Annotated in this window: 58 protein-coding genes, 1 tRNA gene and 1 pseudogene (1 of these 60 running past the window's edge); 37 read left to right on the plus strand and 23 right to left on the minus strand. The window is 62.3% G+C overall.

Annotated features, from left to right (window positions below; genetic code table 11):
• The first annotated feature begins 194 nt into the window (after positions 1-194).
• Positions 195-1,415 (plus strand): AI-2E family transporter, encoded by a 1,221-nt coding sequence (locus NKJ81_RS27810; protein WP_352542394.1) that lies wholly within the window; start codon positions 195-197, stop codon positions 1,413-1,415.
• Here the strand turns inward: NKJ81_RS27810 and NKJ81_RS27815 are convergent.
• From NKJ81_RS27815 to NKJ81_RS27825, 3 genes are all read right to left on the minus strand, one after another.
• Positions 1,403-2,299, minus strand: a complete 897-nt coding sequence (locus tag NKJ81_RS27815; RefSeq protein ID WP_352472036.1) for a DMT family transporter — start codon at positions 2,297-2,299, stop codon at positions 1,403-1,405. The genes NKJ81_RS27810 and NKJ81_RS27815 overlap by 13 nt on opposite strands.
• Positions 2,300-2,421: 122 nt before the next feature.
• Positions 2,422-3,186 (minus strand): arginyltransferase, encoded by a 765-nt coding sequence (locus tag NKJ81_RS27820; protein ID WP_352472035.1) that lies wholly within the window; start codon positions 3,184-3,186, stop codon positions 2,422-2,424.
• Positions 3,187-3,324: 138 nt separating this feature from the next.
• Positions 3,325-3,795, minus strand: a complete 471-nt coding sequence (locus NKJ81_RS27825) for an RDD family protein (RefSeq protein WP_352472034.1) — start codon at positions 3,793-3,795, stop codon at positions 3,325-3,327.
• A 210-nt stretch (positions 3,796-4,005) separates the two neighbouring features.
• Here NKJ81_RS27825 and sthA point away from each other — a divergent pair, with 210 nt between their 5' ends.
• Positions 4,006-5,394, plus strand: coding sequence for a Si-specific NAD(P)(+) transhydrogenase (gene sthA, locus NKJ81_RS27830; protein ID WP_352542395.1), 1,389 nt, complete (start codon positions 4,006-4,008; stop codon positions 5,392-5,394).
• 9 nt (positions 5,395-5,403) lie between these two features.
• Here sthA and NKJ81_RS27835 read toward each other — a convergent pair whose 3' ends face one another.
• The gene (locus tag NKJ81_RS27835; RefSeq protein ID WP_352542396.1) at positions 5,404-6,078 is read right to left on the minus strand and encodes an alpha/beta hydrolase; all 675 of its coding nucleotides are present in this window, start codon (positions 6,076-6,078) and stop codon (positions 5,404-5,406) included.
• A gap of 216 nt (positions 6,079-6,294) precedes the next feature.
• Between NKJ81_RS27835 and NKJ81_RS27840 the strand changes: the two genes are divergently transcribed.
• Entirely contained in the window at positions 6,295-7,470 is a 1,176-nt protein-coding gene (locus NKJ81_RS27840) for an OpgC family protein (RefSeq protein ID WP_352542397.1), read from the plus strand.
• Positions 7,471-7,493: 23 nt separating this feature from the next.
• Here the strand turns inward: NKJ81_RS27840 and NKJ81_RS27845 are convergent, their stop codons facing one another.
• Entirely contained in the window at positions 7,494-8,576 is a 1,083-nt protein-coding gene (locus NKJ81_RS27845) for a LacI family DNA-binding transcriptional regulator (protein ID WP_352542398.1), read from the minus strand.
• Between the two features lie 163 nt (positions 8,577-8,739).
• Between NKJ81_RS27845 and NKJ81_RS27850 the strand changes: the two genes are divergently transcribed.
• Positions 8,740-8,883, plus strand: coding sequence for a hypothetical protein (locus tag NKJ81_RS27850; RefSeq protein ID WP_352472030.1), 144 nt, complete (start codon positions 8,740-8,742; stop codon positions 8,881-8,883).
• Positions 8,884-8,940: 57 nt separating this feature from the next.
• The gene (locus NKJ81_RS27855; protein WP_352472029.1) at positions 8,941-9,084 is read left to right on the plus strand and encodes a hypothetical protein; all 144 of its coding nucleotides are present in this window, start codon (positions 8,941-8,943) and stop codon (positions 9,082-9,084) included.
• 26 nt (positions 9,085-9,110) lie between these two features.
• Here NKJ81_RS27855 and NKJ81_RS27860 read toward each other — a convergent pair whose 3' ends face one another.
• Positions 9,111-9,479: a DUF423 domain-containing protein gene (locus NKJ81_RS27860; RefSeq protein WP_352542399.1), complete on the minus strand. Its 369-nt coding sequence runs from the start codon at positions 9,477-9,479 to the stop codon at positions 9,111-9,113.
• Between the two features lie 53 nt (positions 9,480-9,532).
• Positions 9,533-10,783, minus strand: coding sequence for a multidrug efflux MFS transporter (locus tag NKJ81_RS27865; protein ID WP_352542400.1), 1,251 nt, complete (start codon positions 10,781-10,783; stop codon positions 9,533-9,535).
• 196 nt (positions 10,784-10,979) lie between these two features.
• Between NKJ81_RS27865 and NKJ81_RS27870 the strand changes: the two genes are divergently transcribed.
• Complete coding sequence (locus NKJ81_RS27870) at positions 10,980-11,642, plus strand: GntR family transcriptional regulator (protein WP_352542401.1); 663 nt, start codon at positions 10,980-10,982, stop codon at positions 11,640-11,642.
• Positions 11,643-11,738: 96 nt separating this feature from the next.
• The gene (locus NKJ81_RS27875; protein WP_023674477.1) at positions 11,739-11,996 is read left to right on the plus strand and encodes a DUF982 domain-containing protein; all 258 of its coding nucleotides are present in this window, start codon (positions 11,739-11,741) and stop codon (positions 11,994-11,996) included.
• A 51-nt stretch (positions 11,997-12,047) separates the two neighbouring features.
• Here NKJ81_RS27875 and NKJ81_RS27880 read toward each other — a convergent pair whose 3' ends face one another.
• Together NKJ81_RS27880 and NKJ81_RS27885 are read right to left on the minus strand one after the other, a co-directional pair.
• Positions 12,048-12,206, minus strand: a complete 159-nt coding sequence (locus NKJ81_RS27880) for a hypothetical protein (protein ID WP_254817539.1) — start codon at positions 12,204-12,206, stop codon at positions 12,048-12,050.
• Between the two features lie 113 nt (positions 12,207-12,319).
• The gene (locus tag NKJ81_RS27885) at positions 12,320-13,363 is read right to left on the minus strand and encodes an aldo/keto reductase (protein WP_352542402.1); all 1,044 of its coding nucleotides are present in this window, start codon (positions 13,361-13,363) and stop codon (positions 12,320-12,322) included.
• 280 nt (positions 13,364-13,643) lie between these two features.
• Here NKJ81_RS27885 and ppk2 point away from each other — a divergent pair, with 280 nt between their 5' ends.
• A complete protein-coding gene (ppk2, locus tag NKJ81_RS27890; RefSeq protein ID WP_352472021.1) occupies positions 13,644-14,564 on the plus strand; it encodes a polyphosphate kinase 2 in 921 nt (306 codons plus the stop codon).
• Between the two features lie 48 nt (positions 14,565-14,612).
• Here the strand turns inward: ppk2 and NKJ81_RS27895 are convergent, their stop codons facing one another.
• From NKJ81_RS27895 to NKJ81_RS32745, 3 genes and pseudogenes are all read right to left on the minus strand, one after another.
• A complete protein-coding gene (locus NKJ81_RS27895) occupies positions 14,613-15,260 on the minus strand; it encodes a dihydrofolate reductase family protein (RefSeq protein WP_352472020.1) in 648 nt (215 codons plus the stop codon).
• 396 nt (positions 15,261-15,656) lie between these two features.
• Positions 15,657-16,688: a porphobilinogen synthase gene (hemB, locus tag NKJ81_RS27900; protein ID WP_352542426.1), complete on the minus strand. Its 1,032-nt coding sequence runs from the start codon at positions 16,686-16,688 to the stop codon at positions 15,657-15,659.
• 573 nt (positions 16,689-17,261) lie between these two features.
• Positions 17,262-17,594: pseudogene (locus NKJ81_RS32745) on the minus strand (DUF8605 domain-containing protein); the annotation flags it as partial.
• A gap of 145 nt (positions 17,595-17,739) precedes the next feature.
• Here NKJ81_RS32745 and NKJ81_RS27910 point away from each other — a divergent pair.
• The 17 genes from NKJ81_RS27910 to NKJ81_RS27990 all read left to right on the plus strand — a co-directional run bounded on the left by NKJ81_RS27910 (position 17,740) and on the right by NKJ81_RS27990 (position 34,119).
• Positions 17,740-18,783, plus strand: a complete 1,044-nt coding sequence (locus NKJ81_RS27910; protein ID WP_352542403.1) for an enoyl-CoA hydratase/isomerase family protein — start codon at positions 17,740-17,742, stop codon at positions 18,781-18,783.
• Complete coding sequence (locus NKJ81_RS27915; protein WP_023674485.1) at positions 18,780-19,202, plus strand: DUF6163 family protein; 423 nt, start codon at positions 18,780-18,782, stop codon at positions 19,200-19,202. Before NKJ81_RS27910 ends, NKJ81_RS27915 begins: the two co-directional genes overlap by 4 nt.
• 202 nt (positions 19,203-19,404) lie before the next feature.
• Positions 19,405-19,920 carry a transcriptional regulator LdtR gene (gene ldtR / locus NKJ81_RS27920; RefSeq protein WP_023674486.1) on the plus strand — a complete coding sequence of 172 codons (516 nt, stop codon included), beginning with the start codon at positions 19,405-19,407 and terminating at the stop codon, positions 19,918-19,920.
• A 338-nt stretch (positions 19,921-20,258) separates the two neighbouring features.
• Positions 20,259-21,512, plus strand: a complete 1,254-nt coding sequence (locus NKJ81_RS27925; RefSeq protein ID WP_023674488.1) for a L,D-transpeptidase family protein — start codon at positions 20,259-20,261, stop codon at positions 21,510-21,512.
• Between the two features lie 125 nt (positions 21,513-21,637).
• Positions 21,638-23,284: a Na+/H+ antiporter gene (locus NKJ81_RS27930; protein WP_352472014.1), complete on the plus strand. Its 1,647-nt coding sequence runs from the start codon at positions 21,638-21,640 to the stop codon at positions 23,282-23,284.
• Between the two features lie 116 nt (positions 23,285-23,400).
• Positions 23,401-24,714, plus strand: a complete 1,314-nt coding sequence (gene glyA, locus NKJ81_RS27935) for a serine hydroxymethyltransferase (RefSeq protein WP_352449301.1) — start codon at positions 23,401-23,403, stop codon at positions 24,712-24,714.
• 69 nt (positions 24,715-24,783) lie between these two features.
• On the plus strand, positions 24,784-25,368 hold the full coding sequence (locus NKJ81_RS27940; RefSeq protein WP_352542404.1) for a hypothetical protein: 585 nt from the start codon (positions 24,784-24,786) through the stop codon (positions 25,366-25,368).
• 153 nt (positions 25,369-25,521) lie between these two features.
• Entirely contained in the window at positions 25,522-26,031 is a 510-nt protein-coding gene (gene nrdR / locus NKJ81_RS27945) for a transcriptional regulator NrdR (RefSeq protein WP_352501513.1), read from the plus strand.
• A 2-nt stretch (positions 26,032-26,033) separates the two neighbouring features.
• The gene (gene ribD / locus NKJ81_RS27950) at positions 26,034-27,164 is read left to right on the plus strand and encodes a bifunctional diaminohydroxyphosphoribosylaminopyrimidine deaminase/5-amino-6-(5-phosphoribosylamino)uracil reductase RibD (protein ID WP_352501514.1); all 1,131 of its coding nucleotides are present in this window, start codon (positions 26,034-26,036) and stop codon (positions 27,162-27,164) included.
• A gap of 30 nt (positions 27,165-27,194) precedes the next feature.
• Complete coding sequence (locus NKJ81_RS27955; RefSeq protein WP_352501515.1) at positions 27,195-27,812, plus strand: riboflavin synthase; 618 nt, start codon at positions 27,195-27,197, stop codon at positions 27,810-27,812.
• 130 nt (positions 27,813-27,942) lie between these two features.
• Positions 27,943-28,437: a 6,7-dimethyl-8-ribityllumazine synthase gene (gene ribH / locus NKJ81_RS27960; RefSeq protein ID WP_023674495.1), complete on the plus strand. Its 495-nt coding sequence runs from the start codon at positions 27,943-27,945 to the stop codon at positions 28,435-28,437.
• Positions 28,434-28,934, plus strand: coding sequence for a transcription antitermination factor NusB (gene nusB / locus NKJ81_RS27965; RefSeq protein ID WP_352542405.1), 501 nt, complete (start codon positions 28,434-28,436; stop codon positions 28,932-28,934). Before ribH ends, nusB begins: the two co-directional genes overlap by 4 nt.
• Entirely contained in the window at positions 28,931-30,148 is a 1,218-nt protein-coding gene (locus NKJ81_RS27970; RefSeq protein ID WP_352542406.1) for an MFS transporter, read from the plus strand. The genes nusB and NKJ81_RS27970 overlap by 4 nt, the downstream gene beginning before the upstream one ends.
• A 159-nt stretch (positions 30,149-30,307) precedes the next feature.
• Positions 30,308-31,219 carry a glycine betaine ABC transporter substrate-binding protein OsmF gene (gene osmF / locus NKJ81_RS27975; RefSeq protein WP_352542407.1) on the plus strand — a complete coding sequence of 304 codons (912 nt, stop codon included), beginning with the start codon at positions 30,308-30,310 and terminating at the stop codon, positions 31,217-31,219.
• Positions 31,220-31,262: 43 nt separating this feature from the next.
• A complete protein-coding gene (locus tag NKJ81_RS27980; protein WP_352501519.1) occupies positions 31,263-32,438 on the plus strand; it encodes an ABC transporter permease in 1,176 nt (391 codons plus the stop codon).
• The gene (locus NKJ81_RS27985; RefSeq protein WP_352542408.1) at positions 32,435-33,373 is read left to right on the plus strand and encodes an ABC transporter ATP-binding protein; all 939 of its coding nucleotides are present in this window, start codon (positions 32,435-32,437) and stop codon (positions 33,371-33,373) included. The genes NKJ81_RS27980 and NKJ81_RS27985 overlap by 4 nt, the downstream gene beginning before the upstream one ends.
• On the plus strand, positions 33,370-34,119 hold the full coding sequence (locus NKJ81_RS27990; protein ID WP_352542409.1) for an ABC transporter permease: 750 nt from the start codon (positions 33,370-33,372) through the stop codon (positions 34,117-34,119). The genes NKJ81_RS27985 and NKJ81_RS27990 overlap by 4 nt, the downstream gene beginning before the upstream one ends.
• Before the next feature lie 27 nt (positions 34,120-34,146).
• Here NKJ81_RS27990 and NKJ81_RS27995 read toward each other — a convergent pair whose 3' ends face one another.
• A complete protein-coding gene (locus NKJ81_RS27995) occupies positions 34,147-34,380 on the minus strand; it encodes a hypothetical protein (RefSeq protein WP_352542410.1) in 234 nt (77 codons plus the stop codon).
• A gap of 79 nt (positions 34,381-34,459) precedes the next feature.
• Here NKJ81_RS27995 and NKJ81_RS28000 point away from each other — a divergent pair, with 79 nt between their 5' ends.
• Both NKJ81_RS28000 and NKJ81_RS28005 read left to right on the plus strand, forming a co-directional pair.
• Positions 34,460-34,960: a DUF2165 family protein gene (locus NKJ81_RS28000; protein WP_352542411.1), complete on the plus strand. Its 501-nt coding sequence runs from the start codon at positions 34,460-34,462 to the stop codon at positions 34,958-34,960.
• A gap of 251 nt (positions 34,961-35,211) precedes the next feature.
• Positions 35,212-37,353, plus strand: a complete 2,142-nt coding sequence (locus tag NKJ81_RS28005) for a sodium-translocating pyrophosphatase (RefSeq protein WP_352501522.1) — start codon at positions 35,212-35,214, stop codon at positions 37,351-37,353.
• 123 nt (positions 37,354-37,476) lie between these two features.
• Here the strand turns inward: NKJ81_RS28005 and NKJ81_RS28010 are convergent, their stop codons facing one another.
• Positions 37,477-38,010: an outer membrane protein assembly factor BamE gene (locus tag NKJ81_RS28010; protein WP_352472003.1), complete on the minus strand. Its 534-nt coding sequence runs from the start codon at positions 38,008-38,010 to the stop codon at positions 37,477-37,479.
• Positions 38,011-38,124: 114 nt separating this feature from the next.
• On the opposite strand from NKJ81_RS28010, the gene NKJ81_RS28015 reads away from it, so the two are divergent.
• The 7 genes from NKJ81_RS28015 to NKJ81_RS28045 all read left to right on the plus strand — a co-directional run bounded on the left by NKJ81_RS28015 (position 38,125) and on the right by NKJ81_RS28045 (position 43,060).
• On the plus strand, positions 38,125-38,664 hold the full coding sequence (locus NKJ81_RS28015) for a ubiquinol-cytochrome C chaperone family protein (RefSeq protein ID WP_352501523.1): 540 nt from the start codon (positions 38,125-38,127) through the stop codon (positions 38,662-38,664).
• Between the two features lie 40 nt (positions 38,665-38,704).
• The gene (locus NKJ81_RS28020) at positions 38,705-39,253 is read left to right on the plus strand and encodes a YceD family protein (RefSeq protein WP_352501524.1); all 549 of its coding nucleotides are present in this window, start codon (positions 38,705-38,707) and stop codon (positions 39,251-39,253) included.
• A 123-nt stretch (positions 39,254-39,376) separates the two neighbouring features.
• On the plus strand, positions 39,377-40,447 hold the full coding sequence (gene plsX, locus NKJ81_RS28025) for a phosphate acyltransferase PlsX (protein WP_352472001.1): 1,071 nt from the start codon (positions 39,377-39,379) through the stop codon (positions 40,445-40,447).
• A 9-nt stretch (positions 40,448-40,456) separates the two neighbouring features.
• The gene (locus NKJ81_RS28030) at positions 40,457-41,428 is read left to right on the plus strand and encodes a beta-ketoacyl-ACP synthase III (RefSeq protein ID WP_352542412.1); all 972 of its coding nucleotides are present in this window, start codon (positions 40,457-40,459) and stop codon (positions 41,426-41,428) included.
• A gap of 105 nt (positions 41,429-41,533) precedes the next feature.
• Positions 41,534-41,857, plus strand: a complete 324-nt coding sequence (locus NKJ81_RS28035) for an integration host factor subunit alpha (RefSeq protein WP_023717292.1) — start codon at positions 41,534-41,536, stop codon at positions 41,855-41,857.
• 244 nt (positions 41,858-42,101) lie between these two features.
• A complete protein-coding gene (locus NKJ81_RS28040; RefSeq protein WP_023674511.1) occupies positions 42,102-42,644 on the plus strand; it encodes a MerR family transcriptional regulator in 543 nt (180 codons plus the stop codon).
• Between the two features lie 74 nt (positions 42,645-42,718).
• Positions 42,719-43,060, plus strand: a complete 342-nt coding sequence (locus NKJ81_RS28045; RefSeq protein ID WP_352472000.1) for a hypothetical protein — start codon at positions 42,719-42,721, stop codon at positions 43,058-43,060.
• Positions 43,061-43,186: 126 nt separating this feature from the next.
• On the opposite strand, the gene NKJ81_RS28050 is transcribed toward NKJ81_RS28045, so the two are convergent.
• Entirely contained in the window at positions 43,187-43,378 is a 192-nt protein-coding gene (locus NKJ81_RS28050) for a hypothetical protein (RefSeq protein WP_023674514.1), read from the minus strand.
• A 318-nt stretch (positions 43,379-43,696) separates the two neighbouring features.
• Between NKJ81_RS28050 and NKJ81_RS28055 the strand changes: the two genes are divergently transcribed.
• Together NKJ81_RS28055 and NKJ81_RS28060 are read left to right on the plus strand one after the other, a co-directional pair.
• Positions 43,697-43,975, plus strand: a complete 279-nt coding sequence (locus tag NKJ81_RS28055) for a helix-turn-helix domain-containing protein (RefSeq protein ID WP_352471998.1) — start codon at positions 43,697-43,699, stop codon at positions 43,973-43,975.
• Positions 43,976-44,094: 119 nt separating this feature from the next.
• Positions 44,095-44,553, plus strand: coding sequence for a YbaK/EbsC family protein (locus NKJ81_RS28060; protein WP_352542413.1), 459 nt, complete (start codon positions 44,095-44,097; stop codon positions 44,551-44,553).
• A 38-nt stretch (positions 44,554-44,591) separates the two neighbouring features.
• Here the strand turns inward: NKJ81_RS28060 and NKJ81_RS28065 are convergent, their stop codons facing one another.
• The 7 genes from NKJ81_RS28065 to NKJ81_RS28095 all read right to left on the minus strand — a co-directional run bounded on the left by NKJ81_RS28065 (position 44,592) and on the right by NKJ81_RS28095 (position 50,709).
• Positions 44,592-44,786, minus strand: coding sequence for a hypothetical protein (locus tag NKJ81_RS28065; RefSeq protein ID WP_023674517.1), 195 nt, complete (start codon positions 44,784-44,786; stop codon positions 44,592-44,594).
• 168 nt (positions 44,787-44,954) lie between these two features.
• The gene (locus tag NKJ81_RS28070; RefSeq protein ID WP_352542414.1) at positions 44,955-45,188 is read right to left on the minus strand and encodes a hypothetical protein; all 234 of its coding nucleotides are present in this window, start codon (positions 45,186-45,188) and stop codon (positions 44,955-44,957) included.
• A 768-nt stretch (positions 45,189-45,956) separates the two neighbouring features.
• Positions 45,957-46,033, minus strand: a tRNA-Pro gene (locus NKJ81_RS28075).
• 36 nt (positions 46,034-46,069) lie between these two features.
• A complete protein-coding gene (locus NKJ81_RS28080; RefSeq protein ID WP_352542415.1) occupies positions 46,070-47,359 on the minus strand; it encodes an O-antigen ligase family protein in 1,290 nt (429 codons plus the stop codon).
• A complete protein-coding gene (locus NKJ81_RS28085) occupies positions 47,356-48,891 on the minus strand; it encodes an undecaprenyl-phosphate glucose phosphotransferase (RefSeq protein WP_352542416.1) in 1,536 nt (511 codons plus the stop codon). Before NKJ81_RS28085 ends, NKJ81_RS28080 begins: the two co-directional genes overlap by 4 nt.
• A 117-nt stretch (positions 48,892-49,008) precedes the next feature.
• The gene (locus NKJ81_RS28090; RefSeq protein ID WP_352471992.1) at positions 49,009-50,133 is read right to left on the minus strand and encodes a glycosyltransferase family 4 protein; all 1,125 of its coding nucleotides are present in this window, start codon (positions 50,131-50,133) and stop codon (positions 49,009-49,011) included.
• A gap of 12 nt (positions 50,134-50,145) precedes the next feature.
• Positions 50,146-50,709, minus strand: a complete 564-nt coding sequence (locus NKJ81_RS28095; RefSeq protein WP_023674625.1) for a polysaccharide biosynthesis/export family protein — start codon at positions 50,707-50,709, stop codon at positions 50,146-50,148.
• A 255-nt stretch (positions 50,710-50,964) separates the two neighbouring features.
• Between NKJ81_RS28095 and NKJ81_RS28100 the strand changes: the two genes are divergently transcribed.
• Positions 50,965-53,214 (plus strand): GumC family protein, encoded by a 2,250-nt coding sequence (locus NKJ81_RS28100; RefSeq protein ID WP_352542417.1) that lies wholly within the window; start codon positions 50,965-50,967, stop codon positions 53,212-53,214.
• A 23-nt stretch (positions 53,215-53,237) separates the two neighbouring features.
• Here the strand turns inward: NKJ81_RS28100 and NKJ81_RS28105 are convergent, their stop codons facing one another.
• Positions 53,238-53,891, minus strand: partial view of a GNAT family N-acetyltransferase gene (locus tag NKJ81_RS28105; RefSeq protein ID WP_352542418.1) — the 3' portion only. Its footprint extends 576 nt past the window's final position; 654 of the gene's 1,230 nt are visible here — the last part of the coding sequence; its start codon lies off the right edge, out of view — the gene reads right to left on this strand; the stop codon is at positions 53,238-53,240.

Here is a 53,891-nt window from a genome sequence, read left to right on the forward strand (position 1 = left end):
CAAACCATCGACCTCAACCTCGTCGAGAGATAGCATGGAGCACTGTTCGCGATGTCCTCGCACACCTGTTCGCGATGTCTCCGGTCCAAACAGGGGGGAGATTAGCAGCGCCACCCGAACATTTGGAATGTCGTCACGATTGCTGCACTATATCAGTGCATAAGCGATGCGATGGGCTAGGGAGAATTGGGCGCTTGAAGGAAATCAGGATCCAGAAGCCGGAGCGGCAACAGCGTCTGTTTGGCCTGTCGACGCCGCTCAGGGCCGCTGTCATTCCACCGCTGTCGGCGGCGCGCTGGCTCCTGGTGCTGATCGTCGCCGCCGGCGTATATTTTTTCCACGGCTTCCTGTTCCCGGTCCTTGCCGCCCTGGTTATCGCTTTCGCCAGTTGGCCGCTCTATCGGCGGCTGCTCGCAGGCGTCGGCGGCAACCGCACGATTGCCGCTACGCTTGCGATCCTGTTCATCCTGACCTTCCTGGTGGTGCCGATCGCGCTTGCCGGCACCTACGCCATCAACGAGGTGCGCGAATGGGTCGGCTGGGCTATCGAGACCAACCGCTACGGCGCGCCGACGCCGCACTGGATCGCCACGCTGCCTGTAGTAGGCGAATGGCTCAATGAACAGTGGACGGTCAACGTTGGCCATCCAGGCGGTATCGGCGAACTGATCCAGCTGATCAGCGGCGCCAATATCGGCAGCATCTATCGCGGCGCGCTTGCCGCCGGCGGCAGCGCCTTCGGACTTTTGCTGACGCTGCTGTTCATGATGATCGCATTGTTCTTTGCCTATCGCGACGGCGAGCATTTCGCCGGGCAGGTCGATCGCCTCGGCGAACGCATCCTGCCGGCCCGATGGGAACGGATCTCACGCGTGGTGCCGGCGACGATCTCGTCGACGGTTACCGGTATGACCGTTATCGCCATCGGCGAAGGACTGGTGCTGGGCATCGCTTACTGGTTGGCCGGCGTACCGTCGCCGGTGACGCTCGGCGCGCTGACCGGCATCATGGCGCTTATCCCCGGCGGCGCGCCGCTGTCGTTCACGCTGGTCTCGATCTATCTCGCCGCCAGCGGCTCGCCGATGGCGGGGCTGGCGCTGTTCGTCTGGGGCGCGGTCGAACTCTTCATCGTCGACAAGACATTGCGCCCGAAGCTGGTCGGCGGGCCGATAAAGCTGCCCTTCCTGCCAACCTTTTTCGGCCTGATCGGCGGCGTCAAGACAATGGGTTTTCTCGGCCTGTTCATCGGCCCGGTGCTGATGGCCCTGCTGGTCGCAATCTGGCGCGAATGGCTGCGCGAGGTGGAACTGACCGATGAACTCGCTGCCGCCGAACCGGCGGAGCAGGAAGATGCACCGCCGCAGATTGAAATTGTTGCCGAACGCGCCGCCGCGAAAAAGAATCAGGCCGGGTGACTGACGGCGAACGTGGCGCGGCGCTTGCGCCCGTCGTGCAACTGCCAGAGCGAATGGCCGATCAAGGTCATGATGAGGATCGCGCCGCCGATCAGGCTGTTGCGCGTCGGTGTTTCGGCGAAGATCATCCACACCCAGACCGGCGCCAGCACGGTTTCAAGCAGGTAGAACATCGCCACCTCCGGCCCGGAGATGTATTTCGGGCCGTTGGCGAGGCAGAAGAACGAGATCGGCATGATGACGGCACCGTTGAAGACGATCCACCATGGCGCGTTGACGTGAAAACCCACCTTGGAAACCATCAGGGTGGCGACGGCCAGCGGCAGGACCACTCCGATCAGCGCCGTGAAACCCATATCCTTGCCGCTGGCGCGCGAGATGGTGATGGCCGCGGCGATCATGAAAGCCGAGCATAGCGCCATCAGGTCGCCGAAGAGATGTCCGGTTCCAACGGAATCGCCGACAATGATCGTCACGCCGACGATCATAAGTGCCAGCGCTGCAAGCGTCAGGGGCCGTGGCCTCTCCTTCAGGAACAGCCATGACAAAAGGGCCGCGAACATGGTTGTGAACGCCAGGATGAAAACGAGGTTGGCTGTCGAGGTATTGTAGACACCGGTGATGAAGGCGATCGAGCCGAGCCCGTAGAGGCCGGCAACGATGAGCCCTGACCAGCCCGGTACAAGCTGCGGTGCCTTTGCGCTCAGCGATCGCCAGGCGGCCCAGATGATAAGCGTGGCGACGAAGGTCGTGCCGGTGCGCAACAGCAGGATCGTCCACGCCTCGCCGTCGGCGAGCCGGATCAGCGGAATGTCGACGGTCAGCGTCAGCCCGCCGATGGCGGTGATCAGAAGGCCTCTCTGGTGGTCGTTGTGGGAAGACATGCGGCAATTCTCGCGTAGGCTTGGAGGCGCAAAATTGACCCGCCCGGTTTCCCAGCCGATCGGCCGGAAGCCCAGCGGCATCCTCCTCGAAACAATTTAAGAGTGAATACCGAAAGCGAAGATCAGCGCGAAACCGCTTCGTGATTGTAGCGTTCCCAGCCTTTCGGGCCGAGATGCTCCTGCGGCTGGAAGCGCATCTTATAATTCATCTTGCGCGAGCCGTTGACCCAGTAACCCAGGTAGACATGGGGCAGGCCCATCGCCCTGGCGCGGGCGATGTGATCGAGGATCATGAAGGTGCCGAGCGAACGGTCCTCGAAGTCCGGGTTGAAGTAGGAATAGACCATCGACAGGCCATCGGCCATCTTGTCGGTAAGCGCCACGGCGATCAGTTCGCCCTGGCCCTTGCCGGTAATGAAGCTGTCAGGTCCGCGGCGACGGTATTCGATGACCTTGGTGTCGACATGGGTATCCTCGACCATCATGGCGTAGTCGAGCACGGTCATGTCAGACATGCCGCCACGGCGGTGGCGGACGTCGAGATAGCTGCGGAACAGCGAATACTGTTCGGTGGAGGGTTCGGCGTCGTGCATGGCGCCGACCAGATCCGAATTATGCTGTATGACCCGTTTCATGTTGCGGCTGGCGGTGAATTCCTGCGCCAGGATGCGCACGGACACACAGGCGCGGCAGGTCTCGCAGGCCGGCCTGTAGGCGATGTTCTGCGAGCGCCTGAAACCGCCCTGCGTCAACAGATCGTTCATCTCGGGGGCCTTGTCGCCGACCAAGTGTGTGAACACCTTGCGCTCGAACTGGCCCTCGAGATAGGGACATGGCGAGGGCGCGGTCAGAAAGAACTGCGGCGACTGGGTCGGGTGCTGCGTCATCGAGCCTTGGAAATACTCCTGCGAATCGCTCTACCTTTGGCGCGGACGCCGAAAAATTCAACAGGATTGTGAAAGCCTGGTTGATTGGACGTCTTCACATTTGTGCGCAAAGGCTGCGGCCGCGCTTCAAAAGTCTGCTCAGCGGCCACTGCGGCTGACAACGGTGCCGAGCAGCAGGTCGTGCAGCGTGCGCTTGCGGTCGGAAAACAGGCTCACCAGCAGGACCAGCGGCGAAAGGATGACATTACCGGCCCAAAACAGCACCGAATGCACGACGGCGGTCAGCCCGTCGATGCGGCTGCCGTCGAGTCGGTCGAGCCGGATGCCCATCATCTTCATGCCGGTGGTGGCCTGGTCTTTACTGCCGAGCGTGTTCCAGATGTAGAGGATGGCGACGGTCGGCACGAGAATGGAAAACAGCATCCAGCCGAGGCCGAGCGTCAACAGCCCGAACAGGAACACCAGGATCGCGAATGGAATGGTGAGCAGCGCGACGATGAAATAGTCGATGACGAAAGCGAGAATGCGCCGCGTGCGCACGCCCTCATAAGAGCGGACATCTTCGAGCCTGCTGGTGATGATTTCGCCGTCGAGAACGCGAGCGTTCATGTCATTTCCTCGTAATCGAACCCGGGTTAATGCACGGGCCGCGTATTGATGAAATGGTGAAGGTTCGCGGCGGAATCAAGATCGAGCCTTTCGCCGCCGTGTAGATGGCGACAGAGCGCCTGGGGCCGTCTGACTTGTTGAATTCACGGCGCGGATAGCGTTAGTTTGCTGCGGCGCACAAAGCGCGCCGAGCCGAGGGGACGGGGCGACATGGACTACGACATGCTGGTCATCGGCAGCGGCCCATCCGGGCGCCGCGCCGCGGTGCAGTCGGCCAAGCTCGGCAAGTCGGTGCTGGTGGTCGACAGGGGCCGGCGTCTCGGCGGCGTTTCGGTGCATACCGGCACTATACCGTCGAAGACGTTGCGCGAGACGGTGCTCAACCTCTCCGGCTGGCGCGAGCGCGGCTTTTATGGACGCGGCTACCGCGTCAAGCAGGACATTTCGGTCGGCGATCTGGTCGAGCGCCTGCACAAGACGCTCGACCATGAGGTCGAGGTGCTGCAGCACCAGTTCATGCGCAACACGGTCAAGAGTGCGCGCGCCGCGGTAAAATTCCTGGGCCCCAACAAGGTCAGCCTGACCACCGACACCGGCGACTACAGCGAGGTTGGCTTCGCCCATGCGCTGATCGCGGTCGGCACCCGGCCGCACCGGCCGCGCGACGTGCCGTTCGACAAGACACGGATCTTCGACAGCGACGAGATGCTGGAGCTCGATCGGCTACCGCGCACGCTGACGGTGATCGGCGCCGGCGTCATCGGCGTCGAATATGCGACAATCTTTTCGGCACTCGACGTTCCGGTGACATTGGTCGAGCCGCGCAACACGATATTGGATTTCGTCGACCGCGAGATCGTCGACGACTTCATCCATCAGATGCGCGACCGCGGCATGACCATCCGATTGGGCAGTGCCGTCAAGGAGATCGCCTCGAAACCCGACTATGCTGAGGTGACGCTGGCCGACGGCCGCACCATACGTTCCGAGATCGTGCTTTATGCCGCGGGACGCACCGGCAATGTCGGCAATTTAGGGCTCGACGCCGTCGGCATCGAGGCTGATTCGCGAGGCCGCATCAAGGTCGATCCGCAGACCTTCCAGACCAGCGCGCCCAACATCTATGCCGCCGGCGATGTCATCGGCTTTCCGAGCCTGGCATCGACCTCGATGGAGCAGGGCAGGGTGGCCGCCTGCCATGCCTTCGGCGTGCCCTTGCCGCCGCCGCCCGAAACCTTTCCCTACGGCATCTACGCCGTGCCGGAAATCTCCACCGTCGGGCAATCCGAGGAGCAGGTGCGCGAGAGCGGTGCCGCCTACGAGGTCGGCGTGGCGCGGTTCCGCGAGACATCGCGCGGCCACATCATGGGTGTCAACACCGGTTTCCTGAAGCTTCTGTTCTCGATCGAAACACGCCGTCTGCTCGGCGCCCATATTGTCGGCGAGGGCGCGACCGAACTCATCCACATCGGCCAGGCGGTCATCAATCTCGGCGGCACAGTCGACTTCTTCGTCAACAACACCTTCAACTACCCGACGCTGGCGGAAGCCTACAAGATCGCCGGGCTGGACGCCTGGAACCGCATGGGGCGAGGGTAGCTTCGGGGCTCATCGATCCGACGCTGCAACGGCGACCGCAGGATCCGCCAGCCATTGCCCGACGATGTCGGCGTCCGGATCGCCGATTTCATGGCCGGAGGCAATGGTGTGGGTTTCGACCTTGGCGCCATGCGAGCTCAGTAGAGCGGCCAGCACCGGCGCGAATGGCGCGTAGGTCAGGTCGGCGGCGCCGGCGACGATCAGAGCCCGCGCCTTCGACAGGTCGGCCGGCGGCACCTCGTCGAGCACCGGCATCGGACGCAGCAATGCAGCGCGCTCGATGAAGCCCGGATGCAGCAGCATGACGCTTGAGACCAAATTGGCGCCGTTCGAATAGCCGAGAAAGGTCGCGTGGCGGAGATCGAGGCTGTGGCGCTTCGCGACGCCGGCGACGAAGGCCGCGAATGCCTCCGCCTCCGCGCGGATGCTTGCCTGCTCGAATCGCGTCGGGGTGATTCGCGTGAACCAACGGAACCCGTCCTCCTGAGGGATGCGGCCACGGACCGCAACCAGCGCCGCATGCGGCGCGATTTGCCGACCAAGCGGCAGCAAGGTCGTCTCGTCGACACCCGATCCATGCAACAGGAACAGCCAGTCACCCAGTAAGTTGGCGGGTCGATGGAGCCGGTAGAAAAAGCCTGAATTCTCCTGCAGAATACCGTCTTCGAGGCTCTCCTCGGCCATGGTCACATCCTCTTGATTTCGCGTTACTTTCGTTAATTTGCCGGCTTCAAAACAAAATATTTTCAAGCTCCGCGAAAGTTGATTGAACCGGGCGCATTTCAGTCCGTTTCTTTGCCGATATAATCCCCGCGGGGGGATCGAAGCAGTGTGCGCCGGGTGGTCGCCCGAGGGATCGCATGCCGGACATAAAACAACCAGCTTTAAGGCCTTTTATCGATGACCATGCCAGTTTCGCCGGAACGCGATACGCGTATTGACGTGTTCCGGGCTCTCGCCCTCCTGACCATATTCATCGACCACGTGCCGGGCACCGTTTTCGAAACCCTGACCTATAAGAATTTCGGGTTTTCGGATGCGGCCGAGGCCTTCGTGCTGATCTCCGGCATGTCCGTCGCTCTTGCCTACGGCACCAAATTCCAACCAGGAAACCGGCTGGTCGCAACGCTGAAGATGTGGCGCCGCGCCGGCGTGCTCTATGTCACCCACATCGTCACGACGATGGTGGTCATGGCTATCTTCTGCGCAGCGGCGGTGTTTGCGAAACGGCCGGACCTTCTGACCCTGATCAACATCGAGCCGCTCGTCAGGAACCCGCCGCAAGTCCTCGTCGGCATCGTCACGCTCGGCCATCAGCTCGGTTACAACAACATACTGCCGGTCTATGCGGCCCTGCTGTTGATGGCGCCGGCCTTCCTGATGTTCATCAGCTACAGGCCGCTGGCGGCGCTTGCCGTATCCGCAGCCCTTTGGCTGATTGCCGGTATCTACCAGATCGCGCCGCCGAACTACCCGGAGCCCGGTTTCTGGTTCCTCAATCCGCTGTCATGGCAATTGCTGTTCAATATCGGCATGGCCAGCGTGTTGCATGTGCGGCGCGGCGGCACCGTCCCTGTCAATCGCTGGCTGGTCGGCGCGGCCGCCGCCTATGTGCTGACGGCGCTCGTCTGGGTGCACAGCCCGCTGTGGGGGCATGTGTCATGGCTTGACCTGCCGGTGGTGCTGACCGGTTTCGACAAGACGTTCCTGTCGTTGCCGCGGCTGCTGCACATCCTGGCGATGAGCTATCTGGTCGTCGCCTTGCCCTTCGTCTCGAACCTGTTCCGCACCGGCCGCGACAATCCGCTCGCCATATTGGGCAAACGCTCGCTGCCGGTTTTCATTGCCGGCACGGTGATTGCCATGGCGGCGCAGGTGATGAAGCTGATCAACCCGGGCGGCATTGCCTATGACAGTCTGCTGCTCGCCGCCGGCATCGCCATGCAGTTCGCGCTCGCCTTCTATCTGGAGTGGCTGTCCGCTATCGGCTGGTCCGGCAAGGGCAAGCCGGTCCGCAACGAGGCGCCGCCTGTCCGTCCATCCTTTGGCATCGGTCCCATGGCGGCCAACAGGTAAGATTTGGAGCCGATCTGCCCCAGTCAGCCTGTACTTGGCGGCGGTCCGGAAGATGCCCTGACGACAAGTTCGACATCGAGCGTTTCTCGCCGCACCGTGCCGTCGAAGTCGAGGATTCTTCGCGCTGCCCGCCGGCCGATCTCGGCGATCGGCTGGGCGATGGTGGTGAGCGGAGGCTCGCAAATTGCGGCTTCAGGCACGCCGTCGAAGCCGACGACGGAAACATCGCGGGGAACCGCGATGCCCCGTGCGTTGAGCCATTCCAACGCGACCATCGCGATCCGGTCCGACATCGCCAGGATGGCGGTCGGCGGTTCCGCCGAGGCGAAAATGGTTTCGAGACCAGCCCTTGTGCTCGCCTTGTCGTTTTCGGTCTCGTAGACCGGCACCTTGGCGGTGCCGATACCAAACCGGGAAAGCTCTTCGAAATAGCCGAGGAGGCGGTCACGGGTTCCGGTATAGACCGCGGTCCGGACCTGCTCGGGGGAGACAAGACCGGTGCTGTCGTCGGCGAAGGCCAGCGACAGCACGGCGAAGCGGCGATGTCCAAGTTCCGCCAGATGGCGCGCCGCGAGCCGGCCGCCGGCAACATTGTCGATACTGATCGCCGAGACCGTCTCGTCCTGCGAGCCGAGCTCGAGCGCGACGAAGGGGAGCTTTCGTTCGCGCGTCAGCTCAACGAGACGCGGACCGCCCTCGATGCAGAAAAGGATGAAGCCATCCACGAGGGCGCTCTGGATATTCCAGGCAAGTTTTTCCTCGTTGCCAGCCGACACGAGGGCTATCCCCGCGCCGGTGGCGTCGCAGGCTTCCGAGATGCCGGCCATCATCACGCGGGCAAACAGGTCGTCGAAGAAATAGGACAGCGGCTCGGTTGTGGCGACGCCGATTGCATTGACCTTGCCGGCGCGCAGCAGCCGGCCCTTGGGATCCGGGCCGGCGTAGCCCAGCGCCTCGGCCGCCGCCTTGACCCGCTCGCGGACTTCCTCGCGCACGATTTCGGGACGGCTGAAGGCATTGGAGGCAGTGCCGTGCGATACGCCCGCGGCTTTGGCGATGTCTGCCAGCCGGATGGGCCTCCTGCTGCCCTCGGTGGGTGATGTCATTTGTTCGTCTCCAGGACTCCTGTCCGACAGTAGTGCCGATTACCTAACATCTTCCTTGGATCGATTCAAATTTTTGCTTGACATTTATGCTGTGACGCATATTCTTGAATCGATCCAAGAGCGGTTTTGCCCGCACATTGGATCGATACAAGAGGAGAGTGCCATGCACCCCGTCAATTATCTGTTCGAGGACATTTACCGGAACGACTGGAGCATCCGCTCGAGCGCGGAGGCCCGCAAGGGGCGCGACAGGACCGGTCCGTGGATTCGCGACCTGCGTTTCCTCGTAGGACGCAAGCGGAGCTGATCGGCGGCCTATTTTTTGTGCCCGCTGATTGGATCGATTCAAAAAGGAGATTAAGCCATGCACCCGATCAAGCATCTGTTCGAAGACATCTATCGCAATTATTGGGGCATATCGCCGGCCACCGAACGGCCGGAGCGGCGGCGTGTGGTCAAAACGGCCAAACGCGACGGCCAAGTCCGGCCCGAACGTCGCCAAGACTGACAGAACCGGCGAACCTGGCTGCCGCGTCAAGGGCGCGGCCGCACCAGCGCCGAGGCGGCCATCATCAGCCAGCCGCCGATGAGCAACGTGCCGCCGATCGGCGCCGACATCGGGAACAGCCGCGAGCCAAGGAAGTCGCGGGCCAAAAGATCTCCCGAGAACAGCAGAAGCCCGACGAGAAGGATGAGGCTTCCGGTTCGCAGGATGCTATTGCCACCGAGCAGCCCGACGGCAAGGAAGACCGGCGCATGCAAGAGCAGGAAGGATGCGGCCGTACCGACCAAAGCGCCGCCGAGATGCGCCGCCGCCGCCGAAAGCGCCACGCCAGCCGCGCCGCATAGGCCGCCGGCAAAAACCAGAATGCGGCCGCCTGCCGCGTGTTCATCCGTGCTCATGTCCACGCCTCCGTGATTCCTGGCGACCGCCTGAGATAGTGCTGCGAACCGTGTCAGGATTTGCCGGCTTCCGCCAGCATGTCGCGCTCGCGGCGCGACTGGACCAGCCAGTTATAGGCCGCTCCGCCCGCCATCAGAATGGATGTGCCGAGAAACACCGAGCGCATACCGAAATGGCCGCCGGCAAAGCCGCCGAGCAACGGTCCGGCGACCTGCCCGACATATTGCGCCGAGATCGACAAGCCCAGCACATTGCCGCCGACCCCGTCGGGCACATTGTGGCGGATGACGCTGGTGATGCAGGGCAAAAGACCGCCAAGCGCCAGGCCCATCAGGAAACGCAGGACGACGAGTTGCCAGCCCTGGGTAACGAAGGCCTGCGGGATCAGCAGCAGCGCCGAGACGGCGAGTGCGGCAACGATGACGTTCCAGTGGCCGATACGGTCGGCGAGCTTGCCGAGCCGCGACGCCGACAGGATGGCGCCGAGCGCTGCCGCGGACATGACGATGCCGGAGACCAGCGTGACCTGGCTCTGGTCTTCGATGAGCTGCTGGACATAGACGGTGATGATCGGCTCGATCGACATGGTGGCGAAACTCAACAGCATGCCGGTCGCGAGCATGGCGACGACGGGGCGCTTGTCGGGAATCTGCGACCAGCTGTCTTTCACTTTTTCTTCTGACACGGCCTTGGCGGCAACCGGGCGAGGCGCCTCCTTGATCAGCAAGGTGGTTGCCAGAAAAGCCAGGAAAATGACGCCGCCGGCGAGCAGGAATGTGGCGCGGATGCCAATCAGCGGCGGCAGCGCGCCGCCAAGCAGCGGACCGACCAGGGCACCGGCGGTGATACCGGCCGACAGCACGCCCAGCGCCCAGCCGGAGCGATCCTTCGGCGTCTGCATGGCAACCAGGATGGTCGAGCCCGAAGAATAGCCGCCGGCAAAGCCGATCAGCAGGCGCAAGAGCACCAATTGCCAGACAGTCTGCACCATGCCGGTCAGCGACATGCACAGCGCCATGCCGAAACTGGCGCGCACCAGCATCAGTTTGCGGCCGTAACGGTCGCCTAGCCGCCCCCACAGGGGCGCGACCAGCGCGGCGGCAAGGAAGGTGGCGCCGTAGGCGACGCCCGACCACTGCACGATCGCCGCATGGCCCTCTGCGCCCAGCTGCCCGACGTAAAGCGGCAGGAAGGGCAACAGCAGCGTCATCGCTACAAGCGTGCTGAACGAGCCGGCAAAACACACGGCGAGATTGCGGCGCCAGTGGACGTTGTGCGTGGCGCGGTTGGCGTCTTGCGGCATGTCTGTCCTGTCCGGCCAGCTTGCATGAAACTTGCTGTGGATACCAATTTGGGATACCAAGCTGGTATCTGTCATGAACGCAAGCCCCGTCGCTGTCAATGCGGGCCTCTCAAACATGATCGACAAAGGCCGGCGTGATCGGCCAACGCCGGCCAGTGACCCGATTGCCGGAACGAATGACCTGAACGGAACGCCAATGTCGCAGATGCAGAACGTCGAAAAGCAGCTTCGCGAGATGATCCTCGGGCTCGAGATTGGTCCCGGCGAGCGGCTGACGGAGCGCTGGGTCGAAAGCCGCTTCGGCGCCTCGCGCACGCCGGTCAGGGCTGCGTTGCTGCGGCTCGAGACCGAAGGCCTGATCTGCCGCGACGGCCGCGGCTGGACGGTCTCGCCAATCAATCTTGCCGAGCTGGAGCAGATCGCCGTCTATCGCGAGGCGGTCGAGGTCGCGGCAGTCAGGCTGACTTGCACCTTGCAGGACAGAAGTGCCGTCGAAATCATCGAGGCGATGCTCGATTCTTGCGACGACAAGACGCCGCGTGAGGAATGGCATCGCGTCGGCAGGGATTTTCATATTGAGCTGGCACGCCTGTCAGGCAACGAGTTCCTGTTCAGAGCGGTTCGCGATGCGATGACGCGCCTGTCGCGCGCCCGCTGGCTCGAGGTTCGCGACGAGGCAGCGCTCGGCCGTGCCTGGGCCCAACACCATGCCATTCTGTCGGCGGTGCGGGCCGGCGATGCCGATACCGCCGCCCGCCTGCTTTCGGCCCATATCATCGGCAGCCGCGACCGGCTGGTGACCTCGCTGCGCAACGACCGGCGCGGCCTGCGCGCCCGGGGATTTGCCGTCGTCGCTTGAGTGAGGATCGGCTGCCATTGATCACGAAAAGAGCAGATGAGCGAAGAATGCTACTTTCGGTCTCGCTTCGCAAATGCCGATGGCGTAAGAGCGGCGATGGAAAACAACCGATTTGACACACCCGTGACCGTCAAGGGCGCGGCGGGAAGCAATCAGCTCTTGCGTACGGCCCGCGAGGCTTCCGACTACCTCCTCAACAATTGGCCCGGCAAGCGCAGCCCCAAGCACCGCGAAGCGTTGCAAGCCTGTCATGATGCGCTGGCCGGCGACAAGCCGGCCATGAACGCAAGACGGGCCTTCATTGCCGCCGCTCGTGAAGTGAACGTCTTCGTCAGCGACAAGGCGCCTGCCTGAGGCATAGCGGGATTTGACCGAGGCCCGGCCCGCCTGACAGCCCGGATATCATCACTCTGCCGTTTCGGTTTTGGTTTGGGACTCGCTCTCGCCCTCGGGCTTCGATCGCTCCTTGGCTGCGACCTTGGCAGCCTGCTTTTCCGCCTTCTTGGCAGCCTTCTGCCGGTCGCGTTCCTTGCGTTCCTGACCGTAGTTCGGTGCTCGTGCCATATCGTTTCCTTTCGTTGTGCTTGGCCTTTGCCTAGGAGCATTGGACCGCAAACACAACACCGCAAGGCACGATCGGGCTCCATATCTCGGCGCAGTCCGGAGAGCCCGGCTTTTCAGGCGCCGTCGCGGTCGAGAACGAGATCGGCCGGCCCGAACCGGTCCTTTGCCGTGAATTGCTGGTGCCAGTAAGGATAGAGCACGGGCGGCCTGCTGACCACATCGAGCCGTGTGCGCTCCTCATCGGCAAGCACAAGGCTTGCAGCGGCGATATTGTCTTTGAAATGCGCTTCGGTTCGTCCGCCGATCACCAGCGAACTGACAGCGGGCCGGCCGAGCAGCCAGGCAAGCGCCACCTGCGCCGCCGACACGCCGTGGTTATTGCCGATATCGATCAGCGTGTCGACGATCCGCCACAGCCGGTCCTCGTCGCGGATCGGCGGTTCCGACCAGCCGCTGAGCTGGCGGGCGGTCGGCTGGTCACGGTGGTATTTGCCGGACAGCAACCCGCCGGCAAGCGGGCTCCAGACCAGCACGCCGAGCCCCTGGTCGACCGAGATCGGTAACAATTCATACTCGGCCTCGCGCGCTTCCAACGTGTAATGGATCTGCTGGGTGACGAAGCGCGGCTGGTGATGACGGTCGCTGATCCCCAGCCCCTTCATCACTTGCCAGCCGGAATAATTGGAGCAGCCGACATAACGGACCTTGCCCTGCGCGACCAGCGTGTCGAGCGCGGCGATGGTTTCCTCAAGCGGTGTCAGGCCATCCCACTCGTGCAGGAAATAGATGTCGATGACATCCGTCCTGAGCCGCTTCAGGCTCCTCTCGCATTCGCGGATCAGATGGTAGCGCGACAGGCCTTCATCATTGGGGCCTTTGCCGATCCGCATGCGCGCCTTGGAGGCGATCAGCACGTCGCCCTTGCGCTTGCCGCCAAGCGCCTCGCCGATGATCTCTTCCGACACGCCGTTCGAATAGACATTGGCGGTGTCGATGACATTGACGCCGGCATCGATGCAAAGGTCGATCATCCGGCGCGCCTCGTCGAGGTCGGTCTTGCCGACCGCCGAAAACGCGCCGCCGCCGCCGAACGTCATGGTGCCCATGGTCAGCGTCGAAACCTTCAGCCCGGAACGGCCGAGAATGCGGTATTCCATGTCGTATCCTCACAATTTATCGGGAAAGGGCGTTGCAGACGACAGCCCTCAATGAACCGGCTATTTGTAGGATAATTCGTTCCGCTTGTCGCCCGTTCCGCAGGGCAAGCTCGATCACATCTTGCGGATTGAAACGCACAGCCAGCGCAGTAGTGGCTGCAATAAAACCGTCATTGCCGGCCTATACTAACATCGGTCCAGCGCTTCGATTTCCGGCCGCCGGGCCGGGCGGCAGAGCGCCTGACAGCGGCCGGCAAGGCCTGTAAGCGGAGCAGCGTAAATGACCGAGATAAAACAGAATTCCCCGGCCAGGGACTGGCTGGAAGCGGAACTCGCCGACACGCTGGATGAAGACTATGAGCTGGAAATCTCGGAGCCGGCGCTGTCGATGGAGATCGCCAAGATCTACAAGAATGCACATCCGCCATCGATCGATCGCCTGCAGTATTTTCGCGATCTCATCACGCTGCAATCCGAGTTGATCAAGCTGCAGTCCTGGGTCGCCTATCACAAGAAGAAGCTCGTCGTGGTTTTCGAGGGCCGCGACTCGGCGGGCAAGGGTGGTGTTATCAAGCGCATCACCCAGAGGCTTAATCCGCGCATCTGCCGCGTCGCAGCACTTCCGGCGCCGACCGAGCGCGAGAAGTCGCAATGGTATTTCCAGCGCTACGTTCCGCATCTGCCGGCCGGCGGCGAGATCGTGCTGTTCGACCGCTCCTGGTACAACCGCTCCGGCGTCGAGCGGGTAATGGGCTTTGCCCAGCCGGATCAGGTCGAGGAGTTCTTCCGCGACGTTCCGGATTTCGAACGCATGCTGGTCCGCTCAGGCATTACGCTTGTCAAATACTGGTTTTCGATCACCGACGAGGAGCAGCAGATGCGCTTTTTGATGCGCATCCATGACCCGATGAAGCAATGGAAACTGTCGCCGATGGACCTCCAGTCGCGCGTGCGCTGGGAGCAGTACACCAAGGCCAAGGAAGAAACGTTCGCCCGCACCAATATCCCGGAAGCCCCGTGGTTCATCGTCGAGGGCAACGACAAGAAACGGGCACGGCTGAACTGCATCGACCATCTCCTCAAGCAGATGCCCTATGAGGAGGTGCCGCACGAGGAGATCACACTGCCGGAGCGCGTCTTCAATCCCGAATACGAGCGCCAGGTACTGCCGCGCGAACTGTATGTGCCGGAGAAGTACTGACTAAAGCGGCGAGGAGGGCGCCGCTCCATGGCGGCACCCTGCAACAAGCTAGGTGCGCTCGATGATGACATGCGTGGCCTTCGGCGTCGCGACCTGCTCGCTGCAGCGATAGCCGAGCTTGGGCATGTCGATGCCGGCAAAAAGGCTCTCGCCGGCGCCTAGCAGGACCGGTGAGATCGCCAGATGCATTTCGTCGATGAGCTTTTCCTTGAGATATTGCCGGATCGTAGAAACGCCGCCGCCCAGCCGTACATCCTTACCGTCAGCCACTGCCTTCGCCTTCTCCAGCGCTGAGTGGATGCCGTCGGTCACGAAATAGAAGGTCGTGCCGCCCTCCATGACAATAGGATCACGCGCATGGTGCGTGAGCACGAAGACCGGCACGTGGTAGGGTGGGTTGTCACCCCACCAGCCTTTCCAGCTGTCATCCGGCCATTCGCCGCGGATCGGCCCAAACATGTTGCGGCCGAGGATCCATGCGCCGACATTTTCGAAGCTGCGTGCCGCGAACGCCTCGTCGGTGTCCGTGGTCCCGCCATCCTTGCCGAGGACCATCTTGCGGAAGGTGCGGGTGCCGAACATCCATTCGTGCAGGGCTTCTCCGCCAACACCCAGCGGGTTCTTCAGGTCTTGGTCGGGACCGGCGCCGAAGCCGTCGATCGACAGGGTGAAAGCGCTGACGCGAAGCTTGGACATGGGAGCCTCCTCGATAACCAATTGTGACATGCAAGCAGTTATCGGGGTAGCTTAACTGATTGCATATTGCAAGCGGTATTTTTGCTGGCGGGGCAATCGCTTCCAAATCATGTTGGAATAACCAATCTCAATGTCGGCGCCGCCCGTCATCCGCCTGCCGGCAGCTTCTCCCTGCATAGTGACGGGGAGAAGGGGCCGGCCGCAACGTCGATGTTTTTGCAACGCTGGAGATTGGTAAAATCTTTTACGAACGCGTCTTTCTCCCTGCCACTTTACGGGGAGAAATACCCGGCAGGGCAACGAGGGGCAGCGTAAACTTGAAGCGATGTCCTGCGGCGTTCCATGTCGCGCTTTGGACGAACGAACACTACTCGATGTAGACGCTACAAAGGCGCATCACCCCTTGAGCATCGCCGCCACTTCCGGCGCGAAGTAGGTCAGGATGCCGTCGCAGCCGGCGCGCTTGAAGGCGAGCAGCGATTCCAGCATCGCCTTTTCGCCGTCGATCCAGCCATTGGCGGCGGCGGCCTTGATCATCGAATATTCGCCCGAGACCTGATAGGCAAAGGTCGGCATCTGCAACTCGACTTTCAGCCGGCGGATGATGTCGAGATAGGGCAGGCCGGGCTTGACCATCAGCATGTCGGCGCCCTCGGCCAGATCCTGCTCGGCCTCGCGCACCGCTTCGTCGGAATTGGCGTGATCGATATAATAGGTCTTCTTGTCGCCCTTGAGCAGGCCGGCGGTGCCGACCGCCTCACGGTAGGGGCCGTAAAAAGCGGATGCGAACTTGGTCGCATAGGACATGATCGCCACATCCTGAAATCCATTGGCGTCGAGCGCATCGCGGATGGCACCGATCCGGCCGTCCATCATGTCCGAGGGGGCAATGATGTCGGCCCCCGCCGCCGCCTGGATGACGGCCGCCGCCGTCACTTGCTCCACCGTTTCATCATTGACGATAATGCCCTCGCGCAAGATGCCGTCATGGCCATGCGAGGTGAACGGGTCAAGCGCCGCGTCGGTGATGATGCCGATCTCCGGCACCGCCCGCTTGATGGCGCGGGTGGCGCGGTTGATGATGTTTTCCGGATCGAGGATGTGCGAACCGGTCTGATCGCGGAGGCCGAGCTCCACATTGGGGAAAGTGGCGATCGCCGGAATGCCAAGCTTGGCCGCGCGCTCAGCCTCCTTGACGGCGAGGTCGAGCGACAGGCGGAACACGCCGGGCATGGCGGCGATCGGTTCGCGCACTTGTCTGCCGTCGACGACGAAGATCGGCCAAATCAGATCGTCGACCGAGAGCCGGTTCTCCTGGACAAGGCGGCGCGACCAATCGGCCTTGCGCATGCGCCGCAGACGCCGGCTGCCGGTGATCTCGTCGACGCTGCGCGCGCCGGCAGGCTTTGCAGGGGTGAATTTGTTCATCGCAAAAACTCCGGATCGGGCGGCTTTTACCACGAGCTTCCGCTGCTGACCAATGCGACACGATTGTGCCAGGGTCCTGTCGGGCGCTATTCTGGTTGGCCATTGCCCGACAGGATCTGCGCAGCACCCCGCATGGCGACGCGGAATGCCTCGTCGAAGCTGACGCCGCGCACTTGCCAATTGTAGCTCTTGCCATTCAAGCCGCCAGTCGGCTATCCAGCCCAGTTCCTTGTCGCTCCAGACGATACTGCCGGCGAGCGCCTGGTCGGCTCCGGCCTTCCTGGCAAGCTGGTCCAGCGTCGTGATATCGGCATGGCGCAGGGCCTGGTCGTCAAGCTTCGAGGCCGACAGCAGTGACGCTTCGGGAAACACAATCGGCATGACCAGCGGACCGGTGGCATTGACGAAGGATTCGCGCATCGCCGCCGCGCGCTCATCGTCGGCGGTCAGCACGAACTGCCTTGTGCCTTGCTCCGCCGCCAGGAAAATTGCCAGGCGTGGCCGCTCGCCAAGCCATGGTTTGCTGCCAAGCGCGGCAAGCACCGGATCGATAACGTCAGGCCTGTACAGACAAGTGAGATCATGCGGCCGGTCATGGGTGCCTTGTTCGTCATGGATTGGAATGCCTTCGAGACGGTCGCGATAGCGGAATTCGGCAACGAAGCTGCCGGCCTTGTCGCGCAGCGCCGCCATCTCAGTTCTCTTCGGCAGCCGCTGATCGCCGGACACACGAACCAGCACTGCATCGAGGCAGGCCTTGAAGCCGATCTGCCTGTTGACCTCGCCCTGGCCTGTGACGATGGTCTGCGATTGATAGAGCTCGTCGACGGTTTCGGCCGATACGGGAGGAGTGTTCGCAGCGATCAGGCCGACCACCATAACAGCAAGGCGCGGCAACCAAGGCATGGTTCAACCTTCCGGTTCAAAGCGCCAGCATTAGCACTGGGTGACGCCGACGACCATGCAGCGGATTGGCCGCCGCCATTGACGCGGCCATGCGCCACGATTTAGCACTTCACTCCCGGCGGGCGCGGGGAGGGATTCTCTGGCGATGGATTTTGGCGGAGGCGACGAGATTCGCTTCGAAAGATTGGGCAGGGCTGGCGTCGTCACGCTGACGCGGCCGCAGGCGCTCAATGCCGTAACACACCGCATGGTCAAGGCGCTGGACAAGGCGCTGCGCAGTTGGGAGCGCGACGACGGCGTCGACGTTGTCGTCGTCAAGGCCGAGGGCAGGGCATTTTCGGCGGGCGGCGACATCCTCCACATCTACGAAGCCGGCCGCGCAGGAAGGCCTCCGGTCGATTTCTTCGCCGATGAATACCGGCTGAACGCCCGCATCGCCCGCTTCAAGAAACCCTATGTCGCGGTGATCGACGGCATCGTCATGGGCGGCGGCGTAGGTATCTCCTTCCATGGTTCGCAGCGAGTGCTGACCGAAAACGCCCAGTTTGCCATGCCCGAGGTCGGCATCGGCTTTTTCCCGGATGTCGGCGCCAGCCATCTGTTGCCGGATCTCGGCGGCAGCTTCGGCATGTATCTGGCGCTGACCGGCAACCGCATCCGCTATGGCGATGCTTTGTGCTCGGGCCTCGCCACCCATACGATCAAGGCGGAGGACCAGGCCGGCTTCCTCGACCGTCTGGCGGAAAGCGGCGACCCGGAATCGGTGCTGCGCGGCTGCTTCGTCCCGGCCAGGCGCGAGACCGACAGGCCGACGCTGGAAGCCATCGCCCGGCATTTCGCGCAGCCGTCGCTGGCCGATATCGTCGCCAGTCTGGAGCGGGCAGCCGCTGCCGACGAGTTCGCGGCAAAGACGCTGGCCACCATCCGCACACGTTCACCGACCAGCCTGCATGTTGCATGGCGCCAGATTAGCGCCGGGCAGACGTTGTCGATGGACGAGTGCATGAAAATGGAGTTCCGTATCCTCAACCGCATGCTTGCCGGGCACGACTTCTATGAAGGTATCCGCGCCGCCATCATCGATAAAGGCTCGACGCCGCAATGGCGGCCGGCAGGTATCGATGACGTCAGCGCCGCCAACGTCGACGCCTATTTCGCATCGCTCGGCGAACGGGAACTGAAGCTGTGAGCGAGGTCGCCTCGAGACGCGTGGTGCTGCAGCCCTCGACGATCGAGGTCATCTTCGCCTGGTTCCAGCGCGTCATCGCCGGCTACTGTCTGCTGTTCGGCATCTTGTACTGGATCCGGCTGATCGGCTTTTACCCCGGCCCGTTGTGGCGCTTCGACCTGATGCCGGTACACTGGCAGGTGGCGGCGGTGGTGCTGGCGGTGTTTTTTCCGTTCGCTGCCGCCGGCCTGTGGATGCTGGCGTCCTGGGGGCCGGTGATCTGGTTCATCTGCGCGGTGACCGAGTGCGTCATGTATGCTGGCTTCCCCGAGTTGTTCGGCCACCGGCCGCTGATCGTCGCCTCGCACCTTGCGGTGGCGCTGCTCTACATAGTGTTCCGCGTGGTGATCTGGATCCAGAAGCGGCAACCCCGGCGATAGCAATTCCGGCCAGGATCGTTGGCTAAATCTTTAGGTTAATTATCCTTGCTCGGGTGACCGTCCGTTAAGCCTCTTTCGAAACCCCTTACCGGTAAGCTCTTGTTAGCCTTGGCGTTTAAGTCGAATTTTATGAGTATTCGATAGTGTCGCGGTCAAGGTGAAGAACAAAAAATCACCGGGCGACAAACGAGAGGCAAAGACAATGATCAATTCGCGTCCGGCGGCGAAGACCGCCAACGTATCCGATGACCGCCGCGAGGCGATCCGTTCGCTGTACATGGAATCGCTGCAGCTGGTCGAGCGGCTGCATCGCCGTCTGCTTGATGTGATCAAGGACGAATTCGACCGCAACGGTCGCTCCGACATCAACGCCATCCAGGCGCTGCTCCTGTTCAACATCGGCAATTCGGAGCTGACCGCCGGCGAACTGCGCTCGCGTGGCTACTATCTCGGCTCGAACGTCTCCTACAATCTGAAGAAGCTGGTCGATCTCGGCTTCATCAACCACCAGCGCTCGCGCATCGACCGCCGTTCGGTGCGGGTTTCGCTGACGCCGAAGGGCAATGAGGTGGCGGAAGTCGTCGCCGGCCTCTACGAGCGCCATGTCGGTTCGATCGAGCAGGTTGGCGGCATCAACACGGAGGAGTTCAAGCAGATGAACCGCGCCCTGCAGCGCCTGGATCGGTTCTGGAACGATACCATCGCCTACCGGATGTAATCGCATCCGCCGCATCTAGATTTGAAGCTGGACTACGGAAGTGCTGCCGCGGAGTGGACCAAAGGCCGGTGCCGAAAAGCACCGGTCTTGCCGTTTCGTCAGGCCGGCCGATTCAAATTCGAGCAACAGCCACGTTGCCGCCATATTCCAATGGAACCGAAGATGCGGGTGATGCTGGGGCCAAAGCCGTGCATTTGTCCTGTGCTCAAGTCACTTCCCATGTGGTTTTACACCGAAGTGATGCGGGCCATGGTTGGCTAATTGTTAAGAAGCCAACTCTAGAGTGCGGGCGAGACCGCCCGGTGGGTTGAATTGTAGCAAGAATGTCTGGAACGTCCATGAGAACCAGCCGCCGTTTCTTCCTTTCAGGAGCCTCCGCGCTCGCAGCCGCAATGGTCGCCGGCCGCGCCAGTGCACAGGATGTGATCGGGGATATCCTGAAATCCTCGGCGCGCGGCAATTGGGACGACCAATTCGATGCGCGTGCCAGCGAAGGCGGCAAGGTTGCCTCGACGCTGCCGATCTTCAGCCTGCAGACGGTGTCCTTCACCGAGCAGGCGATCATGCAGTATCAGAATATCGTCGCGCAAGGCGGCTGGGAACAGGTTCCAGACACCAAGAAGCTGCAGCTTGGCGTCGAGGATCCCGATGTGGTGCCGCTGCGCAGGCGCTTGATGATATCGGGCGATCTGGCGCAGAGCGCCGGGCTCTCGGAAGCGTTCGATTCTTACGTCGACTCGGCGCTCAAGCGCTTCCAGTTGCGTCACGGCTTGCCGGCCGACGGAACCACGGGCAAATATACTTTCGCGGCAATGAACGTGTCGGCGCCGGTTCGGCTTGGTCAGCTCCAGACCAATCTGCAACGGCTGCGTGAGCGGGCCGGCACGCTTGGCAACCGCTATGTTCTGGTCGACATCCCGGCGGCGCAGATCGAGGCTGTCGAGAACGACCGCGTTGTGCTGCGCCACACCGCAATCGTCGGCAAGATCGATCGCCAGACGCCGATCGTCAATTCCAAGATCAACGAAATCATCGTCAATCCGTACTGGAACGCGCCGGTCTCGATCGTGCGCAAGGATATCATTCCGCTGATGCGGAAGGACCCCAACTATCTCAAGGACAGCCATATCCGCCTGTTTGCGCCGGACGGCAGCGAGGTCGACCCAATGACGGTCGACTGGTCGACCGATGATGCCGCCAAATACCGCTTCCGCCAGGATCCCGGTTCCGGCAACGCGATGGCCTCAGTCAAGATCAATTTTCCCAGCCCGGACGGCGTCTACATGCACGACACGCCGCAGCAGAGCCTGTTCGGCAAGCTGATGCGCTTCGATTCCTCTGGCTGCGTGCGGGTTCAGAACGTGCGCGACCTCGTCACCTGGATTCTGCGCGACACACCGGGCTGGGATCGCCAGCATTTCGAGGCGGCGATCAAGACCGGGGAGAACACGCCGGTGCAGGTCACCAATCCGGTGCCGGTTTATTTTCTCTACGTCTCGGCCTGGTCGACAGGGCCGGGCGTGGTCCAGTTCCGTGACGACATTTACGGCCTCGACGGAGCCAACGAGCTGCAGATCACATCCGCGCTCTAAGCAGCTGAGTTCATTTGCAAAAGGCCGCCGGAAGGCGGCCTTTTTCGTTGCCGAGTCTTTCGCGGAAAGCTTTGCTGGGCCGATTGCCGGAAAAAGGACGCGGCGCTGTAGTCGGAAATCGCATCATGCATGTCGCAATGTTCATTCTGGTCGTGCTCATCTTCGTCGCCGTTTCGGGCGCGCTGGTCCGGCTGGTGCGGGTGCCGCTGCCGGTACTGCAGATCGCCATCGGTGCAGCGCTCGCCTGGCCGGTGCGCGGCATGCATGTCGAGATCGATCCCGAGCTGTTCCTGCTAGTGTTCATCCCACCGCTGCTGTTCAGCGACGCCTATGGTGCGCCCAAGCGCGAACTGATCGCGCTGCGCGGGCCGATCCTCGACCTCGCCATCGGGCTGGTCTTCTTCACCATTGTCGGCTTCGGCTACGCTTTGCACTGGCTTGTCCCGAGCATCCCGCTCGTCGTCGCTTTCGCACTTGCTGCGGTGCTGTCGCCCACCGATGCGGTGGCCGTCTCCTCGATCGTCGACAAGAGCCTGGTCCCGGCCCGGCTGATGCACATCCTGGAGGGCGAGGCGCTGCTCAACGATGCGTCGGGCCTCGTGATGTTCCGCTTTGCGGTGGCAGCTGCCTTGACCGGCAGCTTCTCCTTCGTCGCGGCATCCGTGACTTTCCTCTATGCCGTCGCTGCCGGCATCCTGGCCGGCGTGGCTGCCTTGTTCGTCGCCGCCAAGGTGCTGCAATTGCTGAACCGTATCGGCGGCGTGCCGTCCGAGGCGCAGGTGCTGGTCATGGTCCTGCTGCCGTTCATCGCCTATCTCGGCGCCGAGAATGTCGGCGCCTCGGGCATTCTGGGGGCGGTCACGGCCGGAGTGCTCACCGGCGGCTCCGGGATTTTCCGCTTTCTCGGCGTCTCGGCGCGCATACAGACCGTATCGCTGTGGACGACGCTATCCTTCGTCTTCAACGGCGCGCTGTTCATCCTGCTCGGGTTGCAGCTTCCCGAAATCATCGGCAACGTGCCGCCTGAGCTCGGCAGCCGCTATCCGGTCATCCAGCCAATCGCCACGGTGGTCGCGCTGACACTATGCCTGATCGGGCTGCGCTTCCTGTGGATCTGGGTCGGCGACATCGCGACGCGCGTCTCGGCGCGATTACGCGAGCAGAAGGCCGAGCCGTTCGGGCTGCGCGTCCGGATCGCCGGCTCTGTTGCCGGCGTGCGCGGCGCCATCACGCTGGCCGGCATCCTGTCGCTGCCGCTCACCATGCCGAATGGTTCGCCCTTTCCGGCGCGCGACGTGGTGATCTTCCTCGCCGCAGGCGTCATCATCTGCTCATTGCTCATAGCCAGCCTTGCCTTGCCCAAGGTGGCACGGGGGCTGGTCGAGCCGGGCGAGGATCCTGGCGCTGCCGAGGAGCGTCTTGCGCGCGTGGGCGCGGCCAACGCCGCCATCGCCCGCATCGAGAGCATGGCCGGCGCGACCGACGGCGATGAAGGGGAAATACCCGGCGCCCGGCTTGCCGCCGCCGATAGCATCGTCGCCGGCTACCGTCGCCGCATCGCTGCCTCCGACGAGGCCGACGAGGCGCGCGCCGAGGCCCGCGAGGCCGGACGGCTGGAGCTCGAATTGAGGCTGGCGGGCATTGAGGCCGAACGCGCAGCGGTTCGCGCAATGTTTCGCAGCGGCCAGATTAACGACCATACGATGCAGGCGCTGTTCACCGAGATCACGCTCACCGAGGCCCTGCTGAAGGGCCGGCAGGCAAGGAAATAGAGGCTGCCAGTCTCTCTGGCGCAATCCGGCCAGCAAATTTCGCGCTGCAAACGTGGCGGGCCGAAAGCAACTGTGTTAATGGCGCGACAGACCCCGAACCTTGAGGATTTCAGCCCATGGCAACAGCAGCGGCAGTGTCGAACAAATTCGAATCCTTTTTCGAAACCACGCTTGCCGATGCCGACCCCGAGATTTTCGGCGCAATCCGCAACGAACTCGGCCGCCAGCGCCACGAGATCGAGCTGATTGCCTCGGAAAATATCGTCTCGCGTGCCGTGCTCGAGGCACAGGGGTCGATCATGACCAACAAATATGCCGAGGGCTATCCGGGCAAGCGCTACTATGGCGGCTGCCAATTCGTCGATGTCGCCGAGGAACTGGCCATCGAACGCGCGAAAAAGCTGTTCGGCTGCAACTTCGCCAACGTCCAGCCGAATTCCGGTAGCCAGATGAACCAGGCGGTGTTCCTGGCGTTGCTGCAGCCCGGCGACACCTTCATGGGCCTCGACCTCAATTCCGGCGGACACCTGACACATGGCTCGCCGGTCAATATGAGCGGCAAATGGTTCAAGGTCGTCTCCTATGGCGTACGCCGGGACGATCATCTGCTCGACATGGATGCGATCGAGAAGACCGCCCATGAGACCAGGCCGAAATTGATCCTGGCCGGCGGCACAGCCTATTCACGTGTCTGGGACTGGAAGCGTTTTCGCGAGATCGCCGATTCGATCGGTGCCTATCTGATGGTCGACATGGCCCACATCGCCGGCCTGGTCGCCGGCGGCATGCATCCGTCGCCGCTGCCGCATGCCCATGTGGTCACCACCACGACGCACAAATCGCTGCGCGGGCCGCGCGGCGGCATGATCCTTTGCAACGACGAGGATATTGCCAAGAAGATGAATTCGGCCGTCTTCCCCGGCCTGCAGGGTGGACCGCTGATGCATGTGATCGCCGCCAAGGCGGTGGCTCTGGGCGAGGCGCTGAAGCCGAGCTTCAAGATCTATGCGGAGAGCGTCGTCGCCAATGCCAAGGCGCTGGCCTCCAGTCTGCAGGAAACCGGTCTCGACATCGTCTCCGGCGGCACCGACAACCATCTGATGTTGGTCGACCTGCGTCCCAAGAACGCAACCGGCAAGCGCGCCGAGGCTGCCCTTGGCCGCGCCAACATCACCTGCAACAAGAACGGCATCCCCTTCGATCCGGAAAAGCCTTTCGTGACATCGGGCGTTCGGCTCGGCACGCCGGCCGGCACCACGCGCGGCTTCGGTCAGGCCGAGTTCCGCGAGATCGGCAAGCTGATCGCCGAAGTGCTGGATGGACTGAAGGTCGCCAATTCCGACGAAGGCAACGCGGCCGTCGAGGCAACCGTGAAGGCCAAGGTGGCGGCATTGACGGATCGTTTTCCGCTTTACCCGTATCTTGGTTGACGCAGGGCGTCAGCCCCCAACTGTGACGGCGCCGATCAACTGGCCACGGCTGCATCTCGGAGACGTTTGATGATGATGCGAATTTTCCGTTTCACCAGTGTTGGCGCTGCCTTGCTCACCTTAGCGACCTCTCAGCTACTCGGCGCGGCCTTGGCGCAGACCGAGCCGACGCCGGCAGCACCCAAGACAGAGACTTTTGGCAGGTGGTCCACCACGGTGGACGAGGTCAACACCGGTGAGGACGTGCGCAAGACCTGCGCCGCCTCGACGGTCTTTTTCGACGCTAACGGCACCAGTGGCACCCTCACGCTGGCCATCTCGAATGGCGACGTACTGCCACCCGAGGGCTATCCGAGCCTCATCATCGCCGTGAGAAACAGTGACTTGCCCAAGGGGGACAACATCCCGGCGGTGTTCCGCGACGTCAACGACAACATCAAGGCTGGCTTTCATATTATCGCCGACGGACAGTGGATGATGGACAACAAACCCGAGACCACGGTTGCCATACTGCGTGCCATGCGCCGTACCAGCGCCCTCGATGTCAGCTTCGCCGACAAGCCGGTCGCGACGATATCGATGGACGGCTTCACCAAGGCCTATCGCTATCTCGGCACGTCCTGCGGCTTCCCGACCGGCGACGTCGCTCCCTGATTGGCGTATTGCCGTCCAACTAATTGCCGCTCTCGCAATTTTCCTCGTGCCTCGCTATCTCTGAGACGCGATCGGTCATCGGCCATACTTTGCCATCGTGGCAAAAACCTCTAAGCCGTTCGCACTACGAGAATCGCGAACCGAAGGCTCTCCATGCGCTGTCCCTACTGTCAGTCCGAAGATACGCAGGTGAAGGATTCGCGCCCTGCCGAAGACGGTGCAGCGATCCGCAGGCGGCGCGTCTGCCCGGATTGCGGCGGCCGCTTCACCACTTTCGAGCGCGTCCAATTGCGCGATCTCGTCGTGGTGAAGAAGTCTGGACGCAAGGTGCCGTTCGACCGCGACAAGTTGCTGCGCTCTGTCGAGATCGCGGTACGCAAGCGCAATGTCGACCCGGAACGTATCGATCGGGCGGTGACCGGCATCGTGCGCCAGCTCGAAAGCTCGGGCGAGACCGAGGTGGCCTCGGGGGAAGTCGGCCGGCTGGTCATGGAGGCGCTTAAGTCGCTCGATGATGTCGCCTATGTGCGCTTTGCCTCCGTCTACCGCAATTTCCGCGAGGCCAAGGATTTCCACGACGTGTTGGGCGAACTCAAAGGCGACGAGCTCAAAGCCGACGAGCTCAGGGGCGAAGAGCTGAAGAGCGAAGAGGACGCCAGCTGAGCATGGCAGGGTCCGGACGCCGCACGGCTGAACAAGAGGTCCTCGATCGCCGCTATATGGCGGCAGCCCTCAGGCTGTCGCGCAAGAATGCCGGGCGGACCTCGACCAACCCTTCCGTCGGCACGCTGATCGTGCGCGATGACGGCGACGGGCCGATGATCGTCGGCAGCGGCGTCACCGCCGTCGGCGGCCGGCCGCATGCCGAGACCGAGGCTTTGGCAGAGGCCGGCGAACTGGCGCGCGGCGCCACCGCCTATGTAACGCTGGAGCCCTGCGCCCATCACGGCCGCACGCCGCCTTGCGCCAATGCGCTGGTCAGTGCCGGCGTGGCGCGTGTGGTCGGCGCTGCCAGCGATCCTGACCCGCGTGTTTCCGGCAAGGGCTATGCAATCTTGCGTGCCGCCGGCGTCGAAGTGGTGGAAAAAGTGTTGGCGGCCGAGGCTGCGGAGCAGATGGCCGGCTATTTAATTCGATCTCTGAAAAAACGCCCGGAAGTGATCCTGAAACTTGCGCTTTCGAGCGACAACAAGATCGGCGTGAAAGGCGAGGGACAGCTCTCCATCACCGGCGATATCGCCCGACGCGAAGTCTATCTGATGCGCGCCGAAGCCGATGGCATATTGATCGGCATCGGCACGGCACTGGAGGACGATCCGGCGCTGACGGTTCGGCTTCCGGGACTGGAGAGCCGTTCGCCGGCGCGCATCGTACTCGACCGTCAGATCAGGCTACCCGAGACTTCGAAACTGGTCGCCGGCGTCGACCGTGTGCCGCTCTATGTCGCTGCCTGCGCCGAGGCCGATCCGCACCGGCGCGCCGCGCTCGAACGTGCCGGCGTTCGCTTCATCGGTACTGAGACCTATGAAGGCGATATCGCGCTGCCGGAACTGTTCGAGGATCTGGCGGCGCTCGGCATGGCAAGCGTCCTGGTCGAGGGCGGCGCGAGGGTGGCCAAGGCGTTCCTCGACGAACAACTGGTCGATCGTATCGTGCTGTTTCAGGGGCCGGACGCGATCGGCGAGGGCGGCATTGTATCGCCGATCGATGCCAACAATATCCCGCCGGGATTTCGCAAATTGCGCAACATGCGTTTCGGCGAAGATACATATGCGGAATGGATAAGAGACATCTAGGACCGACCTGATGTTCACGGGGCCAAACTAATGTTCACTGGAATCGTCACCGATGTCGGCACCGTCGCTGCCGTGAAGCCGCTCAGGGAAGGCGTCGGTTTGCGTATCGACACCGCTTACGATCCGCAGACCATTGCCATCGGTGCCTCGATTTCCTGTGGCGGCGTCTGCCTGACGGTGACGGGATTGCCGGAAGACGGCGCCAACGCACGCTGGTTCGAGGTCGAGGCCTGGGAAGAAGCACTCAGGCTGACGACCGCGATGGGCTGGAAATCCGGCACGCGCATCAACCTGGAGCGGGCGCTGAAGATCGGCGACGAGCTTGGCGGCCATATCGTTTCAGGCCATGTAGACGGCATGGCCGAGATCGTAGGGCGCAAGGAGGAAGGCGACGCCGTTCGCTTCACCCTGGATGCACCGCGAGAGCTGGCCAAATTCATCGCGCCCAAGGGCTCCGTCGCACTCGACGGCACTTCGCTGACCGTCAACAAGGTCGAAGGCAGCCGCTTCGACGTGCTGTTGATCCACCACTCACTGACGGTCACCACCTGGGGCGAACGCCAGGTCGGCGATCGCGTCAATCTCGAGATCGACACCATGGCCCGCTATGCGGCGCGACTGGTGGAGGCGGCTAAAGAGGGGCTTTGAGGCGCTCGTCCATAAAGCCCATTCCCTGGTGCGACCGCCGCCGAGTTGGCCTTGAAAGTTCCTTCGGCAATCTTCCGCTTGCGATCAAACCGGCTTCGGCCTAAGTCACCGGCGATCCCCGGAGACATCTATGGCAGGCACATCCCAACACGGCAAAGCGTTCATCCGTCCGAAGAAGAAGGCCCACCTTCTTGTCATCGAGGCGCGCTTTCACGACGACCTTGCCGACGCGTTGCTCGAAGGCGCGACAAAGGCCCTCGAGGAAGCGGGCGCGACATACGATGTCGTCACCGTTCCGGGCTCGCTCGAAATCCCGGCGGTGATTTCCTTCGCGCTCGACGGTGCCTCCGAAGGCGGGACGAACTATGACGGCTTCGTCGCCCTCGGCACGGTGGTCCGCGGCGACACCTATCATTTCGATATCGTCGCCAATGAATCCAGCCGTGCCCTGATGGACCTGTCCGTGCAGGATGCGGTCTGCATCGGCAACGGCATCCTGACCACCGAAAACGACGAACAGGCCTGGACACGCGCCAGGCGTTCGGAAGGCGACAAGGGCGGCTTTGCGGCGCGTGCGGCGCTGACCATGATCGCTCTAAAGGAACAGCTGGGAGCGCCCTCGTGAGCGAACCCGCTTCGCCCGGCCAGCCCACGGTGCGCCACGCCAACAAGCGCGGTGCTGCCCGTCTGGCCGCCGTGCAGGCGCTCTACCAGATGGATGTCGCCGGCAGCGGCGTCTTCGAGATCACCGCCGAGTACGAGGCGTTCAGGCTCGGCAAGGAGGTCGATGGCGCGCTCTATCGCGAAGCCGATGCGCAATGGTTTCGCGCCATTCTTGCCGGCGTTGTCGAGCACCAGAAGACCATCGATCCAGCCATCCGACAGGCGCTGACCGAGGACTGGCCTCTGTCGAGGCTCGATTCCACATTGCGCGCCATATTGCGCGCCGGCGTCTACGAGCTGATGCAGCGCGAGGACGTGCCGGTGGCGGTTATCGTCTCCGAATATGTCGACATCGCCAAGGCATTTTACGAGGAAGACGAGCCGAAACTGGTCAATGCGGTGCTTGATCGCGTGTCGCGCCGGGTGCGTGGCGAGGGCCGCGGCAAGGACGCCTCATGACTGCTATCGTCGCCGTTGGGGCGGGCAAGGAAGCGCGTCGCACCGCCTTCATCCTCGCAGCCTCGCAGGCGATCATCGGCTCGGCCGCACCCATCGCCATTTCCATGGGCGGATTGGCGGGGCAGTACCTGCTCGATGCTGACAAGTCGCTGGCAACCGCGCCGATCACCGGTTTCAATGTCGGCGTGGCGCTCGGTTCCTTGCCGGCCGCGGCGATCATCCGCCGGCTCGGCCAGCGCGACGGCTTCATGACCGGCACAGCGGTCACGGCGCTTGGCGGGCTGGTCGCCACGCTGGCGCTGTTTCATGCCAGCTTCTGGCTATTCGCTTTCGGCTTGGCCGTGATCGGCATCGGGGGCGCTTTCGTCCAGCAGTTCCGCTTTGCCGCCGCCGACAATGCGCCGCCTGAATTCAAGGCGCGCGCCATCTCCTTCGTGCTGGCCGGCGGCATCGTCACCGCCATCCTTGGACCGCAGATCGTCATCTTCACCGGCGATCTGTTCTCGCCGGTGAAGTTTGCCGGCTCGTTTGCGTCCATCCTGGTGCTGGCGGCGGTCGGCGCCGCCATTCTCTCTTTGTTGCGTATCCCAGCCAAGGCAACCGAGAAGGTGGAAATTTCCGACAGCGACGCCCGGCCGCTCTCGGAAATCGTCACCAGGCCACGCTTCGTCGCGGCGTTGTTTTGCGCCATTGGCAGCTACGCACTGATGAGCTTCGTCATGACCGGCGCGCCGCTGGCTATGGTCGGCTGCGGCCTTTCGACCGACGACGCCACGCTCGGCATTTCCTGGCACGTCATGGCGATGTTCGCGCCGAGCTTCTTCACGGGGTCGCTGATCTATCGCTTCGGCGCTGAGCGGATCGTGGCCATCGGCCTGGTGCTGCTGATTGGCTGCGCCATAGTGGCGCTGTCAGGGTTGGCACTGTGGCAGTTCTGGACGGCGCTGATCCTGCTCGGCCTTGGCTGGAACTTCAGCTTCATCGGTGCCACCGCCATGGTGGCCGACAGCTACCAGTCATCCGAAAAAGGCAAGGTCCAGGGGTTTCACGATTTCGTCCTGTTCGGCTCCGTCGCCTTCGCCTCGCTGATGTCGGGGGCGGTCTACAATGCCTGGGGCTGGGAGATGTTGAACTGGATGATTTTCCCGGTCGTCGTGCTGTGCTTCGTGGCACTGGGCGTGTTGAAGATGACGGGCTTGCGCGCGGCCAGCTGACGTCACGCTGTCGGGACGAGGCAACGGCGGAGTCACTCGCATCCGAACAAAATTATTGCGCCCATCCCCTTTCTTATGAAACCGTGTACCCCGACGGGGCATCGAAGCCATGCTCATATGCGGCAGCCGTATTCCGGTTCACAGCAAGGGATTTGTGAGATGTTTTCAATCAAGGTTCTGGCCGGCGCTGTACTGGCGCTCGGAGTTGCGTTGGCCTCGGCGAGTGCCCAGGTGGTGGTGTCGTCGAAGATCGACACCGAGGGCGGCGTGCTCGGCAATATCATCCAACTGGTGCTGAACGCCAACAATATCCAGACCACCGACCGCATCCAACTCGGCGGCACACCTGTGGTACGCAAGGCGATTACAGCCGGCGAGATCGACATCTATCCGGAATACACCGGCAACGCCGCCTTCTTCTTCGAGAAGGCCGACGATCCGGTGTGGAAAGACGCCGCCAAGGCCTACGAGACTGCCAAGAAGCTCGACTACGACGCCAACAAGATCGTCTGGCTGTCACCGTCACCGGCGAACAATACTTGGGCAATCGCCCTGCGCAAGGAGGTCGCCGATACCAATAAGCTCGTCACCCTTTCCGACTTCGGCAAATATGTCTCGGGCGGCGGCAAGGTGGTGCTGGCGGCCTCCGCCGAGTTCGTCAATTCGGCGGCCGCGCTGCCCGCTTTCCAGAAGACCTATGGCTTCACGCTGAAGCCGGACCAGTTGATCACGCTGTCGGGCGGCGACACGGCGGCGACAATTGCAGCCGCAGCCAACCAGACCAACGGCGCCAACGCCGCCATGGTCTATGGCACCGACGGCGGCATCGCGCCCTCCGGCCTCGTCGTGCTTGAGGACGACAAGGGTGTGCAGCCGGTCTACCAGCCGGCGCCGATCATCCGCGAGGCGGTGCTGAAGGAGCATCCGGAGATCGAGACGCTGCTGAAGCCGGTGTTCGCCAAGCTCGATCTCGTCACGTTGCAGGAGTTGAATGGTCGCGTGCAGGTTGGCGGCGAGCCGGTCAAGGGCGTCGCCGAGGACTTTTTGAAAAAGAACGGCTTCCTGAAGTAAGGCGATTCCGGCGCTCCGCTTTCGAGGTGCGCCGGATCGGCCGATGGGGGAGGGCGTGCGCATCCGGTTCGACAAGCTCGGCGTGGTCATCGCGGCGATATCGGCCTATGCGGCTTTTGCGGCGCCATTCGCCACCTTCCGCGCCAATCGCATCGTACCCGGCGAGGCGCGCTCGATCCTCGAATCTTTGCCTGCGACGGTCGGTCCGCTGTTGATGGCGATTGTCGTCGCAGCGGCGCTCATTGCGCTGCTGAAAACGCCGCTTGCTCTGCGCCTCGCCGCCAGTGTGGTTGCGCTTGCAGCGCTGGCGCTGCTGATCGGCGTCGCCGGCAGTTTCCTGACACCCGCCGGCAACACCTTCGCCCGTATCTCGCCGGCTTCGGGCTTTTGGCTGCTTATCTTCGCCTTCACGCTTCTGCTCGCCGACGTGCTTACGCGGCTGAACCTGTCGCCGCAGGCACGCATCGGCGTGCTTGTTGTCGCCGCCGCGGCGATCGGGCTGCTGCTCGTCTCGGGAAGCTGGAACAGCCTGTCGATCCTCAAGGAATATTTCAATCGCGCCGATAGTTTTTGGGCGGAAGGCTCCAAGCACGTGACGCTGGCGCTGGGTTCGCTGGCGGCAGCAGTGATTATCGGCCTGCCGCTCGGCATCCTCTGCCATCGCGTCGAGAAATTGCGGGCCGGCGTGCTCAACGTGCTGAACATCATCCAGACCATTCCTTCGATCGCGCTGTTCGGCCTCTTGATCGCACCACTCGGCTGGGTCGCTTCGCATGTTCCGGGTGCTGCCGCGCTCGGCATTCGCGGCATCGGTACAGCGCCGGCTTTCGTCGCTTTGTTCCTCTATTCACTGCTGCCGGTAGTGGCCAACACCGTGGTCGGCCTTGCCGGTGTGCCGCGTGCCGCCAACGACGCAGCGCGCGGCATGGGCATGACCGACCGCCAGCGGCTGTTCGGCGTCGAGTTTCCGCTGGCCTTCCCGGTGATCCTCACCGGCATCCGCATCGTGCTGGTGCAGAATATCGGCCTCGCCACGATTGCCGCGTTGATCGGCGGCGGCGGCTTTGGCGTGTTCGTATTCCAAGGGGTCGGCCAGACGGCGATGGACCTGGTGCTGCTCGGTGCTGTTCCGACGGTGGTGCTGGCCTTCGCCGCTGCCATCATCCTCGATGCAGTGATCGAAATGAGCGCCAGCAAGCGCAGGGTTGAAACGGCATGATCGAGATCGAAGGCGTCACCAAGCGCTTCGGCGAGACGACAGTCGTCGACGACGTGTCGATAGTAATCGAGCCGCGCAGCATCGCCGTCATCGTCGGCACCTCCGGCTCCGGCAAGACGACGCTGCTTCGCATGATAAACCGGCTGGTCGAGCCGACATCGGGCGTGATCAAGCTCGACGGCGTCGACAACCGCTCGGTCCCGGATTATGAGCTGCGCCGCAGCATCGGCTATGCCATCCAGGGCCACGGGCTGTTTCCGCATCGCACGGTGGCGCAGAACATCGCCACTGTGCCGGTATTGCTCGGCTGGGACGCCAACCGCATCAAGGCCCGCGTCGACGAGCTGATGACGCTATACCAGCTCGACCCGCAAGCCTACGGGCCACGCTATCCGCATGAGCTTTCCGGCGGTCAGCAGCAGCGCGTCGGCGTCGCCCGGGCGCTTGCCGCGGAACCCAACGTGCTGTTGATGGATGAGCCGTTCGGCGCGCTCGATCCGATCATCCGCAACAAGGCGCAGGAGGATCTGCTGGCGATCCAGAAACGCTTCGGCACCACCATCATCCTCGTCACCCATGACATGGAAGAGGCCGTTCACATGGGCGACAAGATCGCGGTGATGGATGGCGGCAAAGTAGTGCAATATGCCGCGCCGGCCGAGATACTGGCGAAGCCGGCCAGCGCGTTTGTCGAGACCCTGGTTGGCGCCAGTGAAAAACCGTTCCGGCTGTTGTCGCTTGGCCGGGTGCGCGACGCGGTGGAAAAAGGCACGGCCGAAGGCGAGGCGATCCCCGGTGACGCCAGCCAACGCGACGCGCTCGCCGAACTCCTGTGGTCGGGCCGCCCGGCACTTCCGGTGAAAGATACCGACGGCAAGCCACTTGGCCGCGTCACTGTGGACGGGCTGGTTAAGCGAGCGGCGAGGCCGGCATGAAAGCCTGGCTTCCCTTGCTGCTCAGGCTTGCCCTGGTGGTGGTGCTTATTGCCTTCGTCACCAATCCCGGCTGGTTCGAACCGCTGCTGAAGCCGCTGACAGAGAACAACGCGCCGGTAATCTACAATCAGGGCAGCCTTTTGACGTTGACGCTGCTGCATCTGCGGACCGTGCTGATCGCGACCGTTGCCGCGACGGTCGTTGCGGTCGCGCTGGCCATTCTGGTCACCAGGCCAGCCGGCGCCGAATTCCTGCCGCTGTCGCGCAGCCTGGTCAATATCGGCCAGACCTTTCCGCCGGTGGCGGTGCTGGCGCTTGCCGTGCCGGCCGTCGGCTTCGGCGAAAAGCCGACGCTGATTGCGCTGTTTCTCTACGGACTGCTGCCGATCTTCGAGAATGCGCTGACCGGCCTGACGACGCTGCCGGCCAACGTAGTCGAGGCGGCGCGTGGCGCCGGCATGACCGGCTGGCAAAGACTGGTCAAGGTCGAGCTGCCGCTCAGCGCGCCGATCATTCTCGGTGGTATCCGGCTGTCGGTGGTGATCAGCCTCGCCACCGCGACCATCGGCTCGACGGTAGCGGCGAGGACACTGGGCGAGGTGATCATCGCAGGCCTGCTGTCGAACAACCTCGCCTTCATCCTGCAGGGTGGCCTGATCGTCGCCGCCCTTGCCGTGCTGATCTATGACGGGCTGTCGGCGGTCGAGCGCTACACCGCCCGGCGCACGGGACGCGAGCCCGAGTAGCGTCTCGGGGCGAAGTTCGCTCTTTTTTCAGTGGCCGGTCGACCGCGTCGGATGATCGAGCGTCAGTTCCAGCGTTGTGCCCGTCTCGCCGGTGATCCAGCGGCGGCGGATGATGGCGAAATCGTGCTGTGTGTCGGCTCTAACCACAGAGACCAAGTCGCCCACCGCGCAATCACTGTCGAGATCGAGGGCTTCGACAGTCTCGGCAATGTCTTGCTTGCCGACATAATGTCTCGCAATGGCTGTGAGCACGATGATCACTGGCCCACCCGTTGCGCGATCTTCGGGACTCGGCGATTGATGAGTGCGATGCCCCGATCTTTCAGCAGGAGTTCTTGCCATGACCGCGCGTTTCTCCAAGATCGTCATGTGTTTGTGTCTGGCGGCTTTCGCCTTCCTCGTCGCCTTCGGCAACATCACCGATTACGGCTCAAACTTCGCCTTTGTCCAGCATGTGCTGAGCATGGACACGACCTTTCCCGGCAATGCACTGATGTACCGCTCGATCACCAACCCGTCGCTGTGGACGGCTGGCTACTGGCTGATCATCATTGGCGAGGCGCTGACCTGCCTGCTTTACCTAATCGCCGCCTGGCAACTCTGGCAGGCGCGCAACGCCACCGGACAGGCTTTCAACGATGCCAAGAAGTTCGCCATCATTGCCGCCACAATGGGCTTCCTCGTTTGGTATTTCGGCTTCATGGTCGTTGGCGGCGAGTGGTTCGCCATGTGGCAGTCTTCGACTTGGAATGGTCAGGAGGCGGCGTTCAAATTCTACATCACCATGCTGCTGGTGCTGGTCTTCGTCGTCCAGCCGGACGGCGACCCGCGTAAAGCCTGACCACTGTTCGCCGATTTCAATCGATCTAACCGGATGGCAGTGTCGACAGGCGCTGCCGTCCAGCCTTTTGGGCGAAACCCGGGATCTTTTGGGCGAAAGCCGGACAGGAACGGAACAATATCTTGACGTTCCGAGCCCTGTTTCGCATAAGCCGCTGCGAAGGGACGGATTCCGGTTGCGGAAAATTCGTCCCCTGTCTCAACGGCCCGGGGAGGGGTTCTTTTGGGCCACCAATCGAGGAAAATTCGGCAATGACCATAATTTCAGCTGTCATCGCCTGCGGTCTGCTTTCAGTCCTTTACGCCATCTGGGCGACACGTTCGGTCCTCGCGGCCGATCAGGGCAATGCACGCATGCAGGAAATTTCCGCGGCCATCCGCGAAGGCGCGCAGGCTTATCTGGCGCGCCAGTACACCACCATCGCCATCGTCGGCGTCGTGGTCCTGCTGCTTGCCTGGTGGCTGCTTTCGATCACCGCCGCCATCGGCTTCCTGATCGGCGCCGTTCTATCGGGTGCCGCTGGCTTCATCGGCATGCACGTCTCGGTGCGCGCTAATGTGCGTACCGCGCAGGCGGCTTCCAACAGCCTCGCTGCCGGCCTCGAGATCGCCTTCAAGTCGGGCGCCATCACTGGCATGCTGGTTGCTGGCCTGGCCCTGCTCGGCGTCTCGATCTACTACCTGATCCTGACCCAGTTCATGGGTCTGCAGCCAAACGATCGCGTCGTCATCGACTCGCTTGTTTCGCTCGGCTTCGGCGCCTCGCTGATCTCGATCTTCGCCCGTCTCGGCGGCGGCATCTTCACAAAAGGCGCCGACGTCGGCGGCGATCTTGTCGGCAAGGTTGAAGCCGGCATTCCCGAGGACGATCCACGCAATCCGGCCACCATTGCCGACAACGTCGGCGACAATGTCGGCGATTGCGCCGGCATGGCCGCCGACCTGTTCGAGACCTATGCGGTGACCGTGGTCGCCACCATGGTCCTCGCCGCCATCTTCTTCGGTGGCACCGACGTTCTCGGCGCGGCCATGCTCTATCCGCTGGCCATCTGCGGCGCCTGCATTCTCACCTCGATCGTCGGCACTTTCTTCGTCAAGCTCGGTTCCAGCGGCTCGATCATGGGCGCGCTCTACAAGGGCCTGATCGTCACCGGCCTGCTGTCAATTGTCGGCCTTGCCGTGGCCACCTCGGCATGCATCGGCTGGGGTGAGATCGGCACCGTCGCCGGCATGACTATCACCGGCACGAACCTGTTCATCTGCGGCCTTGTCGGCCTTGCGGTGACCGGACTCATCGTGGTGATCACCGAATATTATACCGGCACCAACAAGCGTCCGGTGAACTCCATCGCCCAGGCCTCGGTCACCGGTCACGGCACCAATGTCATCCAGGGCCTCGCGGTCTCGCTGGAAGCGACGGCGTTACCGGCGATCGTCATCGTCGGCGGCATCATCTCGACATACCAGCTCGCCGGCCTCTACGGCACGGCGATCGCGGTGACGACGATGCTTGGCCTCGCCGGCATGATCGTCGCGCTCGATGCCTTCGGCCCGGTCACCGACAATGCCGGCGGCATTGCCGAAATGGCCGGCCTGCCCAAGGAAGTGCGCCAGTCAACCGACGCGCTCGACGCTGTCGGCAACACCACCAAGGCGGTAACCAAGGGCTACGCCATCGGTTCGGCCGGCCTCGGCGCGCTGGTGCTGTTCGCGGCCTACTCTAACGACCTGAAGTTCTTTGCCGCCAATGGCGACAAATACCCCTACTTCCAGGGTATGGGCGACGTCTCCTTCGACCTCTCCAATCCTTACGTCGTCGCCGGCCTGATCTTCGGTGGCCTGATCCCGTATCTGTTCGGCGGCATCGCCATGACCGCCGTCGGCCGCGCCGCGGGTGCTATCGTCCAGGAGGTGCGCAAGCAGTTCCGCGAGGATCCGGGCATCATGGCCGGCACCTCGAAGCCGAACTATGCGCGCGCCGTCGACCTTCTGACCAAGGCAGCGATCCGGGAGATGATCGTTCCGTCATTGCTGCCGGTGCTGGCGCCGCTGGTGGTCTATTTCGGCGTCCTCCTGATCTCCGGTTCGAAGGCATCCGCCTTTGCCGCGCTTGGCGCCTCGCTGCTCGGCGTCATCGTCAACGGCCTGTTCGTCGCCATCTCGATGACCTCCGGCGGCGGCGCCTGGGACAACGCCAAGAAGTCGTTCGAAGATGGTTTCGTCGACAAGGACGGCCTCAAGCACATCAAGGGCTCCGAAGCGCACAAGGCTTCGGTGACCGGCGACACGGTCGGCGATCCCTACAAGGATACTGCCGGCCCAGCGGTCAACCCGGCGATCAAGATCACCAACATCGTCGCGCTGCTGTTGCTGGCCGTTCTCGCGCACGGCTAAGCTCGGCCGCTATGGCCTTAAAACAAAACCCGCGGGATCGCTCCCGCGGGTTCTTCATTGCCTGAGATATGCCGCTTACAGGGAAGCGAAAGGAACGGAAGGAAGCCGACACCCTCGGGTGGATCAGCTGCCGCCGAGCGTGCTGCCGCCGCTGGCGCCGGGAATACCAGGCGCCAGCTTGCTGGCGCCACTGATGATCTGGCTGAGGAAGTTCTGGTCCTTGCCGCCGGTCGGCGTGGTGCGCGAGATGAAGTCGAACACCTTGCCGTCCTTCAAGCCGTAATTGGCGATCTGGGTGACGCGCCCGTCATCGCCAAAATAGACCGCCAGCACATGCTGGTCGACCAGCCGCGGCTTGTCGAAGGCGACATAGCGCTTGCGCGTCTGCGAAATGTAATAAAAGGCCTCGTTATCGAAGGTCGCCTTCGTCGAGGGAGTGCCGAGCGCCAGCAGCACCTGTTCGCGGCTTGAGCCGACCGGCACCAGGTCGATCGCCTGCTGGTCTATGACGTAGCCTTGCGTCAGCGTCTCGCTCGGATTGAGATCGCCGATCATCTTGGACGAATTGCAGGCGGAAAGTGCCGCAGCGATCACCAGCAGCGAAACCGCACCGCCGGGCTTGGGCAGGAAAGTCGACTTGAATTTCAGCGCGCGCAACTACAACTCCATAAGCTGGCCGCAACTTGCGCTGGGCCGCAAAACCGGTAAACCAGCTTGCTTGCCGATGCAACAAGGCCACTTCAACAAACGGTCCCGGGAGACCACCCTCAAATGTTCCAGCGCCTCTTTGGCCGCGAACGACATGCCAACCGCGCCATCACCGAGGCGCTTTACGCACAAATCGTGGCGGCGGCGCGGCAAACGGTGTTTTATTCCGCCTGGAACGTACCGGACACGCCGCTCGGCCGCTTCGAGATGCTGTCGTTGCACATGTTCCTGTTCCAGCACCGGTTGCGCGGCGAGGGCGGTGCTGCGGCAGAGGTTGCGCAGGTGCTGATCGACGAGTTCTTCATGGATGTCGAACATTCGTTGCGTGAATTGGGCATTGGCGACGTCGGCGTGCCGAAGCGAATGCGGAAACTGGCGAAAATGTTCTATGGCCGTACCGCCGCCTATGATGATGCGCTGCAAAGAAATGACCATGATGCACTCGCCGTCGCCCTTGCCCGCAATGTCAGGCCGGATGCCGGCGCCTGGCCGCAAGCGTCGCAACTGGCACTCTATGCCGCCGATGCATCAAGGCAACTCGCGGAACAGCCGACCGAATCGATCGTTTCCGGAACGGTGTCATTTCCCGTGGCCAACGCTTGAGCGACGGCAGGCCGATGAAGGTGGCGAAGTGGAGGCGAAGATGAAATACCCTGATACCCACAGCCCAGTGTCATTCCTGGCAAATGTCGCCCGGCTGCCGCAAAAGGGGCTGCCGGTGGTGATCGATGCCGACGCTGGCCAGCGCGCCCTGCTGGCCGTCGAGCACGAGCTGCTTTCGGTCGAGAACTATCGCGCCGAACTCCTGGTCGAGCCTTGGAAACGCAACGGGGTGAAAGTCAGCGGCCATGTTGAGGCCGATATAACGCAGGCCTGCATCGTCACCCTCGACCCGGTCGAGGCGCATATCGACGAGCCGGTCGAAGCGCTGTTCCTGCCGGAGCAATCCAAGCTCGGGCGGCAAGGTTTCGACGGCGGCGGTGAGATCCTGCTCGACGCCGAAGGCCCCGACAGCCCGGAAACCTTTTCCGGCGATGCGATCGACGTCGGGGCGCTTGCCGAGCAGTTCTTTGGCTTGGCGATCGATCCATATCCGCGCAAGCCGGGTGTATCGCTGGAGGCCGCCGGCGATGCCGAGCCTGTGGAGAATGAATTCCAGCAAAAGCTCAGATCACTGTTGGGAAAATCCTGATGGCTGACCCAATTTGAGAAAAGTTGGTTGTGCGGCAGCCCAAAACCGTTATTTTCGCCGAACCTTCGCGAGCCCCGCACCTTGGCAAGCCCGCTGGCCAATCAACCGTGAGATGAACACCGCGTGATCAGGATTTCCATCGATGCCATGGGCGGCGATCACGGGCCAAGCGTGGTCATCCCGGCGCTCATGACTGTCGCCACCCGCCGTCCGGATATACGCTTCGTCATTTATGGGCGCGAAGAAGTGGTACGGCCCGAACTCGCCAAATTCCCCAAGCTGGCGGAAGTGAGTGAGTTCGTGCACTGCGAGATCGCAGTGCGGATGGACGACAAGCCGAGCCAGGCGCTGCGCCATGGCCGCTGGAAGTCATCGATGTGGAAGGCCGTCGAGGCGGTCAAGGCAGGCACTGCCGACGCCTGCATCTCGGCCGGCAATACCGGCGCGCTGATGGCAATGTCCAGATTCTGCCTTCGCACCATGGCGACCATCGATCGCCCGGCAATCGCGGCGCTCTGGCCGACATTGCGCGGCGAGAGCGTGGTGCTGGACGTCGGCGCCACCATTGGCGCGGATGCGCATCAACTGGTTGACTTTGCCATTCTGGGCACCGGCATGGCGCGCTCGGTTTTCGGCATCGAACGGCCGAGCGTCGGGCTGCTCAATGTCGGCGTCGAGGAGATCAAGGGTCAGGAAGAGGTCAAGGAGGCGGGTCGTATGTTGCGCGAGGCCAACATGGCCTCGATGAACTACCATGGCTTTGTCGAGGGTGACGACATCGGCAAGGGCAGTGTCGACGTCGTCGTTACCGAGGGATTTGCCGGCAACATCGCGCTGAAGACGGCGGAAGGCACCGTTAGGCAGATCGCCGGCTATCTGCGCGCGGCGATGAACCGGACGCTGATGGCCAGGATCGGCTATATCTTCGCCAAGACCGCCTTCGATCGCCTGCGCGAGAAGATGGATGTCGGCCGCTCCAATGGCGGCGTCTTCCTCGGATTGAACGGCATCGTGGTGAAGAGCCATGGCGGGGCTGATTCGGATGGCTTCGCGGCGGCGATCGAGCTTGGCTACGACATGGTGCGCAACAATCTGCTTGACCGCATCGAAGCCGATCTCGACCTGTTCCATGCCCGCAATCCGAATGCCCAGACAATCCGGAAATCCGACGTCGTCATCGACGCAAAGGAATAGGAAAGAGCATTGATCAGATCCGTCGTGCGCGGCACGGGCGCCGCGCTGCCCCGCCGCATTATGAAGAATGCCGATTTCGAAGGCATGGTCGAGACGTCGGACGAGTGGATCGTCCAGCGCACCGGCATTCGCCAGCGCCACATTGCGGCCGACGACGAGACGACGGCCTCGCTGGGCGAGGCGGCAGCGCGCGCGGCCCTCGACAGTGCCGGCCTGACGGCTGACGATATCGACCTGATCGTGCTGGCGACCTCGACGCCCAACAACACCTTTCCCGCGACCGCGGTCGAGATCCAGAACCGGCTCGGCATGCACCACGGTTTTGCCTTCGACCTGCAGGCGGTCTGCTCCGGCTTCGTCTATGCAGTGACGACCGCCGACCTCTATATCCGCGGCGGCTTGGCCAGACGGGTGCTGGTGATCGGCTCGGAAACATTTTCGCGTATTCTCGACTGGAACGACCGCTCGACCTGCGTTTTGTTCGGCGACGGCGCCGGCGCGATGGTGCTGGAAGCAGGCACGGGGGCAGGCGGCATCGCCGACCGAGGCGTTCTGGCGGCCAGCCTGCGCTCCGACGGCATCCACAAGGACAAGCTTTTTGTCGACGGTGGGCCGTCGACCACCGGAACGGTCGGGCACCTCAGGATGGAAGGCCGCGAAGTGTTCAAGCATGCGGTCGGCATGATCACCGGCGTCATCGAGGCGACTTTCGCACAGGCCGGCATCGGCGCCGCCGATCTCGACTGGTTCGTGCCGCATCAAGCCAATAAACGAATTATTGACGCTTCGGCCAAAAAGCTCGGGATAGAGGAGCGGAAGGTGGTGGTGACCGTCGATTTGCACGGTAATACCTCGGCGGCTTCCGTGCCGCTGGCACTGTCCGCAGCCGTCGCCGACGGTCGCATCAAAAAGGGTGACCTGGTACTGCTCGAGGCGATGGGCGGCGGCTTCACCTGGGGTGCCGTCCTGCTCCGCTGGTAAGTGCCGAACTATCGGGTTCGGGGTCCTTGACCTTGACGGATCAATTACTTAGGTTCTGCCGTTGCTTGTATCGATTTATGTTTTTGAGCTGATGGGACGGTTCGTATGGGGGGAAAGACACTTACGCGCGCCGACCTCGCCGAAGCCGTTTACCGCAAGGTTGGGCTGTCACGTACTGAATCGGCCGAGCTTGTCGAGGCGGTGCTGAATGAGATCTGCGAGGCGATCGTTCGCGGCGAGACGGTGAAGCTGTCGTCCTTCGCGACCTTCCACGTCCGCTCCAAGAACGAGCGCATCGGGCGCAATCCCAAGACCGGTGAGGAAGTGCCGATCCTGCCGCGCCGGGTGATGACCTTCAAGTCGTCGAACGTACTGAAGAACCGTATCCTGCGCTCCCATCAAAACAGCAAAGCCAAGGGCAGCAAGTAGCCGCCCAATCCCCCTTTGCCAAGAATCATGCTCCAGGCTTCGGTTGAAAAATGAACCCTGCTTTTGCGCCGGGCTTGAATATTGTTTCATAAACCGCTGAAATAAGATGCGATTCGGTAGGCCGGATCGGTATTGGGTGTGATCCGTTCCGCCGGGACGGAAAGCTGCTCTCTTTGTTAAGCGTGATGTCGCCCGAACCCGGTTCCCGCCTTTCGCGATCATGCTCTAGCGTGAGGATTCGTCCATGGACAAGAGCCCTGATGCTTTCCGCACCATCAGCGAGGTCGCGGAGGATCTGGATTTGCCGCAGCACGTGCTGCGTTTCTGGGAGACGCGTTTCAACCAGATCAAGCCGATGAAGCGCGGCGGCGGCCGCCGCTACTACCGTCCGCAGGACGTCGAACTGATCAAGGGTATTCGTCATATGCTCTACGACCAGGGCTATACGATCAAGGGCGTGCAGAAGCTGTTGCGCGAGAACGGCAACCAGTTTCTGATCGCCGTCGGCAGTGGCGACATGGCGGCGGTCGAGGCGATCTCGCAGCGCCGACAGGCCGACACGGTACCGCTGACGCAAGCGGCGCAGCCGCGCGGCCCGGACGACGAAATGCTGGTTGGCCAGCCGAGGGTGAAACCCAGCCGTCGTTTTTTCGGTATAGGCAAGACCGACGAGGAAGGTCCGGTTCCGCCGGACACGTCAAAACTTTCCCGTGACAATCGCGCGTTGCTGCAGGAGGCGCTGTTCGACCTCCTGGAATGCAAGCGCCTGCTAGATCAGGTTCGCTAGAGCCCGCCGGGTTGACCGGAACGGTCTTCAGGGTCATGCGTTAGGCTTCCTTCTGCAGATGAAGGAAGCACGTCATGGCATCGCTTTCGAGCATCTCCGACACCGATCTCAACAAGCAGGTCGCGGCCTTGGCCAGGGAACTGGCCACCTTGAAGAAAGCCGTGTTGAAGCAGGGCGGCGCCTTTTACGAAGACGGGCGCGATACCGCGTCGGATTACTATTCGGATATCACTGAGCGGCTCGGCAACGCCTTGCCGGCAATCAGAAGGCAAGGCCGGGCGATCGAGAAGACCGCCCGAGATCACCCGGCGACGGTGGCCGCTGTCGGGCTGGTTCTGGTCGGGCTCGTCGCCAGTCTGTTCCTCGGCGGCCGACAGCAAAACGCGCCGCGAGCGCGTTCAAGGTCGGCACGTTAAGAAAAGCAAATGGCGGTGGTCAGCGGACCGCCGCCATTTTTCGCCGACACGGCAAACCCGGCAAGCGCGCCGCCCTTGATCCAGGACCAGAACGCCTGATTGCGGGTTGTTCGCCCGAGGGTGTTTTCAGTACTTCTTCGCGACAACCTTCTTGTGATGGTGGCGGTAGTGGTGGACGCGGTGATGGTAGTGATGGCGGTGATGCTTCTTGACGGTGGTGTGCATCGTCGTCGCATTCGCGCTGCTTGCGCCGATGATCGGCATCGAGAGTGCAAGTGCGATTGCAAGTCCAAGAGCGGAGAGAAGAGGCTTCTTCATGACATCATTTCCTTTTTGCGCAGGCGGAATTTGAGCGTCACTGATTCAGGTCGGTGACTCGAGCGCTGCGGTTGGGACTATCGCCTTGGAGTTTTTCGGCAGTTTTTCCGGCCTGTAGAATTTCGTTTCCGAACTGTGTCTGCTGAGGATTCCGGCCAGATGTCAGCTCGCCGGCATCCGCCATCCATTCCGGCGTCGGTTCACGATGCCGTGACGCTATCTTTGATGCTTGGCAAATCACCGGCGAGCGGGCATTCTCCCGATCGTCTCAGGCAACAACATGATTTGATCTAACTCTTTCATCCCACGGAGTTGCCAATGCCCCAAATAGCAAAACGCGAACCTTACTCCGAACTGGCGGCGAGCGCGGTTACGCCTGAACGCAGTGCCGTCCGAACCGCCCGGGAAGCCCGTGGATACAGCATCGAAGAGCTGTCCCTGGCGTGCGGGCTGGCAGCCTATGAGATTGCCGATGTTGAAAGCGGCAAGGATGCCGATCCCTCGAAACGTCGGCGTATTGCCTCCGCGCTTCAACTTCCGGAAAGCGCTCTGTTTGACGAAGCCGTGTTGCCTGCCAAAAGGCGATCCGTGTCGTAGCGACGTGTCATGCTTTTATTCCACGAGCTCGCCATGGGTCGCCCTGGCGGGCTTCGTTTTTTCGGCCACGTAGTGGACTTGCCGGCCGCCACGGCGACGCCAGACGGAAATTGCCGGAGATGAGCCTCGAATCCGTTCGCGCCTTTTTCGCCGCACACGCGCCCGACATTGACGTCATCGTCACGGAGGCAAGCTCGGCGACGGTGGCTCTGGCCGCCGAAGCGCATGGCGTAGCGCCGGCGCAGATTGCCAAGACGATCTGCTTGCGCGCCGGCGACCAGACGATGCTGATCGTGGCCAGCGGGATATCCAGGCTGGACAATCGCAAATTCAAGGACCAGTTTGGTGGCAAGGCGCGAATGCTGGACGCCGACCAGGTGCTCGCCGCGACCGATCATCCCGTCGGTGGGGTGTGCCCGTTCGGCCTACCGGCGCCGCTCCCGGTCTACTGCGACATCTCGCTGCGCGCCTTTGACGAGGTCGTCCCGGCGGCAGGCGCGACGAATGCCGCCGTGCGGCTCAGCCCGCAACGCCTGGCCGAACTCGTCGACGCCGAGTGGGTGGATGTGTGCCAGTAGCGATTTATCCGGGTCGTGGGATCCGCTGAGCATTACCGCTACTCGGTCTTCTGTGGCTCTTCTTTTTTGATCGTCTGAGCGTCCGTGACAGTCGACATATCGGCCTTCTCGACGCTTGCTGTCTTCGTCTGCGTGTCGACCGATGCCTGGACCTTGGAATGCGCGGGGCAATCCGCAGAGGCAGCTGATATGGACATGGTCAGTGCCGCGGCTATTGCGAGGAATGTCTTCATGATCATTCTCCTCTTTCGTTCGATGGGTAAAGTTAGCCCGTCTGGCACCGACCGCAAAATCACATTTGTTCACAACGCGCTCCTGCGCACACGGAAGCCGACGCTGGGCCAGTGATTCAGACGTTGGGCCAGTAATTCAAATGGCTGCGCGGATAGCCGCTTGCCGTATCAAGGCCCACTGTCTCCCGCCGGAGGATTTTTGGCGTTAAAGATCTCGCCGCTCAGAGCCAGTCTCAAATCTTCGGCGCTGAGCTGACCACTTTCAAATAAATCCATCACTCTGCGGCCGAGCACTTCTCTGCCTGGATCTCCATCAGCGAGGCCTAGTTCACGGCATCGGGCATCAAGTGCCTTGGTCAACATGGTCAGCTCGGCAGGACAGGCAACTCCTTGAAGCGACATTGCATCTCTCCCGAAAAGGGCGAAAGCGCGTGGCATCTTCGTAGCGTCCGCTCGCCCTTGCAACTGCGGACGACGGCAATTCAACTAGAGCCAACCTTTTTCGAACTCAACATTCAAACGTACCAAAACGCCGCGCGCTCCAATGGGAGGATCCTGCTACAATACGGTATGGCCGTCCGAATAGCGGTTGTCCTCGCGCTTCTTTTCGCCTTCGCCTACGGTTTCGCAAAACTCGCGGAACATTATCGCAGCGTTGGCGACAGGCCCTCTCCGTGTGAAGAATTGCCCTATCCTGATTGTCCTGACCAAAAAGCTCCTCCCCGGGAAGAAACTGAGCCTTGAGCGCGCGCCTGTTCAGGCCAGGCCAGCCGTCGGGATTGAATTAGTTCTTTCCAACCGACGGTTGGTGGACGCATTGCAGCTGATGCGCCTAGGGTTCAGTACGATCCGCGCGCACCGGGCATGCCCAACCCCCGAGTCACCCCTGCCTGATGCAAGGCGCCTGATCGAGTCCCGCCGTTCTGGCATGTGCGGCGGGACCTTTTCTCACGATAAAGGTTGGCGTACGCAGCAAAGCTTACCTAGCCATTACCGCGCGGTTTCTCGGTGGGCTTCTGGCTAGACGCCAGCCTCCGTGCCTCGCGCACGAGTGATGCGTGATCGATTCCTCGATGAGATCACGCGCCTGCGTATGTTGCGCTGGCTGCAGTGCGGCTATTGTCTGTACAGCCAGTTTGGGGGAAAACTGGCTAAGCCTTTGGATTTTAATGGTCGGAGTGGCCGGATTCGAACCGACGACCCCTTGACCCCCAGTCAAGTGCGCTACCGGGCTGCGCTACACTCCGGACCGGTCGCGATGTATCGTGATAGACCGGGTCCGGTCAACCGAATTCGGTTGCTGTCCTGCCTGAGGCAACCGCGACGGGGATTGCCGGTCGCTGCGTCGCCCGCAACTGCCACTGGTGGCGGTATTCGAGCGCGATGGCACCCCAGATCAAGCCGAGCAGCAGGTAGACATGGCGCCAGTGGTCGATGTCGATGAAGGTGCCGAGCCCGATATTGCCGATGAAGGCGACGTAGGCGCATAGAAGATAAGGCTGCCACGGCCGGTCGCGCAGCAGAATGCGGAAGCCGGCGGCGATCGTCCAGCACGTCAGCGTCAGGAACGACACGAAGCCGAGCCAGCCGTAATCCATCAGCATCTTCAGCCAGATGTCGTGCGTGTCCTCGCCGAAGATCTTGCCGAAGACGAGCGGGCCGATGCCGAACGGATGCTCCAGTGCCATCTGAAAGCCGATCGTATAGCGGGCGAAGCGGCCGAGCCGGGCGGTGTCGTAGCTTTGTTCGAGCTGTGCGCGGTTCGAGAACATTTCGGCGACTCCTGGCAGTTGCAGGATGACGATCATTGCGATGACCAGCAGTCCGACGGCGGCGATGGTCATGACGACGACGCGCAGCCTGAACTTGCCGCTGGCGCTCTGCAGGAACAAGGCACCGGTCAAAAGGATCGCCGAAACGGCGAACATGCCCCAGGCGCCGCGCGAAAAGGAAAAGAAGATGCCGGCGGTGATGATCAGCAACGGCACCGCCAATAGCGGCATGCGTGCGACCGAGCCGGTAAGCAGCAGGTAGAGCAGGTAGATGCCGGGCAGCACCAGGAACGGACCGAACACGTTCGGATCCTGGAAGGCGCCGGCGGCACGGTCGTATTTGGTGAAGATCTCGGCTCCTGGAAAGGCATGGAAATAGCCGGCTATGCCGACCAGCGAAGTCAGCACCGCCGACACCACATAGGCGACGAAGATCACCCGGTAGAGACTGGGCCGGACCGCCGTTACCGAAGCGAAAAAAACCGCGGTTAAGGCCAGGAACAGCGAGACGGCGAGATAGAGCGGCGTGCCGGCGAGGTCCGACATCTGCGTCATCGAGATCATGCCGCCGATGTTCATGATCACCAGCAGCACCAGCAGCGGCACCGCCGCGCGTTGTATGCGCAGGCCGAACAAGGGCCACACCACGATCAGCCCGACCATATAGAGGTCGTATGGCGCCGGTTCATCGATGACGAAGCCCGACAGGAAAACACCGAGGAAAACCGCCCCCGAAGCAACCAATGCAATCAGCTTGGCGTTGACCGCCGTCGCCGGCAATTCATAGGCCGTCGCGCTCAATACGCGTTTTCCGTATTGAGCAGTCGGATCGGCGTCAGGAACAGGATTTTGAGGTCGAACAAGAGCGACCAGTTCTCGATATAATAGAGGTCGTATTCCGTCCGCATGCGAATCTTCTCGTTGGTGTCCATCTCGCCGCGCCAGCCATTGATCTGCGCCCAGCCGGTCACACCGGGTTTGACCTTGTGGCGAGCGAAATAGCCGTCGACCACTTCATTGTAGAGGAGGTTGTGCGACTGCGCGGCAATGGCGTGCGGGCGCGGCCCGACCAGCGACAGCGAACCGAACAGCGAATTGAAGAACTGCGGCAGTTCGTCGACCGAGGTCTTGCGGATGAAGCGGCCGACGCGGGTGACGCGCGGATCGTTCTTGGTCACGGTCTGTTTGGCCGTCGGGTCCGCCTTGTCGGTATACATCGAACGGAACTTGTAGACGTCGATGATCTCGTTGTTGAAGCCGTGCCGCTTCTGATGGAACAGCACCGGCCCCTTGCTGTCGAGTTTGATCGCGATTGCGGTCGCCAGCATCACCGGCGAGAACACGATGATGCCGATGATCGAAAAGACAATGTCGAAGGCGCGCTTGGCGACCGAATCCCAGTCGTTGATCGGCTTGTCGAAGATATCGAGCATCGGCACCGAGCCGATGTAGGAATACGCGCGCGGCCTGAACTGCAGCGCGTTCGAATGCGCCGATAGCCGGATGTCGACCGGCAGCACCCACAGCTTCTTCAATAACTGCAGCACGCGCGATTCGGCGGTCAGCGGCAGCGATACGATCAGCATGTCGATGCGCGCGATGCGGGCAAATTCGATGAGTTCGGAAATTGTACCGAGCTTGGGATAACCGGCGACAACCGGCGGCGACCGCTTGTCGCCGCGGTCGTCGAAAATGCCGCAGATGCGGATGTCATTGTAGGGCTGCCTTTCGACCGAGCGGATCAATACCTCCGCCGCCTTGCCGCCGCCGACGATGACGGCGCGGCGCTCCATCCGCCCGTCGCGCGCCCAGCGCCGGATCAGCTTCGACATCACCAGTCGGAGACCCAGGATCAGCACGAAACCGACGACGAACCATGTGCCGAAGAGCAGGCGCGAATAATCTTCCGACATTTTCATGGTGAAGGCGGTGAGCGCCATCAAGGCGAATGTTCCGGCCCAGACCAGCAGGAGACGGCCGAAATTGGCGATCGGCCGCATCAGCGCGACGATCTGGTAGCGGTCGGTGACGTCGAACAGAACGACCGCGAGGAACGAGGTGGCGGCGATCGTCAGTGAGTATTGCCAGGCAAGATAGTTGAAAAAGCCGACATAATAGAAATAGACGGCAAGACCTGAGACCAACAGCAGCGCGAATTCCACCATGCGCAGGACGCCGCTCACCATGATCGGCGACATCGTATCGCGCCGGTATTGCGAGGCGACCTGGCGGGCAACATCGTTCATGCCGCCGGCCGTATTGTTCTCGGCAGGGGCGTCGAATTTGCGCACCGCATCTAGCGAAAAACGGCGCGCTGGGTCGATTTCGTTCATGGGGCGTCCGCAGGTTTCCCTCAGGTGAATAGCAAAAGAGAGCTAAGAAACCCTTGAAACAACAGATGGCTTTGGAGACGCTTTCACCCAGGAGCAGCCCGGTGGAAACCCGTTGCTCTATTTTTTGAGCGCGGCGAAATAGGCCTTTTCGATTTCGGCGGCCATTACATCGGCGCCGAAGCGTGCCTTGAGGTCGGCGAGGCCGGGCATCAGGCCTTTGTAGGTGTCGAGATCGGCCAATGCGGCGCTTATCTTGTCGCCAAGTTCGCGCGGGTCGGGCCGGATCAGGACAGGTGAGCCGGTGTCGAAGATTTCCGGTATGCCGCCGACCGCCGTCGCGATGATCGGCTTGCCGGCGGCGAGCGCTTCCAGAACTATATAGGGCATGGCTTCCGCACGCGAGGGAACGACGACCAGTTCGGCCAGCCTGAAGGCGAGCCTGGCCGGCATCGGCGCCAGGAAGCTGACCTCGAGGCCGAGCTGATTCACCTGGGCGCGATAGCGCGCCAGGTCGTCGCCGTCGCCGACCATCAGCGCTTTCAATGGGCGGCCGAGCCGTGTCGCGGCTAGCCCCAGCGCATCGATGAAGATGTCCGGGCCCTTGAGATCGCGCATCATGCCGATATAGAGGAGGTCAACCGCATTGTGCTCGGTCCGCACCGGCTCGAACTCGGCGGCGCGCAGGCCGTTGTGGACGAGAGCGTTCGGAATGGGCGGCTCGCCGACCTTCCTGCGATAAGTCCGCCGCTCATAATCGGAAACAAACAGCAGGCAATCGGTGAAGCGAGCCATGAAGCGCTCGAGCGCGAAGAACAGCTTCCCCATGGCGGTGGTCTCGTCATAGTGAAGCGAGCCGCCATGCGGCGAATAAAGGCGGGCTACGCGAGACCTGGATACCCGTAACAATGAGCCGAACAGACGGGCATAGGCGCCACCTTTGGCGCCATGCCCGTGCAGCACGTCCGGCCGCAATTCTTTTATGATCCTATAGGTGCGCCGGGCCGAGGCGAGATCGCCTGGCCCGACATGCCGCTGCATCGGGGTGCGGTGAATGCCGAGCGCCAGGCTGCCTTTCATCTGTTCGAACAGCCGTTCCTCGAAATCGCCGCCCGTCGTTGAATCGCAGACGATGCCGACGGCATGGCCGGCGGCGACCTGAGCCTCGGTCAGGTCGCGCACATGCCGGAAGATGCCTCCGACCGGTGAGCGAAAGCAGTGGACGATCCTGAGTGTGTCCGCCACTTTGTCAGCACATCAAAACAGGCGTTCGCGAACATAGACTGTATCGCCGGGCAGCAGCGGGTCGGAGGTCACCACGCGTCCGGTTATCACCTTGCCGTTGATGTCGCGGGTAATGTCGACGCTTTCCTGGTTGGCGCGTGGCGTGAACCCGCCGGCGATGGCGACGGCTTTCTGCACGGTCAGGCCTGGAACGTAGGAATACTGCCCCGCCGCACCCACTTCACCCATGACGAAGATCGGCCGGTAGCGATCGATTTCTACCGAAACATCGGGATCCCGCAAATAACCCTGGCGCAGTTTCTCGGCGATCTCGCTTTCAAGCTGTTGGGCGGTGTGGCCGCGCGCCGGCACGTTGCCGACGAGCGGCAGCGAGAGATAGCCGGACTGGTCGACGCTGTAGGTATTGGTCAGTCCTTCCTGCTCGAACACGGTTACGCGGACGCGGTCGCCGGCGCCGAGGCGATAGGGCTGGTCGAGAACTTCATGGAATGCGGCCGGCGTCGGCCGGTAGCTGGAGCAGCCCGAAAGCATCGATACGGCAAGCAGCGCGCGGAAAAGGGGAGCAGTGCTTTTCATGAGCGGACACGTACCTTTGAATAGCCGGCGACTCTGCGGCAAACCTTAACGATCGAGCTCGGTTATCATCCTGTTAGGGTTAATGGCCGGTAAAGGCGCGCGGCCGATGCGGGCCGGATCGACGAATGCAGATGGTTTTCAGCCTCTTGTTTGCGGCTTGTTAATAGAGCCTAACAGGTTCTTACCGCGATATTAACGGCTGAGTTACCATAGTTGTTTACGGTGCATGCTGACTCAGTACCGGAGCAGGGATGCATGTCCGTTCAATCCGCGGCCGCAGATGTCGACGTCGATCTCAGGCAGCTTTTCGCCAGCCTGGCGCGAAACTGGCTGCGCATCCTTCTCGTCGCATTGGTTGTAACCGGCCTGGCCTTTGCGCTCGCCTGGCTTGCAACGCCCGAATACAAGGCGGCAGCCAAGCTGGAGATCGGGCCTCGAGAATCGGAGTTCACGCGGCCAGCCGGGGCCAACGGCAACGAGCGGTCGATTCCCGACGAAGAGGCTGTGGCCACCGAGGTCCAGATCATCTCGTCCCCCGACATCCTCAAGCAGGTGGCGGCGAAGCTCGACCTGCAGAAATTGCCCGAATTCGACGAGGCGCTGAAGATGTCGGCGCTGAGCCGCGCCCTTGTCCTTGTTGGCTTGAAAAGCGATCCGTTCGAGATTCCGCTGGAAGAGCGCGTGCTGGACGCAATGCATGAGAAGCTCAACGTCTATGGCGTTGAAAAAACCCGCGCGATCGCAATCGAGTTCTCGTCAGAGGATCCAAAGCTTGCCGCCGCGATCCCGAACGCCATTGCAAACGCCTATATCGCCTCCAAGGGCAATGCCAAGCTCGAATCGAATTCCGCCGCCACCGACTTTCTGGCGCCGGAAATCGCGGATCTGCAGAACCGGGTGAAGGAGGCGGAAGCCAAGGTTGCCGCATTCCGTGCGCAGTCCGATCTTTTGATGGGCGGCAACAATTCGGTGCTTGCCACCCAGCAGCTGTCCGAATTGTCGAGCGAACTGTCACGCGTGCGCGCCAATCGCGCTTCGGCGGAAGCGACCGCTGACAGCGTGCGCAGGGCGTTGCGCAATGGCGGCTCGCTGGATGCCGTTCCGGAGGTGTTGTCTTCCGAACTGATCCAGCGCCTGCGCGAGCGGCAAGTCGAACTCAAGAACAACATCGCCGACCTTTCCACCACCTTGCTCGACAACCATCCGCGCATCCGCGCGCTGAAGTCGCAGCTCGCGGATCTCGACCGCCAGATCCGCAACGAAGCGGAAAAGATCATGAAAGGTCTGATGGCGCAGGCCGAGACCGCGAAGGCGCGAGAGGCTCAACTCGTGGCAGACGTCAACACGCTGAAGGCGGCGTCCGCCCGCGCCGGCGAAGAGCAGGTGGAACTCGATGCGCTGCAGCGTGATGCCGCGACCAAGCGTCAGCAGCTCGATCTCTATTCATCCAGCTATCTCCAGGCGGCCGCACGCAAGGATCGCAACTATCTGCCCGTCGACGCTCGGGTATTTTCGGAGGCCCAGGTGCCGGCCGAACCTTATTTCCCCAAGATTGGTCCGATTGTCAGTGCGGCCTTTGTCGGCTCGTTGCTCATCATGGCGATCGTCACGCTGCTGCAGGAACTGTTTTCCGGCCGCGCCATGCGTCCGGCCGCCGGTGCCCATTTCGAGCGCATCGAGCAGGTTGCGATGCCGGCTGTCCAGGCCGAACGCGTGATGGCCGAGCCCGACCCGTCGGTTGGCCGGTCCGAACCGGCAGTCGTTGAGATCGATGAGGCCGACGACGACAATATCATTGAAAGCAAAGTGGAGCCGGAACCCGTCGCGGTGGCGGAAGCGGCTGCCGAGAAAATCGAACCGGAGTACTCTGAAATGGCCGCTGGAGACATTGAACCGGCACGTTCTATCCTCGGCGAGGTCGACATCGACAAGGCCGCGGAAAAACTGATCGCCACCGGTGCCGCCCGCGCCATATTCGTCTCGCCGGAAGGCGACGAGGCGGCTGCCTCGGCAGTGCTGGTGGCGCGCGCAGTCTCCGACGCCGGGCTACGCGTGCTGCTGCTTGATCTCACCGCTTCGGGTGCTGCCTCGCGGCCGATGCTGGACAGCGGGCTGTTTCCGGGCATCACCGATCTGCTCGCCTCACAAGCGCAGTTCAGCGATGTGATCCACCCCGATCTCTATTCGGACTGCCACGTGATTCCCGTCGGCACAGCCGATCCGGTCCGCGCCATGCGCGCCGCCGACCGGCTGCCGATCATCATGCAGTCGCTGACCACCGCCTATGATTTGGTCGTGGTCGAATGCGGACCGGCCGACGCGCAAGGCATCAGCCGCCTGGTGGGCGAGGGGACCGAGGTTTTGCTCTCCATGCTTGAACCGGACGACGAGGTGACGCAGGCCGCGGTCGCGCTCATCGAGAGTGGCTATCCCGACCTGACGCTGGTCACGCCCATCGGCCATGTGGCGCCGAGCCCAATGCCGGGACGGCGCTCGGCCGCCTGAGGCAGTTTTCTCTCAAATCGAAATCAGCTGTCGTCTTCGCCTGCGGCCGGTGCTGTCCGCCCCACGGCTTTGCGGCGCAGCAGCTTGGTCAGCTTCCAGACCATTGGGCTGTGCTTGATGAATGCCTTCAGGCTTGCGCCCTGCCTGAGCGCCAGCGCCAGCGCACGACCTTTCGGCGTCAGCGGAACCAGCACCTCGAAATGCTGCGTTTCGACATCGCACCACAATCGCTTGTAGGGTTCGTCGCCAACCGAGAAATCATAGATTTCGAAACCCGCCTCGCAGGCTTCCTGGATGTTCTCGAAGAACAGGAAGTCGCCCGGGCTGGTGTGTGCGAGGTCGTCCTCGGCGATCGCCCCAAATTCGCAGATCAGCCGCTTGCCCGAGCGGCTCGACCCGGTGACGGCACGAAGTTTGCCGGCGACTTCCAGCCCATGCAGGACGAAGGACGGATCTTCCTCTTGAAGCGCGTCGGCAAACAGCGAGCGGAAAAAAGCGCGCACCTCCGCCTCACCGAAAACATTGGCGATGCCCATCTTGCGGAAGCGGAATTCCTTCATCTCGAAAAAGGCATCGAGCAGCATGTTCACCTCGTCCGCAGTCCTTGCCTCGATGCGACGATAGCTGCCAACGGCCTCGAACTTGCGCGCCTGCGAGCGATGCTTCTTGCGCCTGCG

Source organism: Mesorhizobium sp. M0018, assembly GCF_040323955.1.
Classification (GTDB): Bacteria; Pseudomonadota; Alphaproteobacteria; order Rhizobiales; family Rhizobiaceae; genus Mesorhizobium.

What these genes read in the sequence shown, in the direction of transcription:
- NKJ81_RS27815 (WP_352472036.1), bottom strand. Translation starts at nt 2,299, where the DNA reads ATGTCTTCCCACAACGACCACCAGAGAGGCCTTCTGATCACCGCCATC.
- NKJ81_RS27820 (WP_352472035.1), bottom strand. Translation starts at nt 3,186, where the DNA reads ATGACGCAGCACCCGACCCAGTCGCCGCAGTTCTTTCTGACCGCGCCC.
- NKJ81_RS27825 (WP_352472034.1), bottom strand. Translation starts at nt 3,795, where the DNA reads ATGAACGCTCGCGTTCTCGACGGCGAAATCATCACCAGCAGGCTCGAA.
- sthA (WP_352542395.1), top strand. Translation starts at nt 4,006, where the DNA reads ATGGACTACGACATGCTGGTCATCGGCAGCGGCCCATCCGGGCGCCGC.
- NKJ81_RS27835 (WP_352542396.1), bottom strand. Translation starts at nt 6,078, where the DNA reads ATGGCCGAGGAGAGCCTCGAAGACGGTATTCTGCAGGAGAATTCAGGC.
- NKJ81_RS27840 (WP_352542397.1), top strand. Translation starts at nt 6,295, where the DNA reads ATGACCATGCCAGTTTCGCCGGAACGCGATACGCGTATTGACGTGTTC.
- NKJ81_RS27845 (WP_352542398.1), bottom strand. Translation starts at nt 8,576, where the DNA reads ATGACATCACCCACCGAGGGCAGCAGGAGGCCCATCCGGCTGGCAGAC.
- NKJ81_RS27850 (WP_352472030.1), top strand. Translation starts at nt 8,740, where the DNA reads ATGCACCCCGTCAATTATCTGTTCGAGGACATTTACCGGAACGACTGG.
- NKJ81_RS27855 (WP_352472029.1), top strand. Translation starts at nt 8,941, where the DNA reads ATGCACCCGATCAAGCATCTGTTCGAAGACATCTATCGCAATTATTGG.
- NKJ81_RS27860 (WP_352542399.1), bottom strand. Translation starts at nt 9,479, where the DNA reads ATGAGCACGGATGAACACGCGGCAGGCGGCCGCATTCTGGTTTTTGCC.
- NKJ81_RS27865 (WP_352542400.1), bottom strand. Translation starts at nt 10,783, where the DNA reads ATGCCGCAAGACGCCAACCGCGCCACGCACAACGTCCACTGGCGCCGC.
- NKJ81_RS27870 (WP_352542401.1), top strand. Translation starts at nt 10,980, where the DNA reads ATGTCGCAGATGCAGAACGTCGAAAAGCAGCTTCGCGAGATGATCCTC.
- NKJ81_RS27875 (WP_023674477.1), top strand. Translation starts at nt 11,739, where the DNA reads ATGGAAAACAACCGATTTGACACACCCGTGACCGTCAAGGGCGCGGCG.
- NKJ81_RS27880 (WP_254817539.1), bottom strand. Translation starts at nt 12,206, where the DNA reads ATGGCACGAGCACCGAACTACGGTCAGGAACGCAAGGAACGCGACCGG.
- NKJ81_RS27885 (WP_352542402.1), bottom strand. Translation starts at nt 13,363, where the DNA reads ATGGAATACCGCATTCTCGGCCGTTCCGGGCTGAAGGTTTCGACGCTG.
- ppk2 (WP_352472021.1), top strand. Translation starts at nt 13,644, where the DNA reads ATGACCGAGATAAAACAGAATTCCCCGGCCAGGGACTGGCTGGAAGCG.
- NKJ81_RS27895 (WP_352472020.1), bottom strand. Translation starts at nt 15,260, where the DNA reads ATGTCCAAGCTTCGCGTCAGCGCTTTCACCCTGTCGATCGACGGCTTC.
- hemB (WP_352542426.1), bottom strand. Translation starts at nt 16,688, where the DNA reads ATGAACAAATTCACCCCTGCAAAGCCTGCCGGCGCGCGCAGCGTCGAC.
- NKJ81_RS27910 (WP_352542403.1), top strand. Translation starts at nt 17,740, where the DNA reads ATGGATTTTGGCGGAGGCGACGAGATTCGCTTCGAAAGATTGGGCAGG.
- ldtR (WP_023674486.1), top strand. Translation starts at nt 19,405, where the DNA reads ATGATCAATTCGCGTCCGGCGGCGAAGACCGCCAACGTATCCGATGAC.
- NKJ81_RS27925 (WP_023674488.1), top strand. Translation starts at nt 20,259, where the DNA reads ATGAGAACCAGCCGCCGTTTCTTCCTTTCAGGAGCCTCCGCGCTCGCA.
- NKJ81_RS27930 (WP_352472014.1), top strand. Translation starts at nt 21,638, where the DNA reads ATGCATGTCGCAATGTTCATTCTGGTCGTGCTCATCTTCGTCGCCGTT.
- glyA (WP_352449301.1), top strand. Translation starts at nt 23,401, where the DNA reads ATGGCAACAGCAGCGGCAGTGTCGAACAAATTCGAATCCTTTTTCGAA.
- NKJ81_RS27940 (WP_352542404.1), top strand. Translation starts at nt 24,784, where the DNA reads ATGATGATGCGAATTTTCCGTTTCACCAGTGTTGGCGCTGCCTTGCTC.
- nrdR (WP_352501513.1), top strand. Translation starts at nt 25,522, where the DNA reads ATGCGCTGTCCCTACTGTCAGTCCGAAGATACGCAGGTGAAGGATTCG.
- ribD (WP_352501514.1), top strand. Translation starts at nt 26,034, where the DNA reads ATGGCAGGGTCCGGACGCCGCACGGCTGAACAAGAGGTCCTCGATCGC.
- NKJ81_RS27955 (WP_352501515.1), top strand. Translation starts at nt 27,195, where the DNA reads ATGTTCACTGGAATCGTCACCGATGTCGGCACCGTCGCTGCCGTGAAG.
- ribH (WP_023674495.1), top strand. Translation starts at nt 27,943, where the DNA reads ATGGCAGGCACATCCCAACACGGCAAAGCGTTCATCCGTCCGAAGAAG.
- NKJ81_RS27970 (WP_352542406.1), top strand. Translation starts at nt 28,931, where the DNA reads ATGACTGCTATCGTCGCCGTTGGGGCGGGCAAGGAAGCGCGTCGCACC.
- osmF (WP_352542407.1), top strand. Translation starts at nt 30,308, where the DNA reads ATGTTTTCAATCAAGGTTCTGGCCGGCGCTGTACTGGCGCTCGGAGTT.
- NKJ81_RS27980 (WP_352501519.1), top strand. Translation starts at nt 31,263, where the DNA reads ATGGGGGAGGGCGTGCGCATCCGGTTCGACAAGCTCGGCGTGGTCATC.
- NKJ81_RS27985 (WP_352542408.1), top strand. Translation starts at nt 32,435, where the DNA reads ATGATCGAGATCGAAGGCGTCACCAAGCGCTTCGGCGAGACGACAGTC.
- NKJ81_RS27990 (WP_352542409.1), top strand. Translation starts at nt 33,370, where the DNA reads ATGAAAGCCTGGCTTCCCTTGCTGCTCAGGCTTGCCCTGGTGGTGGTG.
- NKJ81_RS28000 (WP_352542411.1), top strand. Translation starts at nt 34,460, where the DNA reads ATGACCGCGCGTTTCTCCAAGATCGTCATGTGTTTGTGTCTGGCGGCT.
- NKJ81_RS28005 (WP_352501522.1), top strand. Translation starts at nt 35,212, where the DNA reads ATGACCATAATTTCAGCTGTCATCGCCTGCGGTCTGCTTTCAGTCCTT.
- NKJ81_RS28015 (WP_352501523.1), top strand. Translation starts at nt 38,125, where the DNA reads ATGTTCCAGCGCCTCTTTGGCCGCGAACGACATGCCAACCGCGCCATC.
- NKJ81_RS28020 (WP_352501524.1), top strand. Translation starts at nt 38,705, where the DNA reads ATGAAATACCCTGATACCCACAGCCCAGTGTCATTCCTGGCAAATGTC.
- NKJ81_RS28035 (WP_023717292.1), top strand. Translation starts at nt 41,534, where the DNA reads ATGGGGGGAAAGACACTTACGCGCGCCGACCTCGCCGAAGCCGTTTAC.
- NKJ81_RS28040 (WP_023674511.1), top strand. Translation starts at nt 42,102, where the DNA reads ATGGACAAGAGCCCTGATGCTTTCCGCACCATCAGCGAGGTCGCGGAG.
- NKJ81_RS28045 (WP_352472000.1), top strand. Translation starts at nt 42,719, where the DNA reads ATGGCATCGCTTTCGAGCATCTCCGACACCGATCTCAACAAGCAGGTC.
- NKJ81_RS28050 (WP_023674514.1), bottom strand. Translation starts at nt 43,378, where the DNA reads ATGAAGAAGCCTCTTCTCTCCGCTCTTGGACTTGCAATCGCACTTGCA.
- NKJ81_RS28055 (WP_352471998.1), top strand. Translation starts at nt 43,697, where the DNA reads ATGCCCCAAATAGCAAAACGCGAACCTTACTCCGAACTGGCGGCGAGC.
- NKJ81_RS28060 (WP_352542413.1), top strand. Translation starts at nt 44,095, where the DNA reads ATGAGCCTCGAATCCGTTCGCGCCTTTTTCGCCGCACACGCGCCCGAC.
- NKJ81_RS28065 (WP_023674517.1), bottom strand. Translation starts at nt 44,786, where the DNA reads ATGAAGACATTCCTCGCAATAGCCGCGGCACTGACCATGTCCATATCA.
- NKJ81_RS28070 (WP_352542414.1), bottom strand. Translation starts at nt 45,188, where the DNA reads ATGTCGCTTCAAGGAGTTGCCTGTCCTGCCGAGCTGACCATGTTGACC.
- NKJ81_RS28085 (WP_352542416.1), bottom strand. Translation starts at nt 48,891, where the DNA reads ATGAACGAAATCGACCCAGCGCGCCGTTTTTCGCTAGATGCGGTGCGC.
- NKJ81_RS28095 (WP_023674625.1), bottom strand. Translation starts at nt 50,709, where the DNA reads ATGAAAAGCACTGCTCCCCTTTTCCGCGCGCTGCTTGCCGTATCGATG.
- NKJ81_RS28100 (WP_352542417.1), top strand. Translation starts at nt 50,965, where the DNA reads ATGTCCGTTCAATCCGCGGCCGCAGATGTCGACGTCGATCTCAGGCAG.